Raw genomic sequence first — 56,562 nt, forward strand, 5'->3', positions numbered from 1 at the left:
GGCAAGAGGGCCTCTCTGGTCGCCGGTGCAGATGTCGCAATCCACACCAGGCCAGAAGGCCCTCACTCAATTCAAGATCCCTCAGCCGAGACCTGTGTCACCAACCTCCGTGGACAGAACAGCTAGGTCACCGGTCAGGGCAAGCTCGGCGACCGGCTGCGTCAGGGTCTGACTCACGGGCTACCACCTCCCGGGAGACGGTACCCGGGAGGCCGCTCACCACAAACGCACCTGCACGCCAAAACCGGACCATGGCCGAGCTTGTGCGATGCAACCAAGGATCATCTCCTTGCATGTGCGACTATCCCACAAGCGCCGTGAGCACCTCCGCACAGATGGCCATGGCGGTCTCCGCGGGTGTGCGGGCGCCGAGGTCGAGGCCGATCGGGCCATGGATGCGCCCGAGGTCCTCGGCGTCCAGGCCGGCCGCTGCCAGGCCGACGGCGCGGCGCTCCTGTGTGTGGCGTGAGCCCAGCGCGCCCACGTACGGGATGCCCGAGGTCAGGGCGGTGTGGAGGGTGGGGACGTCGACGTCGGGCTCATGGCTGAGCATGATCAGGCAGGCGGCCGCGGGGCGCTCGGCGAGCAGCTTGGCGGCGTCCTGCGCGGCCGGCGTGACCGTGGCCTGCCAGCCGAGCAACCGGGCCTGGGCGACGAGGAGTTCGGCGAGTTCACCGCCGCCGACGATGACGAGGTGGGGGACGGCGGGGCAGGTCTCGATGAGGACGAGTCCGGCGTCGGTGGCGTGCACCTCGCGGCCGGCGCGATGGCGGGCGAGCAGGTCGCGGGCGCGTGCGGCGGCCTGCGGCGGCAGGTCCGGGTCGTCCGGCGGCGGGCCCGGTGTGACGACGGTGCTGACGGCGTGGATGCGCCGCTCGTCGAGCCAGGTGATCAGCGCGGCGTCGGCGCCCGCGGCGAGCAGCTCCCACCAGCGGACCGGGACGGCGGGCAGCGGCTGCAGCAGGATCTCGGCCTGTCCTCCGCAGGTCAGCCCAGCCGCCTGCACCCCGTCGTCGTGGACGGAGACGGCGCACACCCGGGCGGTGTGCCCGGGCCCGAGCGCGGCGGCCTCGTCGGTCAGCTGCCGGTCGAAGGCGCCGCGGTAGAGGCTGCCGTGGCAGGTCCCGTCCGCGTCGATGAGGAGCGCGTCGGCCGGGTGCCGGGGGCCGAAGCCCCGCTCGGTGAGCGGCCGCGCGAGGACCGCCGTACGGGCGCCGGGAGCCGCCCGGTGCCGTGCCGTGTCCGCCAGTTCACGCATGTCCGCCTCGCTCCGTGCGCGCCGGCCACCGTCGCCGACCTGCTCTTCTGCCGGGGGGCCGGAGGCCCGCGGCGGAGCCGCTCATGTCACAGCCCCGGAATGCTGCAGCACGCATGCGTCCAGCGTAGTCACGTGGTCAGTAGACGTCCCGCCCGTACCTTTTGTCGGTGGCGAGCTGCTTGACGTACGCCGCCGCGCCCGCCTCGTCCAGGCCGCCGTGGACGACGGCGATGTCCTTGAGGGCCTGGTCGACGTCCTTGGCCATGCGGGAGGCGTCGCCGCAGACGTAGAAGTGGGCGCCGTCCTGGAGCCAGGACCACAGCAGGGGGCCGTGTTCCCGCATGCGGTCCTGGACGTAGACCTTGGCGCGCTGGTCGCGGGAGAAGGCGGTGTCCAGGCGGGCCAGGGTGCCGTCGGCGAGGAACGCGGTGAGCTCGTCCTCGTAGTAGAAGTCGGTGGCCCGGTGCTGCTCGCCGAAGAACAGCCAGTTCGGGCCGCGGTGGCCGAGGGCGCGGCGCTGTTCCAGGAAGCCTAGGAAGGGGGCCACGCCGGTACCGGGGCCGACCATGATCATCGGGGTGGCGGGGTCGGCGGGCGGGCGGAAGTGTGCGGAGCGCTGCACATGGACCGGTACGGGGGTGTCCGCCTCGGCCTCGGCCAGGAAGGGCGAGCAGACGCCCTGGCGCGGGCGACCGTGCAGGTTCTCGTAGCGGACCACGGAGACGGTCAGCGAGACCAGGTGGGGGTCGGTGAGCGGGCTGGACGATATGGAGTACAGGCGTGGCTGCAGGCGGCCCAGCGCGTCGGCCCACTCCTGGGCCCCGGCCCTGACCGCGTGCTCGGCGACCACGTCCACGGCCTGCCGGCCCCAGGACCACTTCGCCAGCTCGCCCTTGTTGTCCGGGCGCAGCAGCTTCTTCAACTCCCTTGGGTCATGGGCCCGTTCGGCGACGAAGCGGAGCAGGTCGGGGGTGATGCGGGTGATGTCGAGGTGCCGGAGCAGGGCTTCGCCGAGGGGGACCTCGCCGGCCCCCTTCACCTCGACCGCCGCGTCCGCGTCCACGCCGGTGACGGTCAGCCACTCGCCCACCAGGTCACGGGAGTTGAGGGGCCGGACGCCGAGCGCGTCGCCCGCCTCGTAGAGCAGCGGGGTCTCGCTGTCGCGGGTGTCGAAGGTGAAACGGCGGACCTCCTTGCCGGCGCCGGGGCGGCTCAGCAGGCGGTTGCCGGTGAGGCGGGCGGTGACCGGGGCGGGCTTCTTCGTACGGGGAGCGGCAGGAGCCGGGGCGACGGCTGGCACCGGCGTACCGGACAGGGCCGTGAGCACCTCGTCGAGCCAGGCGTGTGCCGCGTCCTCGTAGTCGGGTTCGCAGTCCGTGCGCGGGGCGAGGCGCAGTCCGCCCAGTTCGTCGAGGCGCTGGTCGAGGCGGCGGCCGTGGCCGCAGAAATCGTCGTACGAGGAGTCCCCGAAGGCGAGGACGGCATAGCGCCGCCCCTCCAGGCGCGGGGTGTCGGGCGCGGCCAGGTTCTCCCAGAACCCGGTGCCGTTGTCCGGTGCGTCGCCGTCGCCGAAGGTGCTGGTGACCAGGAGCAGGTCGGCGCCGGCCGGCAGAGTGGCGGGGTCGGCCTCGTCCATGCCCAGCAGCGACGCGGCGTGGCCGTCGGACCTGAGCCGCTCGGCGATGGCCGCGGCGAACTCCTCGGCGTTGCCGGTCTGCGAGGCCCAGAGGATCACGACCTCACGGCCGGGTGATGTCATGGCCGGTACGGCGGTTTCGGGCGCCCGCGAGTACATACCGGCCAGCACCCCGTTGACCCACACGGCGTGCTCGGGGCTGAAGGGCGCCGAGGGCGGCAGCACCGGTACGCCCGGGGCGCCGGACGGGATGCCGGCGAGGAATCCGACGAGGTACTGCCGTTCCTGCGCGGTGAGCACGGGCGGCGGGGCGGGCGCGAGCCCGAAGGGATCGGCGGCGGGCACGGGTATGTGAGCCACTTCAACTGCCGCTTCCGCGCCCGGTGTTCGAACCGTCACCGGAGTGGACACCTTGGTCAGCGACACCGCGCACACCTTGAGCTCGGGCTGGAAGGACAGCGGGTCGACGGCGTCGTTCGTCACGGCGTTGACGCTCAGGTACTCACCGAACAGGTCGTTCCAGTGGAACGGCGCGAAGCAGCTGCCGGGCCGCACCCGGTCGGTGACCAGCGCGGGCAGCACGGCCCGCCCGCGCCGCGAGGCGACCTCCACCGAGTCGCCCTCGGCGATGCCGAGTCCGGCGGCGTCCCGCGGATGCAGTTCCACGAACGGCCCGGGGTTGAGCCTGTTCAGCTTGGCCACCTTCGCCGTCTTGGTCAGCGTGTGCCACTGGTGCTGCAGCCGCCCGGTGTTCAGTACGAACGGGTAGTCGTCGTCCGGCATTTCGGCGGCCGGGAGGTGCGGACGGGCGAAGAAGGCGGCGCGGCCACTGGCCGTGGGAAAGGTGAGCGAGCCGTCGTCGTCGACGTATCGGACGGGATTGCGGTCGGGTCCGTCGCCGCTCGCAGCCGGCCACTGCACCGGCGTCTCGCGGAGCCGCTCGTAGCTCACCCCGCGCAGGTCCCACCCCGTCTTCGGGTTCCAGGCCCGCTTGATCTCCTCGAAGACGTCCTCGGCACTGTCGTAGGAGAAGCCCTCCTCATACCCCATCTCCCGCGCTACGGCCGCGATGATCCGCCAGTCCGCCATCGCCTCGCCGGGCGGGTCGGCGGCGGGCCGCGCAAGGGTGAGGTTGCGCTCGCTGTTGATGAGGACGCCCTCGGTCTCGGTCCACAGGGCGGCGGGCAGGACGACATCGGCGTACGCGTTGGTCTCGGTGTCGGCGAAGACGTCCTGCGTGACGACGAACTCGGCGGCCTCCAGGCCCTCGATGACCGTCTTGCGGTTGCCGACCGAGGCGACCGGATTGGTGCAGATGATCCAGCAGGCCCTGATGTCGCCGTCGGCCATCTTCCGGAACATCTCGACGGTGCCCTTGCCGACCCCGTCGGCGCGGATGCTGCCGGGCTCCAGCCCCCACAACTCCTCGACGAACGTCCGCTCTTCGCCGACGAGCACGGACCGCTGGCCGGGCAGCCCGGGGCCCATGTACCCCATCTCCCGCCCGCCCATGGCGTTGGGCTGGCCGGTGAGGGAGAAGGGACCGCTGCCCGGACGGCAGATGGCGCCGGTGGCGAGATGGAGATTCACGAGCGCGTTGGTGTTCCAGGTGCCGTGCGTGGACTGGTTGAGGCCCATCGTCCAGCAGCTGGTCCACTCCCCCGCCTCGCCGATCAGCCGGGCGGCCTCGCGGATGTCGTCCTCGGGGATGCCGGTGATCTCGGCGACGGTGGCGGGCGGGTAGTCGGCGAGGAAGGCGGGCATCTCGTCCCAGCCGTCGGTGTACCGCGCGATGAAGTCGGGGTCGGTGTGCCCGTTCTCGTACAGGAGGTGCAGCAGCCCGTTGAGGAGGGCGAGATCGGTGCCGGGCCTGATCTGCAGGAACAGGTCGGCCTTCGCGGCGGTGGCGGTGCGGCGCGGGTCGACGACGATGAGCTTCGCGCCGGCCGCCTTCACCCGTTCCATCATGCGCAGGAAGAGGATCGGATGGCAGTCGGCCATGTTGGAGCCGATGACGAAGAAGAGATCGGCCCGGTCGAGGTCCTGGTACGAGCCGGGCGGCCCGTCGGCGCCGAGCGACAGCTTGTAGCCGGTACCCGCGCTGGCCATGCACAGCCGTGAGTTCGACTCGATCTGGTTGGTCCTGACGAACCCCTTGGCCAGCTTGTTCGCCAAGTACTGGGCCTCCAGGCTCATCTGCCCGGAGACATAGAAGGCGATCGCGTCCGGCCCGTGCTCGTCGACGATCGCGCGCAGCCGCCGGGCCGTCTCCGTGATCGACGCGCTGACACCGCTGGGGACCGGCTCCTCGCCCCGCTCGGGCCGGACCAGGGCCGTGGTGAGCCGTCCGGGAGCGGCAAGCAGGTCGGCGGTGGTCGCGCCCTTGGTGCACAGGCGGCCGAAGTTCGCCGGGTGCTCCTTGTCGCCGGACGCCTTGAGGACCGTACGGCGTCCGTCCGGCCCGAACCCGACGTCCAGCACGATGCCGCAGCCCACACCGCAGTACGAGCAGACCGTCCGCACCTTCGTCGCCTTGATCGTGCTGGCGTTCCGCGAGTCCGGCGCGGCCACGGGCACCCCCTGCCTTTCCTGATCGTCCCGTACGGGTGGAGCTTCCGCGACGGTACGAAATGCCCATTACACGGGTGTCTCCTGGGCCGGTCATCAGGGGTTACGCCGGACGCACAGGGGCGGGGCGGGCGGTGTGAGAGGCCGGACCGCACTGCATATGCATTCAGGGCGATTCGGTGAAGAAAGAAATGCCGCGCGCGTTCGAATTCACATTCCCTTCGTTTTCTTCACCGAAAGCAATGCGCACATTGGGGCGGTGAGGTCCGTTCTCACAGTCACCCCCCGGTCGGAAATGAGGCAACGAAACGATCGATTAACGGACGCGTAGCCGATGGGACTCGTCACCCCGGTCCGCTGTTGTGCACCGCCGTTCACACAGCGTCAGGAGGGGTCATGTCCTTCTTCGCCAGGGCGTCCTGGCCACGGGACCATCGTGACGAGCTCGTCGCGGGCGCGCTTGTCGGAGCAGTCGTCGTCGTGCTCGGATACGCCTCGGGCATCGGCGCATCCCCACCGACGACCGTCGAGACCGCGTCACCACCGTCCGCCGGAATTCCGTCCGCTTCCCGGCAGCCCTCGGCCGGCTCCGCCACCGGCCCTCCCGACAATTCCGCGGGAAATACGGGGTCGGCGTCGTCCGGCGGCTATTGGGCAGGTGGCGGCGGAATTCCAGTCGCCGGTGATACGCCGTCCACGGGCGGGGAAAGCGGGCACGATCACGGTACGGGCGGTACCGGCGGCGGGCACGGATCCGCTCCCTCACCCTCCCCTTCCGGGACGTCCCCCACCCCTTCGGACAGCTGCGACGAGGGCGACGTACACCTCGTACGGCCGCTGCTGAGCGGCGTGGCCACTCCGGTGACCGGCCTGCTGGACGGGCTGCTCGGGGCCCCTTCCCCGGCTCCGTCTCCCTCCCCGTCCGCGTCGTCCGACACCCTCTCGTCGCTCTGTATCGGTGTCGCCGCCTCGCCGTCGGTGATCCCGGAGGTGCTGCCATGAGACGCCGCACCCCGTCCCTGGCGGCCGCCCTCCTGACCGCACTCACGGCGCTGCTCCTCGCCGCACCCCCGGCCGCCGCCCACACGGAGCTCAAGTCCTCCGCCCCGAAGAACGGCGCCCGGCTTGCGCACACGCCCGCCACCGTGCGGCTGACGTTCAGCGAGCCGGTCGAACTCGCCGACGTCCATATCGAGGCGGCGGGCAAACAGCTGACGGTGTCCCGCAGCGGTCGCGGCAACGATGCCATCCAGGTCACCCTCCCCAAGACCGCAGGTCAGGACCGCCCGACCCTGGTTTGGCAGGTACTTGACATGGAGGACGGGCATCTCACGTCCGGGACGCTCTCCTTCCGCCGCACCGCGCAGGCGGTCCCCTCGGCCGAGGCAGCTGCGGTCCCGGAACCGTCCGAGGCGGTGCGCTCGGCCTGGGTCGCCGCCCGCTGGGCCGGATATCTGTCCCTCGCGCTGTTCGTCGGCGGCCTGGCCTTCCTCGCCCTGCTCTGGCCGCAGGGCGCCGGGGACCGCCGTACCCGCCGTGTCCTCACCCTCTCCTGGACCGCCGGTCTTGCGGCGAGCCTGCTCACGCCCGGGCTCCAGGGCGCGTACGGGGCGATGGGCACCCTCGGCGATGTGTTCCGACTCCCCACCTACACCGGCCTGTTGAGCACCGAGGTCGGCATCGTGGCCGCCTGCCGGGTGCTGATGTGGGTGCTCGCGGCCGTCGTCCTGGCCGCCGTCCTGCAGGGCGGGGACCGGGCGGCCCGCTCGCCGGGCTGGCGCGTCGGCGCTCTGGCGGTGGCCCTCGGGCTGCTGCGTACGACGAGCATGACCGGCCACAACTCCGAGGGCACGCACCCCGGTTGGGGCGCGGTGGCCGACGTGGTGCACCTCCTGGGCGTGTCGCTCTGGCTCGGCGGTCTGACGCTGCTGCTGTTCGGAGTGCTGCCCCGGCGCCGACCCGAGGAGCTGTCGGCCGTCGTGTCCGGCTACTCCCGGCTGGCCGGGGTGGCGGTCGCGGCGATCGTGGCGGCGGGGGCGGTCCTGACCTGGCAGGTGGTCGGTTCGTTCGGCGCCCTGGTCGACACCGGCTACGGGCGGCTCCTGCTGCTCAAACTCGCCCTACTCGCCCTGTTGTTGGCGATCGCCCAGCGCAGTCGCGGCTGGGTGAGGACGCGGCTCGACATCGCCGTACTGCTGCGCGGCGACCGCGCCACGGTACGGCCCTTCGTCCACTCGGTCGCGGCCGAGACGGGGCTCGTCCTCGTCGTACTCGCCGCGACGAGTCTGCTGGTCACGTCCGCTCCCGGCCGCTGACCGGCGCCTGTCCCACCCCTCCCCTCAACAAGGGAACCTCACAAGGGAGACGCACCACCATGCACACAGAGGAAACCACCGCACCCCCGTCGCACCACCGGCCCTCCCGGGTGGGCAACCGGGTGCTGCTCGCCACCGGTCTGGGCGCGGGTATCGCGGCCGTAGCCGGTCTCGGCCTGCTGCAGGCGTCCGCCGGGGCCGCGGCCCCGCAGACCGCCACACCGGCGGCCGAGGCCCAGTCCATGTCGGACATGGACCACACGTCCACGAAGGCCGCGCCGGCCGACTACACCATCGAGATCAAGAACTACAAGTTCGCCCAGCCGAAGCTGACCGTGAAGGTCGGCTCCACCGTGAAGTGGGTCAACGAGGACTCCGCTCCGCACACCGTCACCACCAGCAGCGGCCCGGCCAAGTTCGACTCCGGCACGCTGCAGAAGGGCGACAGCTGGTCGTACACCTTCACCAAGGCCGGTACGTACGACTACTACTGCGCGGTCCACCCGGACATGACGGCCTCGGTCACCGTGGTCGCCGACGGCTCGGGCTCCTCCGGCGGTTCGTCCGGCGGCAGCACGGGTGGCTCCACCGGCGGTTCGACGGGCGGCTCGACCGGTGGGTCCACCGGGGGCACCACGGGCGGCTCGACGGGCGGTTCGACCGGCGGCGGCAGCACCTCCGGCGGTACGAGCGGCGGGGGCGACGGCGGCGGCGAGGAGTGCGTCAGCGCCCAACAGGTGCTGCTGCCGATCCTGCAGCACATCGACAAGGCACACCTGGAGCAGTCTCCGGGCCGGCAGGTGCAGGACGCGCTCAAGCTCGACGACTACATCAAGATGCACACGGTCTGGATCGAGTCGATCCTCACGCCCGCCGTCAACGGCGCCGGCAGCGTCTCCGACGACACCCTCGGCGTGCTGCTGCAGCACATCGACAAGGCGCACCTGGAGGAGTCGCCGGGCCAGCAGGTCTCGGATCTACTCAACCCCGACGCCTACGTGAAGATGCACACCGTCTGGGCCGAGCACCTGCTCGCCCCGACCGAGAACTACATCACCAACTCCTGCTGATCTTCACCCCGTTCAGCAGGACACGGCGGGCCGGCCGAGTCGCAGTCGGCCGGCCCGCCGCACCCCTATTGTCCCCGCCCGTCACTCCGCTCGCCCACCGAGGTGCCGAGATGACCACCGAGACCCTTCCCACAGCACCGCTTCCGCCGCCCGTCCCCGGCCCGGACTGGCTGCCCGACCCCGGCACCTACGGCGCCGCCCCGGACCGCTGCATCGTCGAACTGACCGCGCGATTCGGCCCGTTGACCACCCTGCGCCGCCGCCTGACCGCCCTGGACGCGACCCTCACCGTCGCACCCGACTCCGACGACTGTGTGCTGAGCCTGGAGCTGGCCGGTCGGCCGCTGGGCGGCAGGCTGCTGACCTTCGTCAGTACGAGCCTCACGCCCACGGACGAGGCCACCCGGCTGCACGTCCCCGGCGAACTCGCCCTGGCCGGCGACCCCGTCGAGGCCCTCTTCGGCTTCCGCGTCGTCGAGCGCACCACCGACCGGCTCCTGGTCCTCGGCACCGCCCAGCTGCCGTACCGGCACCTGCACCGCAGGACCGGCCTCGCACTGCCCCGCACCCGCCCCACAGCCCGTGTCCGGCTGCTCGTAGCCGCGGAGTTCACATGCGCCGTCTGACCGCGCTCCTCGGCGCCCTCTTCCTGGCGGGCGCCGCGCTCGTGCTGCCCGCCCCCACCGCGCAGGCGGCCGCCACCCACCAAGTCCTCATGTCCGGCTACGCGTTCACGCCCCGCACCCTGACCATCACCGCCGGGGACACGGTCACCTGGACCAACCGGGACCAGGCGCCGCACGACGTCAGGACCACCTCCGGCCCCGCCCCGGTCCACTCCCCGATGCTCAGCAAGGGTGACAGCTGGAGCCACACGTTCACGACACCGGGGACGTACGGCTACGTCTGCACCGTGCACCCGGACATGACGGCCCGGCTCATCGTGAAGGCGGCCCCCGCACCCGCCCCCACCGTGCACCGGCACCCGACGTCCGCCCCACCCGCCACCAGGCCCGCCACCGCGATGCCGTCGTCCATGCACATGGACCACACGACCAGGGCCGCCGCCCCCGCAGCCTCCAAGGACCCGTCCCCTTCCCTCACGGTCTCCGCCCCCGCGACGGCGCAGCCCGCCGTGGACCCTCAGGACACCGCCTCCGCCATCCGCCCCCTCAACCCTCTCCTGCTTCTCACCGGCGTCGTCGCGGGCGTCGCGGTCCTGTGTCTGCTGCTGGTCGGCTCCCGGTCGGCCGCCGCCGCGTCCCGGAGCGACGAGCAGGGCCCGGGCTGACCCCACGCCCCGCCCCACGACGGCCTGCGGCGGCCGCGCCACACCTGGCGTGCGCTGCCGCAGGCCGTTGTGGCGAGCCCTTGAGCTGCGGGGATCCCCGGGGAGTCATAGACTGGCCACCAAACCTGTCTCGTTCGTTTTCTTGAATCATTCGTGTTTGTGTGGGTAGGTTGGGTGCCATGACTTCACCCCAGAACCCGACCACCGCCGGGGAGCTCCGCGGTGCCGGCCTGCGGGTGACGGCCGCCCGCGTCGCACTGCTCGAGACCGTCCGCGAGGGTGACCACCTCGGGGTCGAGGCCATCGCCTCGGGCGTACGTGAGCGGGTGGGCCACATATCCCTGCAAGCCGTGTACGAGGCGCTGCACGCACTCACCACGGCCGGACTCGTCCGCCGTATCGAGCCGCCGGGCAGCCCGGCCCGGTTCGAGGGCAGGGTCGGGGACAACCACCACCACCTCGTGTGCCGGACGTGCGGTGCCGTCTTCGACGTCGACTGCGCGGTCGGTCATGCCCCCTGTCTCACCGCTTCGGACGACCGAGGCTTCGCGATCGACGAGGCCGAGGTCATCTACTGGGGCCTGTGCCCCGACTGTTCCACCGCTCGCACGGCCTGAGCACCAAACCCCGGAAGGATTCCCATGTCTGAGAACAACGCCGCTGAAGCGAAGTGCCCGGTGGCGCACGATCGCGCTCTGCACCCGACCCAGGGCGGCGGCAACCGCCAGTGGTGGCCGGAGCGGCTCAACCTGAAGATCCTTGCCAAGAACCCTGCCGTGGCCAACCCGCTCGGTGAGGAGTTCGACTACGCCGAGGCGTTCCAGACCCTCGACCTCCCGGCCGTGAAACAGGACATCGCCGAGGTGCTGACGGACTCCAAGGACTGGTGGCCGGCCGACTTCGGTCACTACGGCCCGTTCATGATCCGTATGGCCTGGCACAGCGCGGGCACCTACCGCATCAGCGACGGCCGTGGTGGCGCCGGTGCCGGTCAGCAGCGCTTCGCCCCGCTGAACAGCTGGCCGGACAACGGCAACCTGGACAAGGCCCGCCGTCTGCTGTGGCCGGTCAAGAAGAAGTACGGCAAGAGCCTGTCCTGGGCCGACCTCATGATCCTCGCGGGCAATGTCGCCCTTGAGTCCATGGGCTTCAAGACCTTCGGCTTCGGCGGCGGCCGCGAGGACGTCTGGGAGTCGGAGGAGGACGTCTACTGGGGTCCCGAGAAGGTCTGGCTCGACGACCAGCGCTACACCGGCGACCGTGAGCTGGAGAACCCGCTCGGCGCGGTCCAGATGGGCCTCATCTACGTCAACCCGGAGGGCCCCAACGGCAACCCGGACCCGATCGCCGCGGCCCGCGACATCCGTGAGACGTTCCGCCGTATGGCGATGAACGACGAGGAGACCGTCGCCCTCATCGCCGGTGGCCACACCTTCGGCAAGACCCACGGCGCGGGCCCGGCGGAGAACGTCGGCGCCGACCCGGAGGCCGCCCCGATCGAGGCGCAGGGCCTCGGCTGGGCGTCCACGTACGGCTCCGGCAAGGCCGGCGACGCGATCACGTCCGGCCTGGAGGTCACCTGGACCGCCACGCCGACCCAGTGGAGCAACGGCTTCTTCCGGAACCTCTTCGAGTACGAGTACGAGCTCACGCAGAGCCCGGCCGGCGCGAACCAGTGGGTGGCGAAGAACGCGGAGGCGATCATCCCCGACGCGCACGACGCGTCGAAGAAGAAGCTCCCGACGATGCTCACCACGGACCTGTCGCTGAAGTTCGACCCGGTCTACGAGCAGATCTCGCGCCGCTTCTACGAGAACCCGGAGCAGTTCGCGGACGCCTTCGCCCGCGCCTGGTACAAGCTGACCCACCGTGACATGGGTCCGAAGTCGCTGTACCTCGGCTCGGAGGTCCCGGCGGAGACCCTGCTGTGGCAGGACCCGCTGCCGGCGGCCGAGGGCGAGACCATCGACGCCGCCGACGTCACGGCCCTGAAGGCCAAGCTGCTCGCCTCGGGTCTCACGGTCTCCCAGCTGGTCTCCACCGCGTGGGCATCGGCCTCGACGTACCGGGGCAGCGACAAGCGCGGCGGTGCCAACGGCGCCCGTGTCCGTCTGCAGCCGCAGGCCGGCTGGGACGTCAACGAGCCCGACGAGCTGGCGCAGGTGCTGCGTGTCCTGGAGGGCGTCCAGGCGGAGTTCAACTCCGGCGCCAAGAAGGTCTCCCTGGCCGACCTGATCGTCCTCGGTGGTGCCGCCGCCGTGGAGAAGGCCGCCAAGGACGCCGGTCACGACGTCGAGGTGCCCTTCGCGCCGGGCCGGGTTGACGCCACGGAGGAGCACACCGACGCGGAGTCCTTCGCCGCGCTGGAGCCCACCGCCGACGGCTTCCGCAACTACCAGGGCAAGGGCAACCGCCTGCCGGCCGAGTACCTGCTGCTCGACAAGGCGAACCTGCTGGGCCTGAGCGCCCCCGAGCTGACCGTCCTCGTCGGCGGCCTGCGCGTCCTCGGCGCCAACCACCAGCAGACCGCGTACGGCGTCTTCACCGACACCCCGGGCCAGCTGACGAACGACTTCTTCGTCAACCTGCTCGACCTGGGCCACACCTGGTCGCCGGTCTCCGAGGACCAGACCGTCTTCGAGTGCCGTGACGACGCGACCGGCGAGGTCAAGTGGACCGGCACCCGTGCCGACCTCGTCTTCGGCTCGAACTCCGAGCTGCGTGCGCTCGCCGAGGTCTACGCGAGCGACGACGCGAAGGAGAAGTTCGTGACCGACTTCGTCGCGGCGTGGGTCAAGGTGTCGAACGCGGACCGCGTCGACCTCGTCTGATCCGCACGATCACCGAGCAAGGCCACTGACGTCCGGGCCGTCCCCCAGGGGGCGGCCCGGACGTCGCCGTTTCTGCCCGTACGTCCTCCGCCAGCGCGCCCGGTGACGGGCATCGCCCTGTCCGGAACCGCTGACACCCATCAGCGAGGACAGCGAGGCACCGCTGTTCCACAGCCCGAGCAGGTCGCGGTTGACGGCGACGATGCCGTCCTTGACCACGACCTCCAAGGCCTGCCTGCTGAACCGGGTCGTGGTCACGAACACGGCGACGTCCGCCCCAAAGTGCACCTTGGAGCCGAGCAGTTCCCGCACTTCCCGGCTGCCGATGACCGAACTGGGCGTATAGCGCTTGCACTGCACGACCATCGCCCGCCCATCCGGCAACCGCCCGACGACATCGGCCCCTTGATCCCCTGGTCCGCCCACGCACCGCACCTCACGGCAGCCGTCCCGGCGGCACAGCGCGGCGACCAGCTCCTCGAACTCCGTACCCGTCATGGCGTCTACCTCGGCGAGTGACCGGCGCCCGGCGGCGACCGCGTCCTGCTGCCGCCACGCCCGGTCCCGCCCACGCAGGATCCGGTCCGTACGCCAGAGCCACCAGCCCAGTCCGCCGACAGCGGCCGCTACGACGACTCCGACGACGTACATCCAGATCGCCGACCAGAACACGACCAGCACCAGCACACCGACCAGACCGGCACCCGCCCGTCGCGCGAGCGCGTCCTGCCGCGCCGTCCGTCGTCTGCGCACCGGCGCCGTACGCCGCCGCCTCTGCCGTCTCCTGCGCTGTGCGGCCATCCGCACCACCCCCGATTGATTCCCTCACGGGCAGTGTGAACAGGGCAGGGACCGCCGGAAAGACCGCATATCGGCCATGACGGCCGGAACGGCCGCGCCGGAGGCGGCAGCGTCCTCGTCCGACCTCACCGGGACGCCGTCTGGTGGAGACCGGGGACGTCCAGTTCGTCAGCGCTCAGGTACTGGTTGTACGCGGTGACGTTCGTGAAGAAGATCGGGATGGGAAGGGTGAGCCCCGGCGGAAGCGGGGGCGGCATGCTCGGGGTGAACGTGACGGGGAGCAGGCCGAGGAGGTTTCCGCTGAGGATCTTGGTCAGCAGGACCACGGGCTGACCGCTGGCGACCGTCGTGCCGAAGGGGGCGCCGTCCGTCTCCAACTGGCCCTGGCAGGGATACCAGGGGCCGGGGGCGGACGGGTCCACGCGACCGATACCGGGAATGCCCATGTCGAGCAGCGGCAGCCGGAGGCCGGGCAGGCCGTGGAAGGTCGGAGCGGGTGGCGGGGGCTGGTTCTGGCCGCACCGGGGGGCGAGGAGAGGCGCGGTCTGGCGCAGGCTCGCAATGTCGACCCGGGTCGCGGTGAAGACCAGGACCTGCTGAGGGCCGTACGCCGTCGGCACGTCGGTGATGCCGTGATAGGTCAGGCCGGTGAGCACCATCAGCGGGCTGAGGACCCGGAACGGCTGGGCGGCGGTGGGTACTTGGTACGCGGCGGCATCGACGCCGAGCCTGAGTGAGATCAGGGGCTGGGGAAGGCAGAAGGGCGACTTCTCGGCGCGGCCGGAGTGGGCGCCCAGATTGATGTGCAGGGGCAGCAGCGACAAGGGCCCGTCCATCAGCCCGTCGGCAGGCAGCGGCGGGATGTTCAAGCGCAGGACGGATGGCGAGTCGGTGCTGCCGGCGGACCGGCTCGACTTCTCGTCCGACGCGCCCGGCCCGGCGGCATGGCCGAGCTTGCTGCGCTGCGGCGGTCCGGCGGGCCGGTCCGGGCCCGGCGTCGCACGGTCGTGCCGGGCGGCCGGGCCGCTGTCGCGTTTGTCGCGTGCGTCGCGTCTATCGCGTGCGTTGTGTTTATCGCGTGCATCGTGTGAATCGTGCAGGCCGAGCATGTCGGCGACCGAGCCGAGAAGGCCCGCTCCGGATGAATGCGTGGGAGCGGGCGCAGGCTCGACGGAGTCGGGCCCGTGTCTGGGCCTGTGTTTGCCGGGTGCCTCGGTACGCGGGTTCGGCAGAAGAGGTCCGAGGGACGGGCGCAGGCCGAGCGGGCCGCCCACTGCGGTGCCCGAGCCCGGTGCGTGACTCCGCTCGGCGCCCGCCGGGGTACGGCCTCCGGTGCCGGTGGGTGCCGCCCCGGCCAGCAGTCCGTCGAGCAGGGAGCAGACGGTCAGGTGCGGGGCAGTGCTGTCGTCGACAGTGCTCCCGAGCACGCTGCGTGGCTCGGTGAGCCTCGGCACCATCCGGGGGAGGTGGGCCGGCGCCGGCTGCAGCCCGCCGGTCAGCAGAGCCCCGATCGGAAGCACACCGAGCGCCCTCATACGGGTGGTGCGCGAGCTCAGACGGTACGTGCGCAAGCTGCTGCCGGCTGATCGGCCGCCGACCGTATGACCTCCGGCGCCGCCTCCCCCACTGCCCGATTCACCGGAACCGCCGGGGCCATCAGGGCCACCGGAACCACCGTCCCCACCGGGACCGTCCGAACCACCGGAGCCGCCCGGACCGCCCGGTCCCTCCGCGCTGTCGGGCCCGTCGCCACTGCCCGACCCCTCCGAGCCGCCCGCTTCCCCTGTGCTGTCCGAGCCGCTCCCGCGACCCCAGTCGGTCCAGACCCCTCTCCGGGCCGGAGGCCGCTCATACGGCACCCAGCTCACCGCCATCGCACCGCCGGTGATGCCCAGCAGAAAACCGATCAGGAAGCCGCCGAAATTGGAGAGCACGAGTGAGGCGACGGCGAGCACCAGCGTCGCGATACCCGCGAACACTCGATGCCCGGGCGCCAGCCACATGCTGAGCGCGAGGACCGCCAGGAAGATCCCCATAAGTGTCCCCGACACACCGGCGACGCCCTCGTGCATCATGACCGGCAACGGCGCGAACGGGATGGAGAGGATCTCAACCCCGGACAACAGCGTCCACACCCCCGCCCAGAACGGGCGGCTGCGCCGCCAGTCGCGGAAGGCGTTCCACCATCCGGGCCGCCGCCCGTCAGCCTCTGCCCTCCTCTTACGTCCAGCGCGCAGCCGCGCACTACTCACGTCGATCTCCCCGAGTGTGGTGGTCTTCGTCACCCGACGCGTCAAAACATGAGTGGTCGCCGACATCCACGCTCAGGTGGAGTCCCGGCAGCCGGAACGTCGCGGCACTCACCGAACGCGTCTGCTGCCGCAGATCATCGATGCGTACGGTGTCGGCCTGCTCGCCGAAGCCGCCGGGCTCGCCGTGCACACCGGGCACACCCTGCACGGTTGAGGCATCCTGGCCGATGTTGATGTTGCGGAAGAGCGCGTCGCCCCGCAGGTCGTGGCTGTCCGCGACAAGCCGGTCCGCGTGCGCGGGAGACCCGCCGCTGCCCGAGGTCAGCCGCAGGGTGACGGGCCCGAGGACGGGCACGTTCTGCACGACGGACTGGCACAGGTCGTACAGGTCCGCGGACCGGATGCCGGAAAGCGCCTCCGGGTACTTGGCATGAGCGCCGCGGTCCAGCACACCGAACTGGACGAACCCGCGCCCGTCGAGCGTGCTGGCTGAGATCTGGAAGCTCTGGCCGGAAACCGTGAACGAGTTGGGTGACACTCCGAAGGACGTGGCCAGGGCGCCACGCGCCACAGCTGTGCACAGCGCTGCGGACGCCAGCAGAGTGGGCACCATGGCCACGGCCAGGCGCCTCCATCGGGTGTGGCCCGTGAGACGTGTGCTCACGATGGTCTGGGTGGCACTGTCGGCGATGCTCGTCATCCCTCTCCCCGTCAGACAATCGGGGCCGACCCGTCGGCGGGCCGAGAAGCCCCAAATACCCGAGTTTCGGGCGGTACGCATCGCCAACTTCTGCGGAACCCGCTGGTGACTCCGAGAGCCGGCCGGGGACCCCAATGGCCGGACGCTTTCACCCGCTTGTCCCAAAGTGAGCACAAAAGGACTCAAACAGGCTCAAATAGTCCCAAAGGGAGGGGGAGGACAGTTCAGTAGCAGGGCTTGGATCCGGTCTTCACGCTCAGATGCAGGCCCGTGAGCCGGAAGGTCGCCGCACTCACCTCTCGGGTCGTCTGCTGCAGGTGATCGATGCGTACGGTGTCGGCCTGCTGACCGAAGACTCCCGCCAGGGCATTGGAACCGTCCCCGAAGGTCGACGCATCCTGCCCGATGGTGATGTTGCTGAACACCGCGTCGCCGCCGAGGTCGTCGGTGTGGACGACGAGATGGTCCGCGTGCGCGGGCTTGCCGCCCCCGCCGGCACCGATCCGCAGCGTGGTGTCGCCGACGACGGGGAGGTGAAGGACCATCGACTGGCACAGGTTGTACAGGTCGGCCGAATCGATGCCGGCGATGGCCTCCGGGTACGTCTCGGTCTTCGACCGGTCCGTCCCTACGTACTGGGTGAACCCGGTGCCTTGCAGCCGGTCGGCGGAGATCTTGAGGTTCTGTCCGGAAACCACCACGGACTGAGCGGAGACCGCGAGCGAGACAGGCAGGACGCCCGTGCCGATCGCCACCATGAGCGCCGCGGACGCCAGCAGCGTCGGCACCATCACCAAGCCGAGCCGCGTCCACCGGGTGTGCCCCGCGGGACGGGCGCCGGGATCAGGGAACGTCATCACTGCCTCCCGGGCTCAAGCGGTGCCGAGCGGGGGCGCGACAACACCTACGCCGCCGGCCGCGGCCGTCCGGCCACAGCCTCATTGCAACCTGAGGTCCGGCGGTCGGCAACCGGAACCCGTCCGGACACCGAGCCCCCGAACGAGCCCACCGCACCTACCGCTGCCACCGCCGGCCGGTGACGGAATCGGACCAGCCGGTCTGCCCGGGGTGCAGCTCGTGGGCGCCAACAAGCAGGCGTCCGCCCATGACTTGGGCGAACAGGCGGTGTTCGGCAGGGACTTGGAGGTCATACGAGGCTGGTGCCTTCGCGGAGTGCGTGCCGACGGTGAGCAGGGCCAGTCGCGCGCCCATGCAGCAGCCGGAGACGGCCAAGCAGCTTCAGCGATTGCTCTATTCACCGCTGCAATAGATCGCTGAGCGCACAAGCATCTATTGGCCCGAATGGCCGCCGACGCGGCCGGTTTCTCCCTGGCCGCCTCGCTCGCGGCCCTCGTCTCGTTCGCCGTGGGCGCCCTGCTCGGCGGCCGCCTGGCGCACAGGGCGCGGGCCCACCGCGGCCGAGTGCTGTACCTGGCCCTGCTGCTGGAGACCGCCCTGTGCCTGGCGGCGTACGTCATCGCGGAAGCCGCCGCCACCCCGTACCCGGGCAGCGCGCGCTACACGCTGATCGCACTCCTCGGCCTCGCCATGGGCGTGCAGAATGCCGCCGCACGCGCGCTGGCGGTACCCGATCTGACCACGACCGTACTGACGCTCACCATCACCGGAGTCGCCGCGGACAGCCGGGCAGCAGGCGGGAAGGGCGGCAAGGCGGGCCGCCGCACGCTCTCGGCGGCGGCGATGTTCACCGGCGGCCTTGCCGGCGTTCACGCTGACGCGCTCCGACGCCGCCTGGACTGTAGGCACCATGATCACCGCCCTGCTCACAGCCACCCCCGCCCTCCTGCCCACCTATCTGCTCGCCCCTGCCGGCGGGGCGCTGGCCGCAACGGTCGCGATACGACGCATCAGCGCAGGCCACGGGAACACGCGATGGCTGCCGCGTCCCTCACTGCCAGGCATGCCGTGTGGGAATGGGCAGGTCAGAGGCCCTTTGCTGCGGGCTCGAGAATCGCCACACACTCCACATGATGAGTCATCGGAAACAGGTCGAACGCCCGCAGCGTCCGCACCTTGTAGCCGCCGTCACGGAAGTACCCCAGATCCCGCGCCAACGCCGCCGGATCGCACGCCACGTACGCGATCCTGCGTGCCCCCAGCGAGGCCAGGTGCTCCACCGTCTGGCGGCCGGCCCCCGCGCGCGGCGGGTCCAGGACGATGAGGTCGACCTCGGTGATTCCGGTGCGCGGCAGGACGGACTCCACCTTGCCCTGCTCGATCCGCACCCGCTCGAAGTCGGCGAGGTTGTGCCGGGCGTCCTCGACGGCCCGCTTGCCGGACTCGATGCCGAGCACCGCGCCCTTCTCGCCGAGGCGGTCGGCGAGGGCGCCGGCGAAGAGGCCCACACCGCAGTACAGGTCCAGCGCCATGTCGCCCTTGCGCGGCAGCAGGCCCTGCATGACCGCCTTGACCAGGGTGTCGGCGGCCATCGGGTGGACCTGCCAGAAGCCGCCGCTGCCCACCCGGTGGGTCCGGCCGTCGGCCCGCTCGCGCACAAAGGCGCGGCCGTGGACACGGTGGATGCCGCCGTCCTTCTCCTCGACGCGCATCACGGACACCGGCTTGTCGAGCTCGACGAGGGGCAGCCGGGCGCCCGGCCGAGGCTCCAAGATCACCATGCGGTCCTGGGAGCCGGTCGCCGCGATCGCCTCGACGGATGCCATCCCGGACCAGTCGCGCTCCTCGATGCCCAGTTCGCTCACACCGGGAGCCGCGATCATGCAGTGCTCGATCGGCTCGACCTCGTGCGAACGGTGCCGGCGCAACCCGGCGTTGCCGTCGGCGTCCACCGTGTACTGCACCCGCGTCCGCCACTGCGGCACCTCGCCGGCGGGCAGCTTGTCGCCCTCGGCCGGCATCACCGTGCCGTCCCAGCCGGCCTCCTCGGGCGTGAGGCCCGCGAGCCGCTGCAGCTGCTCGGCGAGGACCTCGCCCTTCAGCCGGCGCTGCGCCCCCGGCTTGGCGTGCTGCCAGTCGCAGCCGCCGCAGCGGCCGGGACCGGCGTAGGGGCAGGGCGCCTCGATGCGGTCCTTGGAGGCCGAGAGCACCTCGACCGCGTCCGCGCGCAGGAAACGGGCGCCCTCCTCGCCCTCCGTCACCCGCGCCACGACCCGCTCACCGGGCAGCGTGTGCCGGACGAACAGCACCTGGCCCTCGGACGTACGGGCGATGCAGTGCCCGCCGTGGGCGACGGGGCCGATCTCGACCTCGTACTCCTCACCCACCAGCGACTTCTTCGGTTCTGTCTGCATGGCGGGGTGACTCCACAACATCGAAAGGGAAACAGCGAGAGGGAACTGCGAAAGAGAACAGCCGGACAACAGCCCACCAGTCTACGTGGGCGTCGTCCGGCCGTTTGACCGACGCCTGTCAGCCCTTGGTGTCCGAGGACTCCTTCGGCCGGCCCTCCTCGGCCGGACCGCGCCGCACCGAACCCGGCGCGTTCCACTCCTGCCGCTTGCGGGCCCGCACCTTCGCGGCCTCCGAGGACTGCAGCTGGTAGGGCACGGACGTGACCATGATGCCCGGCGTGAACAGCAGCCGGCCCTTCAGCCTGAGTGCGCTCTGGTTGTGCAGCAGGTGCTCGTACCAGCGGCCCACCACGTACTCGGGGATGATCACGGACACCGCGTCCCGCGGCGACTCCTTGCGCAGCCCCTTCACGTACTCGATGATCGGCCGCGTGATCTCGCGGTACGGCGAGTCGAGCACCTTCAGCGGTACGTCGATGCCGCGCTGCTCCCACTCCTCCTTCAGCGCCTTGGTCTCCGCCGCATCGACGTTGACTGTCAGCGCCTCCAGGGTGTCCGAGCGCATCAGCTTGGCGTAGGCGAGGGCACGCAGCGTGGGGCGGTGGATCTTCGAGATCAGGACGACGGAGTGGACGCGGGACGGCCGTACGCTGTCGTCGCTGGGGCCCTCGGGCGCCGCGATCTCCGCGGCCACGCCGTCGTAGTGCTTACGGATCGCCGTCATCGTCGCGTAGAAGATCACCATGCCGAGCAGCGCGACCCAGGCGCCGTGCGTGAACTTGGTGACGAGGACGACGACCAGCACCAGGCCGGTGAAGAAGGCACCGAAGGCGTTGATCGCGCGGGAGCGCACCATGTGGCGGCGCTTGGCCTGGTCCTGCTCGACGGCCAGATGGCGGTTCCAGTGGCGGACCATGCCGGTCTGGCTGAGCGTGAAGGACACGAACACGCCGACGATGTACAGCTGGATCAGCCGGGTCGAGTCGGCGCCGTAGATCACGGTCAGGAGCGTGGCCGCGCCGGCGAGCAGCACGATGCCGTTGGAGAAGGCGAGGCGGTCGCCGCGGGTGTGCAGCTGGCGGGGCAGATAGCGGTCCTGGGCGAGGATCGAGCCGAGGACCGGGAAGCCGTTGTAGGCGGTGTTGGCTGCGAGGAACAGGACCAGCGCGGTGGCCGCGGCGAGCACGACGAACAGGAAGCTGCCCTTGCCGAAGACGGCCTCGGCGACCTGGGTGATCACTGGGTTCTGGACGTAGTCGGCGCCGACCCCGATGCCGTTCTTGAGGAGGTCGGTGGCCGGGTTCTCGGCCATGCGGACCTTGGTCGTCAGGGCGAGGACGATGATCCCGCAGAACATGGTCACGGCGAGCAGGCCCATCGCGGCGAGCGTGGTCGCCGCGTTCTTCGACTTGGGCTTGCGGAAGGCCGGCACACCGTTGGAGATCGCCTCGACACCGGTGAGCGCGGCACAGCCGGAGGAGAAGGCGCGCAGCATCAGGAAGACCAGAGCGAATCCGGCCAGCCCCTGGTGCTCGGCCTTGATCGTGTACTGCGCCGTGGGCGCCCGCATGGTGTCGTCGAGCACCATCCCGCGGAACGCGCCCCACGCGATCATGATGAAGACGCCGCCGACGAAGACGTAGGTCGGAATCGCGAAGAGCTTGCCGGACTCCTTCACGCCACGCAGGTTCATCAACGTGAGCAGCACGATCACCGCGACCGCGCAGAGCACCTTGTGCTCGACCACGAACGGCACCGCGGAACCCAGGTTCTCGATGCCGGACGCGATCGACACGGCGACAGTGAGGACGTAGTCGACGAGCAGGGCGCTGGCGACGGTCAGGCCCGCCCTGGGACCCAGGTTGGTGGTGGCGACCTCGTAGTCGCCACCACCGCTGGGATAGGCGTGCACGTTCTGCCGGTAGGAGGCGACGACGGTGAACATGAGCACGACGACCGCGAGCGCGATCCACGGGCTGAAGTGGTACGCCGACACGCCCGCGATGGACAGGACCAGCAGCACCTCTCCCGGGGCGTAGGCCACGGAGGACAGCGGGTCGGAGGCGAAGACGGGCAGCGCGATGCGCTTCGGCAGGAGCGTTTCGCCCAGCCGGTCACTGCGCAGTGCGCGCCCGATCAAGATCCGTTTGGGCATGTCGGTCAGTTTGGACACAACAGGTAATCGTAGGCGTTCGAACGGGCGCTCAACCACCGGCCACCCCCCATCTGCCCTCCGGGTGAAAACAGGGGCCGGTCCGGCTGCGGATTCCGCAGGTCGCCGAGGCGGCATGCCTATATGACAAGTACCGCCCGTTTCCCCGACCGTCACGGGCCCGTTGCCGTCCCCCGGAGGTTCCATGCACGCCACCGCAGAGTTGATCGGAGCCGCGGCGGCCCTCGTCGGCCTCGGAATCCTGACTCTTGCCAGCGTCCGCAGTATCAGCCGCCGCTGACGTCACACTCCGCACGGCAACCGTGCACAGGGGTGCCGACGTCCTACCGCGCGTGTGTAGCTTGGGCGTCTGTCTGAGACCCTGATGTGGCTGAGCAGTAACTCTTGACACCGGAAGGACGGTCGTGCACATCGTCATCATGGGCTGCGGAAGAGTGGGTTCCGCTCTTGCCCAGACCCTGGAGCAACAGGGGCACACGGTCGCAGTGATCGACCAGGACCCCACCGCCTTCCGCCGCCTCGGCCCTGGATTCGGCGGCCGCCGGGTCACCGGGATCGGCTTCGACCAGGACACCCTGCGCGAGGCCGGCATCGAGGAGGCCGGTGCCTTCGCCGCCGTGTCCAGCGGCGACAACTCGAACATCATCTCCGCACGCGTGGCCCGCGAGATGTTCGGCGTGGAGAACGTCGCGGCCCGCATCTACGACCCGCGTCGTGCCGAGGTCTACCAGCGCCTCGGCATCCCCACCGTCGCGACGGTCCGCTGGACGGCCGACCAGATGCTGCGCCGGCTGCTGCCCTCGGGCGCCGAGCCGCTGTGGCGCGACCCCACCGGTGGTGTCCAACTCGCCGAAGTACACGCCTCCACGGCCTGGGTCGGCCACAAGATCAGCAGGATGCAGGAGGAGACGGGCGTCCGCGTGGCGTTCCTGACCCGGCTCGGCGAGGCCATGCTGCCCAGCTCGCAGACGGTGCTGCAGGAGGGCGACCTGGTGCACGTGATGATGCGCACCGACGAGGTCGACAAGGTCGAGGCGTCCTTCGCCAAGGGTCCCGAAGAGGAGGGCGGTCACTGATGAGGGTCGCCATTGCCGGTGCCGGTGCGGTCGGCCGCTCGATCGCGGGCGAACTGCTGGAGAACGGACACGAGATCCTGCTGATCGACAAGGCCCCCACGGCCATCTCGGTCGAGCGGGTCCCCCAGGCGGAGTGGCTGCTGGCCGACGCCTGCGAGATCACGTCGCTGGACGAGGCGGCACTGCAGCGCTGCAACGTCGTGATCGCCGCGACGGGCGACGACAAGGTCAACCTGGTCGTCTCGCTGCTCGCCAAGACGGAGTACGGCGTCCCGCGCGTCGTGGCCCGCGTCAACAACCCCAAGAACGAGTGGCTCTTCAACGAGTCCTGGGGCGTCGACGTGGCCGTCTCCACCCCCCGCCTGATGTCGGCTCTGGTCGAGGAAGCGGTCTCGGTCGGCGACCTGGTCCGCCTCCTCCGCTTCAGCCACGGCGACGCCAACCTGGTGGAACTGACGCTGCCGGAGGAGTCGGCCCTGGCCGGCACCCAGGTCGGCGACGTGGAATGGCCCGAGGACACGTCCCTGGTCACCATCATCCGCGGCACCCGAGTCCTCACCCCCTCCCGCGACGACTCCCTGGAACCGGGCGACGAACTCCTGTTCGTAGCCGCCCAGGCCCGCGAGGAACAACTGGAGGACCTGCTGTCGGTACGGCGCGAGGACGCAACGGGCTGACCGCCTCGACCGACCGCTACGACGACGAAGGGCGCCCCGAAATCAGGGGGCGCCCTTCGTCTTTGTCTCCAGCCCGTCCGGCTCGTCTTTGTCTTCAGCCCGTCCGGCGTTCGGTTTTTCAGCCCGTCCGGCGTTTGAGGACGAGGCCGTTCAGGCCGAAGCGGGGGTCTGGGGGCGGCAGCCCCCAGGGACTACGCCTCCCGACGGTGCCGCCCGCCACTCGCCTCAGCCCCCGCGGCAGCGGCAGCCGCAGCGGCCCGCTCCTTCTCCGCCTGCTCCTCGGCTTCCATCTCCGCGAACACATCAATCGGCGCGGGCGCCTTCGCCAGGAACACCCACGTCAGCCACACGGCCAGCAGGAACGGCGGAATCTTCAGCGCCACCAGCACCCAGCCCAGCTGCGCCGTGTTGGCCCACCAGTACAGCGGAAAGAGGATCGCGCACTTGGCCAGCAGAATCAGACCCCAGGCCCAACTGGCCTTCGCATACGCCTTCTTGCGCCCCGGATTACGTGTCCGCCAGGAGAGGTTCTCCTTGAACACCGGCCCGAGGATCAGCCCGAGCAGCGGAACCCCGCACAACGTCGTGACGATGTACGCCAGCGCCAGCCCCAGCGTGTACAGCATGCCCGGCAGATAGAAGTCCTTGGCATTGCCCGTCATCATCGCGAAGACGACACCGAAGGCGACGCCGAAGACACCGCTGAACGCATGCTTGACGGTGTCCCGCATGACCAGGCGGACCACCACGAGCAGCAGGGACACCGCGAGGGCGGCGATGGCCGACCAGTGCAGGTCCTTGTTGATCGTGAAGATGGTGACGAAGAGGAGGCCGGGCAGCACCGTCTCGACCATGCCCCGCACTCCGCCGAACGCCTCGAACAGGGCGGCCTCGGTCACCGCCCGCGCGTCGTCGGCTTGAGTGTCTTCGGTCGGCTTGTCGAGCGACGTCACCGGCTACTCCCGTCCGAGGGGTCTCAGTTCGTATTTCGGATTGAACAGCACCCGGCGGCCCCGGCTGAGCGAGACGCGGCCCGATGCGATCAGCCTGCGCCCCGGTTCTATGCCCACGATGGAGCGCCTGCCGAGCCACACCACGTCCAGGGCGGCGGAACCGTCGAACAGCTCGGCCTCCAGGGCCGGGACGCCCGCACGCGGCCGCAGGGTGACCGTGCGCAAGGTACCAGTAACCGTGACGATCTGTCGGTCGTGACAGTCACCGATCCGGGTACATCCGGCGGTCGCCGTGTCCTCACGCAGCTCCTCGGACTCCAGGTCCTCCTGCGACGAGGAGAGCCGGTCCAACATGCGCCGGAACCGGCCCACCGGCTTTTCGGAACGAGGAACAGCACTCATGTCTGAAGCCTACCGGGGTGCACTGACAGCCACGTACCCGCGGGCCTAGGGCTCGAACCGGTAGCCCATCCCCGGCTCCGTGATGAAGTGCTTGGGGTGCGACGGGTCCGCCTCCAGCTTCCTGCGCAGCTGGGCCATGTAGACCCTCAGGTAGTTCGTCTCGGTCCCGTATGACGGACCCCACACTTCCTGGAGCAGCTGCTTCTGGCTCACCAGCCGGCCCGTGTTGCGCACCAGCACCTCCAGCAGATGCCACTCCGTGGGCGTGAGCCGTACGTCCTTCCCGCCCCTGTTGACCTTCTTCGCGGCCAGGTCGACGGTGAACTCCTCGGTCTCCACGGTGGTCACGTCGTCCTCGCCCGCGCCGACCGGCTCGGCACGGCGGACGGCGGCCCGCAGCCGGGCGAGCAGTTCGTCCATGCCGAAGGGCTTGGTGACATAGTCGTCGGCGCCCGCGTCCAGGGCCTCGACCTTCTCGTCGGAGGTGTGCCGGGCCGACAGCACCAGGATCGGCACGCGGGTCCAGCCGCGCAGGCCCCTGATCACCTCGACGCCGTCCATGTCGGGCAGGCCCAGGTCGAGGACGACCACGTCGGGGTGGCGGGCGGCGGCGAGCTGCAGGGCGGTGGCGCCGTCGTGGGCCGCGTCGACCTCGTACTTGCGCGCCTTGAGGTTGATCACAAGGGCGCGCACGATCTGCGGCTCGTCGTCGATCACCAAGACCCGGGTCATGTGACCTGCCTTTCGGGTTCCGCTGGGTGGAGAAGCCCCTGCGCGCGCGATCCTGCCGCACGCAGGGTGAGGACCATGGTGAGGCCGCCGCCGGGGGTGTCCTCGGCGGTCAGGGTGCCGCCCATGGCCTCGGCGAAGCCGCGCGCCACGGCGAGGCCGAGGCCCACGCCGGCCCCGCGCGGGGCGTCGCCGTAACGCTGGAAGGGCTCGAAGATGCGCTCCTTGGCCTCGTCCGGGACGCCCGGGCCGCGGTCCACGATGCGGACCTCGACACGGTCGGCGATGGCGCTCGCCGCGACCAGTACCGCCCGGTCCGGCGGGCTGTACTTGACAGCGTTCTCGACCAGGTTGGCCACCGACCGCTCGAGGAGCCCCGGGTCCACGTCGACCATGGGCAGGGTCTCCGGCACCTCCAGCTCGACGCTGTCCTCGGGCACCCCGACCAGCGCCATCGGTACGACCTCGTCGAGGTCGACCTCGCGGATCAGCGGGGTGACCGTGCCGGTCTGGAGGCGGGACATGTCCAGGAGGTTGCCCACCAGGTGGTCGAGCCGGTCGGCACCCTCCTCGATGCCCTCCAGCAGCTCCGCCTGGTCCTCCTCGGACCACGCCACGTCGTCCGAGCGCAAGGAGGACACCGACGCCTTGATCCCGGCCAGGGGTGTACGGAGGTCATGGCTCACGGCGGCCAGCAGCGCCGTACGGATGCGGTTGCCCTCCGCCAGCGTCCGGGCCCGGTCGGCCTCCTCCTGGAGGCGCCTGCGGTCCAGTACGACGGCTGCCTGGGCGGCGAACGCGGCCAGCACCCGGCGGTCCTCGGCGGGCAGCACCCGGCCGGTCAGTGCCAGCGCCATGTGGTCCCCGACCGGCACGTCGACGTCCGCCTCGTCCGGTCGCTCCACCGCCGGTCCGAGTCCGGCGCGCCCCGCACAGGTCCACGGGTCGTGCTCGCTCGCCCGCTCCAGCAGGGCCGCCGACTCCATGCCGAAGGTCTCGCGGACCCGCTCCAGGAGCTCCTCCAGGCCGGTCTCGCCGCGCAGCACGTTGCCGGCGAGGAAGGACAGGATCTCCGACTCGGCGCGCAGCCGGGCCGCCTGGTGGGTGCGGCGGGCGGCGAGGTCGACCACCGAGGCCACCGAGACGCCGACGCCCACGAAGATCACGATGGCGACGATGTTCTTCGGGTCGGCGATGGTCCAGCGGTGCAGGGGCGGTGTGTAGAAGTAGTTCAGCAGCAGTGAACCCACCGCGGCCGAGGCCAGCGCGGGCAGCAGCCCGCCGAGCAGGGCCGCGGCGACCGTCACCGCCAGGAACAGCAGCATGTCGTTGGCGAGCCCGAGGTGGACGGTGTTCAGGACCGCCGCCAGGACTGCGGGGCCGAGTACGCCGACCAGCCAGCCCCAGATGATCCGTGACCGGCCGAGCCGCGCCCCCCGGCCCACCGGCAGGCCGCGCCCCTTGCCCGCCTCGTCGTGGGTGATCAGGTGCACGTCCAGGTCGGGCCCGGAGTCACGGGCCACGGTCGCGCCGACGCCCGGCCCGAAGACGTACTGCCAGCTCTTGCGCCGTGAGACGCCGAGCACGATCTGGGTCGCGTTGACCCCGCGCGCGAAGGCGAGCAGGGCCGCCGGTATGTCGTCGCCGACCACGTGGTGGAAGGTGCCGCCCAGGTCCTCCACGAGGGTGCGCTGCACGGCCAGTTCCTTGGGCGAGGCGGCCGTCAGACCGTCGCTGCTGGCTATGTAGACGGCCAGCACCTCGCCGCCGGCGCCCTTCTCGGCGAGGCGCGCGGCCCGCCGGATGAGGGTCCGGCCCTCGGGGCCGCCGGTCAGGCCGACCACGATCCGCTCCCGGGAGCCCCAGATCTTCGACACCCGGTGGTCGCTGCGGTACTGCTTCAGGTACTCGTCGACCCGGTCCGCCACCCACAGCAGGGCCAGCTCCCGCAGCGCGGTCAGATTGCCCGGCCGGAAGTAGTTCGACAGGGCCGCGTCGACCTTGTCCGGCTGGTAGATGTTGCCGTGTGCCATCCGGCGGCGCAGCGCCTGGGGCGACATGTCGACCAGCTCTATCTGGTCCGCCCGCCGCACCACCTCGTCCGGCACGGTCTCCCGCTGCCGCACCCCGGTGATCGACTCGACGACGTCGCCCAGCGACTCCAGATGCTGGATGTTGACGGTCGAGACGACGTCGATGCCGGCCGCGAGCAGCTCCTCCACGTCCTGCCAGCGCTTGGCGTTGCGGGAGCCGGGGATGTTGGTGTGGGCGAGCTCGTCCACCAGAGCCACCTGTGGGCTGCGGGCGAGCACGGCGTCGACGTCCATCTCGGTGAAGGTCGTGCCCCGGTACTCCAGCTCCTTGCGGGCCACCTGCTCCAGGCCGTGCAGCATGACCTCGGTGCGCGGCCGACCGTGGTGCTCCACGAAGGCCACCACGCAGTCGGTGCCCCGCTCCACACGCCGGTGCGCCTCGGAGAGCATCGCGTACGTCTTGCCGACGCCCGGTGCCGCACCGAGGTAGATCCGAAGCTTGCCGCGTCCCATGGCCCCTATTGTCTTCCGGTCCCTGCTGCCTACGCAGCGTCGACCTTACGGCCAGCAATCGCGACAAAAAGTCCCGGGACCGGCCTGACGACCGTCTTTGACAAAACTCTGACGCCGTGGCGCTCAGTGCTCGACGATCTCTCCGTCGTCCAGCTCCGGCACCCGGTCCTTCAACGGTCGGTCAGCTCGGATTGTCCCCGTGGGTGAGGGTCTCCCAGGCGACGAAGAGGTTGTTGCTGCCGGCCGGGCGGTTCTGTTCGGTCAGCGTCTGGGTGTTGGCCATCGCGATACCGAGGCGGTTGTGCAGGGCGTTGTACCCGACCTCGGTGACCGGCCCGAGCCCGAGCTTCAGCGAGCCGCCGCACAGCCAGCTCGGGACGGCCGCGCCCAGCTGGTACTTGGCCTGGAACCCGAGCGCCTGCCGCAGCCGCTCGCCGACATCGGTGCCGTAGAGGTCCTGGCCCTGGATCCGGCTGGTCTCGGCGACGTGGGAGATCGCGGAGATGCCGTAGCCCGTGTGGGTGAGGTCGCGGCAGGTCTCCTGGGTGAGGCCGGTGACGAAGGTGGACTGCCCCTGCCAGTAGCTGACGATCTTCGCCTTGGTGTCGAGGTTCTGGCTGGGCACGGTCTTGGGCAGATCGCCGTCGGAGGTGAGATAGACATACGCGGCCGTACGGGTCCGGAACTTCGCCATGGCCTTGTCGTACGACGTCCTGTCCTCCAGGAAGACGGAAATGCCGACGGCGGCCTCCATCATCGACAGCTCCCAATTGCCGTTGGAGTTGGAACCGTTGATGATCTCGGGGAGGTAGACGTTCCGGAGCATGGTCGCGAAGCGGCCGGAGTTCGCCCAGCCACCGGTGTACGTGTACTTGATGATCTCGGCGGCCTTCGGCCAGGAGGAGCCCGCCCAGCCGGTCTGCAGGGGCGCGTTGCTGTTGGTGTGCTCCTTGATCACGGCGGACCAGGCGTCCATCAGCTCGATGGACTTCTTCGCGTACCGGTCGTCGCGGGTGATGTACCAGGCGAGCGCGTCGGTGTACGCGGCTATCGCGTCCTCGCGCTCGTCCGTGCAGCCGTAGTTCGGGTTGGAGTACGGGCCGCACTCGACCGTCGCCCGCGGTTTCGGCGTGCGGTTCAGGTCGGCGTACTTGCTCGCCGTCATCTGGTCGAAGGCACCCTTCCAGGGCTGGGCGCCTGCATCGACCTTGCTGCGGGTGAAGTCCAGCTGTGCCTTGGAGACGGTGACTCCGGGGTGGACGAAGGCGGCGGGGGCGGCGTCGGCATGGCGGGCGGCAGGCCAGGCGATCATGCCCACGACAAGCGCGGAGGCGGTGGCGAGGAGTGCGGTACGGCGCATGGCGGGGGTCATCCGTTCTTGTATGTGAACGTGAAGCGCCTTTGTGAACAGACGCGTTGAGCGGAGACCGTAGGTACAGACCAATACGCCGTCAAGGGGTCACGCATACGGAAAGGGCCGCACCCCCCGTGGAGGAGGGTGCGGCCCTTTTCGATGTACGGCTAACGAACCTCGGTGATCTCCGGGCCGCGCTGCAGCTGCCCCATGCCGCCGGAGAAGCGCGAGCCCTCCTCCTGCTGGACGCCCTCGGGGACCATCTGGGCGTCGTTGGGCAGCTTCAGGACGATCGGGTCGCGGGGCGCCATCGGGCCCTCGCCCCGGACCACTACCGTGTCCCGGAAGATCTGCTCGAGCAGACCGGCCGCCTGCGGCTGCACCGCGCCCTGGCCCGAGATCACCCCGCGCAGGAACCAGCGCGGACCGTCCACGCCGACGAACCGCACGACCTGGAAACCGCCCGTGCCGTCCGGCAGCTGCACCGGCACCTGGGCGCGCAGCTCCCAGCCCAGCGGGCCCTCGACCTCGTCGATGATCCCACCCTGCTGGGTGATCCCCGAGCCGATCTCCTCGCGCACCTCGCCCCAGATGCCCTCGCGCTTGGGAGCGGCGAAGGCCTGCAGCTGGATGGCGCTGTCGCGCAGTACGACGGTCGCCGCGACGATCGCGTCGCCCGCGACCTCGACCCGCAGCTCCATGCCGTCGACTCCGGGCACGAAGAGTCCGCCCAGGTCCACGCGGCCCTCGGCGGGGTCGCGTACCTCGGTGTCGTCCCAGGGCCCGTCGGGCCGCGGCTCGGGCTCCAGCCTCACGCGCTCGCGCCCGCCCTCTTCGTCGTCCGCCTCAGTGTCGACGTAGTCGACGACCTGCTCGGCCTCGCCGGCCGCATCCTCGGCGGCACCCTTCTTCTTGCGACGTCCGAACACGTCACTGTCCTTCCCGGTCGGATACGACCGAAGCGTATCGATTCCCACCCGTAGTGCCGCCACTGGCGGCCTGACCGCTTGTGCTGTTCGTTCCGGCCACCGCCGCATGTCCTCCGGTGGACCCGAAGCCCCCTTCGGCCCGCGCCGAATCAGGAAGCTCCGCGACCTCCTGGAAGCGGACCTTCTCGACCTGCTGGACGACCAGTTGGGCAATCCGGTCGAAGCGCTCGAACCGCACGGCCTCGCGCGGGTCGAGATTCACCAGGATCACCTTGATCTCCCCACGGTACCCGGCATCAACCGTCCCCGGGGCATTCACCAGGGCGACACCGCAGCGGGCGGCGAGCCCGGACCGCGGGTGCACGAAGGCCGCGTACCCCTCCGGGAGGGCGATCGACACCCCGGTGGGCAGCACGGCCCGCTCCCCCGGCTTCAGTTCGCACGCCTCGGTGGTGCGCAGATCGGCGCCCGCGTCACCGGGATGTGCGTACGACGGAAGCGGTACGTCGGGGTCGACGCGCCGGATCTGTACGTTCACGGGGTCACGGCTCACGGGTTCACCTCGAAGGCGCGGGCGCGCCGGCGCTGGTCGGGGTCGCTCATGGCGGCCCGGATCTCCTCCGGGCGGCCGTTGTCGATGAAGTGGTCGACCTTCACCTCGATGAAGAGCGCATCGGCGCGGACGGCGACGAGGCCGTCCGGACCGCCGATCCGCCCGGTGGCGGACGAGTAGATCTTGCGGCCCGCCACCGCCGTCACCTCGGCCTCCAGATGCAGCACCGTCCCGACCGGAACGGGCCGTACGAAGTCGGTCTCCAGCCGCCCGGTCACGGCGATGGTCCGCAGCAGCCAGTTCAGCGAACCGAGGGTCTCGTCCAGGGCGGTGGCCAGCACACCGCCGTGGGCCAGTCCGGGCGCCCCCTGGTGGGCGGGCTGCACGGTGAACTCGGCGGTGATGGTCACGCCCTCGCCGGCCCGCGCCGCCAGGTGCAGCCCGTGGGGCTGCTCGCCGCCGCATCCGAAACACTGTTCGTAGTGGGCACCGAGCAGCTCACCGGGCGCGGGAGCGTCAGGGTGCCGCACGGGTTTCACCGCGTCGGCGGGAGGCTGAAGAGCTGCGGAAGTACCACTCACAGCCGCAGACCTTACCCGCGCGTCGGCACTATCCGGACACCGTGCCAAGCTTGCCTCCATGCAGCTCTCCGCCACCCCTTACGAAGAACGCCTCACCGCCCCCCGCTCATGGTGGCTGATCTCCTTCCTCGTGGGCGTCTCCTTCGCCCTGATCCTGCTGCCCTTCGGCACTCTGCCGATGCTCGGCGGCCTGGTCGGCGGAACGGCGGCGATGGCGGTCGCGGCGAGCTCGTACGGCTCGGTCCGCATCCGTGTGGTGGGCGGCTCGCTGATCGCGGGCGAGGCGAAGATCCCCGTCACGGCGCTGGGCGGGACGGAGGTCCTGGACCCCGAGGAGGCGCGCGCCTGGCGCACCTACAAGGCCGACACCCGCGCCTTCCTCCTGCTGCGTGCCTACATCCCCACGGCCCTGCGCGTGGAGGTCACCGACCCCGAGGACCCGACGCCCTACCTGTACCTGTCGACGCGGGAGCCGGAGCGCCTGGCCGAGGCGCTGCGGACGGCCAGGGAGGCCGTGGCGTAACGGCCGTCAGCCCGCCAGGCCGTCCCCCAGCTCCAGCGGCTGCTCCGGGGCTTCCAAGGGCGGCAGTTCGGGCAGCGCGTCCCAGGGCACCTGGATCTTGCGCAGGTCCTTGCGGATCCGCTCCGCGAGTTTCCTGGTGTCCCGGCGGTTCATGACCGCCCCGACGGCGGCGCCCACCATGAAGGGCATGAGGTTCGGCAGGTCGCGGATCGTGCGCTTCATGATCTGCTGGCGCAGTTCGCGCTTCATATGGCCATTCAGCGCCGAACTCACGGTCGACGGCTTGGTCACTTCGATCCCGCGCTCTCCCGACCAGGAGTTGAGATACGCGGTGCTGCGCTGCTTGAGGTTGCCGGGCGGGCGTACGCCGTAGACCTCGTGGAGTTCGGCGATCAGCTTCAGCTCGATCGCCGCGACCCCGGTGATCTCGGCGGCCAGTTCCGTCGGCATCGCGGGCGGTACGGGCAGCATCGCCGCCGCTCCGATCCCCGCGCCGACCGTCGACGTGGCGGCCGCTGCGCCTGCCACGAGCTTGTCCGCGAGCTGCTCGGGCCCCAGGCCCGGGAACTGTCTGCGGAGCGCCGCGAGGTCCCGTACGGGGATCCGCGGGGCGTTCTCGATGATCCGGTCGGTGACGTACGCCAGGCCCGCCCTGGCGGCGCTGCCGCCCTTGCGGACACCTTCCCTGGCCTTGTCCCGGATCACCGCCGCCCTCCCCCACCCTCGACTTCGCTCGGTCGGGGGGACCCCCATCCTCACGACGGGCACGGAAACCTGCGACGGGGCCGGGAGGTCACCCCGGCCTACCGCCGGTTCGAGCGAGGCCGATCCTGTGGACCCCGTGGTACCCGGTGTCGCACCGGAGGGGCCCCGCTCGTCGTCACGCGTGCCGTGAGGGCCGCCGGGCGGCCCTTCGTCCGCTCCCTGCAGGGGGGAGCGGCGCTTCCAAGGTGGGGTCGAGCCAGTCACGGCCGACCCAGCCTCAGTCGCAGTCGCGGCAGATCGGCTGGCCGTTCTTCTCCCGGGCCAGCTGGCTGCGGTGGTGCACCAGGAAGCAGCTCATGCAAGTGAACTCGTCCTGCTGCTTCGGCAGCACCCGGACGGCCAGCTCCTCATTGGAGAGGTCCGCGCCGGGCAGTTCCAGGCCTTCGGCGGCCTCGAATTCGTCGACGTCGACCGCGGAGGTCGACTTGTCGTTCCGCCTGGCCTTGAGTTCTTCCAGGCTGTCCGAGTCGACGTCGTCGTCGGTCTTGCGTGGGGTGTCGTAATCCGTTGCCATGTCGCGCTCTCCCCCTCTGGGTGTCTGCGGTGTCTCCAGCGCACGTAACGCGTGAGAGGCCGGACTTGTGCCCGACCCGAGGCGGAGATTTTGCCTCACATCAAGGTCTGTTACTCAATCGACACCCAACCGGACTCCTCAAGAGTGATCGGCTTGGATGGCGAACGGGACCGTACACGGTCCCCATGCCGCTCTTCAAAGGCGTCTCACCCTGTACTTCCCGTGATCAGGACACCCGAAAACCCGGATTTTCCCGGCTTTCCGGCAGTCCTCATGATCACGGAGAGTAGATGGCTGGAAAATCGCCCTTGTGATCGATCACACATAGGATGCGCCGTTCGGCGGCCAGAAAATTCCGCGCAAAGCGAACATCCCTGTGTGTCGGCGACATGCTCTCAGATCGGCAGGGCGACGCGCATCACGAGCCCACCCCCCTCACGCGGCTGTGCCGAGATGTGCCCGCCATGGGCCCGGGCCACGGACCGGACGATGGAAAGACCGAGGCCGACGCCCTTGTCGCTGCCGGTGCGCTCGGTACGCAGCCGCCGGAAGGGCTCGAAGATGTTGTCGATCTCGTACGCCGGTACGACGGGTCCGGTGTTCGCCACGACCAGGACCGCCTGGCCGTGCTGGACCTCGGTGGTGACCTCGACCCAGCCGTCGCCCGGCACGTTGTACCGCACGGCGTTCTGCACGAGGTTGAGCGCGATCCGCTCCAGCAGCACGCCGTTGCCCTGCACGACCGCGGGCTTCTGCTCGCCGCGGATCACCACGCCCTTGGCGTCCGCCTCCGAGCGCACCTGGTCGACGGCCTGCTCGGCGACCTCGGCGAGGTCCACCGGCTTGCGCTCGACGATCTGGTTGTCGCTGCGGGCGAGCAGCAGCAGGCCCTCCACGAGCTGCTCGCTGCGTTCGTTGGTGGCCAGCAGTGTCTTGCCGAGCTGCTGGAGCTCCATCGGCGCATTCGGGTCGGACAGGTGCACCTCGAGGAGCGTGCGGTTGATCGCGAGGGGTGTGCGCAGCTCGTGCGAGGCGTTGCCGACGAAGCGCTGCTGGGCGGTGAAGGCGCGCTGGAGGCGCTCCAGCATGTCGTCGAAGGTGTCGGCCAGCTCCTTGATCTCGTCGTCCGGGCCGTCCAGTTCGATCCGGCGGGACAGGTCCGAGCCGGCCACCGCGCGCGCGGTGCGCAGGATCCGGCCGAGCGGGGACAGGACGCGGCCCGCCATGGCGTAACCGAAGGCGAAGGCGATGATCGCGAGGCCGAGGAGGGCGAGCAGCGAGCGACTGAGGAGATCGTCCAGGGCGACGTGCCGCTGGTCGTCGATGCACCTGCTGACCGCATCGTTGAACTGGAGGTAGTTGGAAGCGTTCGTGATGCCGGGGCAGTTGTCACTGGTGACCTTAAGCTCGGTCGCCCCCACGATCTTGAACAGGGGTTCGTTCCCCGTGTTGATCGCCTGCGCGGCCAGCAGATAGATGATCGACAGCAGCAGGATGCCGGCAATCAGGAACATCCCGCCGTACAGCAGCGTGAGCCGTATCCGGATCGTGGGGCGCAGCCACGGAAAGGGCGCCTCCGACTTGCGGGGGTCCCAGTTGGGCTTCGGTGGCGCCTGGGGAGGCGCGGGGGGCGCGGCCATGGGGGATCAGATCCGGTAGCCGGAACCGGGGACGGTCACGATGACCGGCGGCTCCCCCAGCTTGCGGCGCAGCGTCATGACGGTCACGCGCACGACGTTGGTGAACGGGTCGGTGTTCTCGTCCCAGGCCTTCTCCAGCAGCTGCTCGGCGGAGACGACCGCGCCCTCGGAGCGCATCAGCACCTCCAGCACGGCGAACTCCTTCGGCGCGAGCTGGACCTCATTGCCGTCGCGGAAGACCTCGCGGCGGTTGGGGTCGAGCTTGATGCCCGCGCGCTCCAGGACCGGCGGCAACGGCACACTGGTGCGCCGGCCGAGGGCACGCACGCGTGCGATGAGCTCGCTGAACGCGAAGGGCTTGGGGAGGTAGTCGTCGGCGCCGATCTCCAGGCCCTCGACCCGGTCGCTGACGTCGCCGGAGGCCGTGAGCATCAGCACGCGCGTGGGCATGCCGAGTTCTACGATCTTGCGGCACACGTCGTCGCCGTGCACCAGCGGGAGGTCGCGGTCGAGGACGACCACGTCGTAGTCGTTGACGCCGATGCGCTCCAGGGCGGCCGCACCGTCGTACACGACGTCGACGGCCATGGCCTCCCGGCGCAGTCCGGTGGCCACCGCATCGGCGAGCAGCTGCTCGTCCTCGACGACGAGTACGCGCACGTCGTTTGTCCTTCCTGTGTCCACCCGCGTAGCGCCTGACGGGCACGCGCGGGCGGAAGCCTTCATGGGTGTGTGCCTCCATCCTGCCTTTTTCGGTCATAAGTCGGCTGTAAGACGGGTGGGCGGGGGATGAGGGCAGGATGAAGGACAGGTGTGAGACCCGGGAATGCGAGATTTTCTCGACGGGTTGAGGTTTCCGTGGAAGGGAGCGGGGGGAGGACGGTTCATACCCCGCGATCACGCTCTGCTAGTGCCGCAGCACCATGCGGTACGGCGCAATCCGCTTTCCGCAGAGTGGGCGTGGGTGCCCGGCACCGTCGCCGCCCAGTGCGGCAGCGCTGGGCACCTGCAGGAGACGTGATCGCCCCTTCCGAACGGCACACCCCCGTGCCATCGACCCACGACCCAGGACGAGGGGGCGCAGCATGGACGCATTCACCGCAGGACTTCTGCAGCGCATAAGGACGACCGAGTCCGACCTGACGCGGGCTCGCGACGAGGGCGACGACTTCCTCGTCGAGGTGGAACAGGCCGAGCTCGACGACCTGCGCCGCCTCGCCGCCGAGCACGGTGTGGAGGTCGGCGCATAAGCGTCTGCGTCTGATCAGCGCGTACGTACGACAGCGGGCCCCCGGCGAATCCAGCGCCGGGGGCCCGCTCCGTTGGCGTACGACGGCGCTCACGTGCCGTTCGGCCGCGATGCCGCCCGGCCCTCAGTCGTGCCAGGCGCCGAGGTCCTCCAGGAGGCGCTGGAGGGGCTCGAAGACGCCCGGGGCTGCGGCGATCGCCAGATCGCGTGCCGGGCGCTCTCCGGGGCGTCCGCCGGTCAGCGCGCCCGCTTCCCGGGCGATGAGGTCCCCCGCCGCGAGGTCCCATGGGTGCAGCCCGCGCTCGTAGTAGCCGTCGAGACGGCCGGACGCGACGTCGCACAGGTCGACGGCGGCCGAGCCGCTGCGCCGGATGTCGCGCAGCAGCGGGATCAGCCGCTGGGCGACCTCGGCCTGGTGGGTGCGGACCTCAGTGACGTAGTTGAAGCCCGTCGAGACCAGGGCCTGGTCGAGCGGTGGCGCGGGACGGCAGGCCAGCTCGCGCTCGCCCTCCCAGGCACCCGTGGCCCGGGCCCCGCCGCCGCGGACCGCGTGGTACGTCTCGCCGCGCATCGGGGCCGCGACGACCCCGACGACGGTCTCGCCGTCCTGTTCGGCCGCGATGGAGACGGCCCAAGTGGGCAGCCCGTACAGGTAGTTGACCGTGCCGTCGAGCGGGTCGATCACCCAGCGGATCCCGCTGGTGCCCTCGGTGGAGGCGCCTTCCTCGCCGAGGAAGCCGTCGTCCGGGCGGTACTCGGAGATCAGGTCCGTGATCAGCTTCTCCGCCGCGATGTCCATCTCGGTGACCACGTCGATCGGGCTCGACTTGGTCGCGGCGACCGCGAGGTCGGCCGGGCGGCCGTCCCGCAGCAGCTCCCCGGCGCGGCGGGCGGCCTCCTGGGCCAGCGTGAGCAGTTCCTGGTGCAGGGGGTCGGTCACGGGGCTCCTCACACGTAGGGGCTGTCGACGCCCGCGGCGGCCGGGCGGGGGGCGCGGGCCGGGCAGCAGCCGATCGGGCAGAGGTTGTGGCTCGCGCCGAGCGCACCCTGGGCACAGGGCGTGACCTCCTCGCCGCGCTCCACGGACGCGCGCTCCAGGATGAGGTCGCGAATCGCGGCGGCGAAGCGCGGGTCGGCGCCGACGGTGGCCGAGCGGCGCATCGGCAGGCCCAGCTCCTCGGCCTTCGCCTTCGCCTCCGTGTCGAGGTCGTAGAGGACCTCCATGTGGTCGGAGACGAAACCGATGGGGGCGATGACGACCGCCGGGGCGCCGGCCGCGTGCCGCTCCTCCAGGTGGTCACAGATGTCGGGCTCGAGCCACGGGATGTGCGGGGCGCCGGAGCGCGACTGGTAGACGAGCTGCCAGGGGTGGTCGATGCCGGTGCGCTCGCGGACCGCGTCGGCGATCAGCTGGGCGACCTCCAGGTGCTGCTCGACGTACGCGCCGCCCTCGCCGTGGTCCTCGACCGGGCCGGAGGTGTCCGCGGACGCGGTCGGGATCGAGTGGGTCGAGAACGCGATGTGCGCGCCGTCCCGGACGCCCTCGGGGAGGTCGGCCAAGGACTTCAGGACGCCCTCGGTCATGGGCTCCACGAAGCCCTCGTGGTTGAAGTAGTGCCGGATCTTGTCGATCTTCGGCAGCTCCAGGCCCTCGGCCGCCAGCGCGGCGAGCGAGTCGGCGAGGTTCTCGCGGTACTGGCGGCAGCCCGAGTACGAGGCGTAGGCGCTGGTGGCGAGGACCAGGATGCGGCGGCGGCCGTCGGCGACCATCTCGCGCAGGGTGTCCGTCAGGTAGGGCGCCCAGTTGCGGTTGCCCCAGTAGATCGGCAGATCCAGGCCGTGGTCCGCGAAGTCCTTGCGGAGGGCGTCCAGCAGGGCGCGGTTCTGGTCGTTGATGGGGCTGACCCCGCCGAACAGGAAGTAGTGCTGCCCGACTTCCTTCAGGCGTTCCTTGGGGATGCCCCGCCCGCGCGTCACGTTCTCCAGGAACGGGACCACGTCGTCCGGGCCTTCCGGGCCGCCGAACGAGAGCAGGAGCAGGGCGTCGTAGGGGGTGGCATCGAGCGCGTCTGACATGGGTCGATCCTGCCACCCGGCCCTGACAGCCGGGAAACGGCGGGGTGACGAGCGGGGGCGAGCCGCTTTCCGGACACGTTCACCGGCCGGATCGGCTGGTGCATTAGGGTGACCTCGCTCGTAAGCTGTATCAGCCGCATTCGCACCTTACTGAGCCGTAGTCGGCACCTTGCCGTAGTCAGCACCTTTCTGAGCCGTAGCAATCGGAGACCCCGTGCCCAGCCCCTACCGCGCCCTGTTCGCCGTGCCAGGCACCAAGGGCTTCTCCGCCGCGGGCCTCCTCGGCCGGATGCCGCTGTCGATGATGGGCATCGGCGTGGTCACGATGATCTCCCAGCTCACGGGGCGCTACGGGCTCGCGGGCGCCCTCTCGGCGACCATCGCGCTCGCGGCCGCCGCGATCGGGCCGCAGATCTCCCGGCTGGTGGACCAGCACGGGCAGCGCAAGGTGCTGCGGCCCGCGACGCTCGTCGCGCTCGCCTCGGCGGCCGGGCTGCTGCTGGCCGCCCACTTCGGGTGGCCGGACTGGCTGCTGTTCGTGTGCGCCGCCGGCATCGGCTCCGTGCCGAGTCTCGGCGCGATGATCCGCGCGCGCTGGGCTGCCCTGTACCGGGGCACCCCGCAACTGCACACCGCGTACTCCTTCGAGTCCGTGGTGGACGAGGTGTGCTTCATCTTCGGGCCGATCATCTCCATCGGCCTGTCCACGGCCTGGTTCCCGGAGGCGGGGCCGCTGCTCGCCGCCTGCTTCCTGGCGGCGGGCGTCTTCTGGCTGACCGCCCAGCGTTCCACCGAGCCCGAGCCCCACCCCCGTGAGAAGCACGGCGGCGGCACGGCACTGCGCGCGCGTGGCCTGCAGGTCCTGGTGGCCACCTTCGTGGCGACCGGGACGATCTTCGGGTCCGTCGACGTGGTCACCGTGGCCTTCGCCGACGAGCGGGGACACAAGGCCGCCGCGAGCCTCGTGCTCGCCCTGTACGCGGCGGGGTCCTGCACGGCAGGGGTCGTGTTCGGACTGCTGCACTTCAAGGGGGCGCCCGGACGCCGCTGGCTGCTGGGCATATGCGCGATGGCCGTGAGTATGATCCCCCTCCTACTGGTCGGAAACTTGCCGTTTCTGGCCGTGGCGCTGTTCGTTGCGGGCCTGTCCATCGCTCCCACGATGATCACGACGATGTCCCTCATCGAGCAGCACGTACCACGCGCGCAGTTGACCGAGGGCATGACCTGGGTGAGCACCGGGCTCGCGGTCGGGGTCGCACTGGGCTCCTCGGTGGCCGGCTGGGTCATCGACGCAGCCGGCGCGCGTGCCGGGTACGGGGTTCCGGCGGTGTCCGGGGCCGTCGCGGTCACGGTCGGTTTCCTGGGGTACCGCCGGCTCAGCAGGCCGGCTCCGCGTCGGGGAGGCACCGTTGAGCAGCACAGCGAGCGGGAAGAACGGCACGTGGCGTAATTGGGGCGGCAACGTCTCGGCGTGTCCCGCGCGGGAGGTCGCTCCGGCCTCCGTGGAGGAACTGTCCGCGGCCGTACGGCAGGCCGCCGAGGACGGCCTCACCGTGAAGGCGGTCGGCTCGGGTCACTCCTTCACCTCCATCGCCGCCACCGACGGTGTGTTGATCCGCCCTCAACTGTTGACCGGCATCCGCAAGATTGATCGCGAAGCCATGACGGTCACGGTGGAGGCCGGCACCCCGCTCAAGAGGCTCAACATGGCCCTGGCCCGCGAGGGACTGTCGCTGACCAACATGGGCGACATCATGGAGCAGACGGTCTCCGGCGCCACCAGCACCGGCACGCACGGCACCGGCCGCGATTCGGCCTCGATCGCCGCCCAGATCAAGGGACTTGAGCTGGTCACGGCCGACGGGTCGGTGCTCACCTGCTCCGAGAAGGAGAATCCGGACGTCTTCGCGGCCGCCCGGATCGGCCTTGGTGCCCTCGGTATCGTCACCGCGATCACCTTCGCCGTGGAGCCGATCTTCCTGCTCACCGCGCGCGAGGAACCGATGCCCTTCGACCGGGTCCTGGCCGACTTCGACGAATTGTGGGCCGAGAACGAGCACTTCGAGTTCTACTGGTTCCCGCACACCGGCTCCACCAACACCAAGCGCAACAACCGCAGCGCGGGCCCGGAGAAACCGGTCGGCCAGATCGCGGGCTGGTTCGAGGACGAGTTCCTCTCCAACGGCGTCTTCCAGGTGGCCCAGTGGGTAGGCCGCGCGGCACCCGCGACGGTCCCGACGATCGCCCAGATCTCCAGCAAGGCCCTGTCCGCGCGCACTTACACCGACATTCCGTACAAGGTCTTCACTTCACCGCGCCGGGTGCGCTTCGTGGAGATGGAGTACGCCGTTCCGCGCGAAGCCCTGGCCGAGACGCTCCGCGAACTGAAGACGATGGTGGACCGTTCCGGCCTGAGGATCAGCTTCCCGGTCGAGGTGCGCACCGCCCCGGCCGACGACATCGCACTGTCCACGGCATCGGGCCGCGACAGCGCGTACGTCGCCGTCCATATGTTCCGGGGGACGCCCTATCAGGCGTACTTCACCGCCGCCGAGCGCATCTTCACCGCTCATGAGGGCCGGCCGCACTGGGGGAAGGTGCATACGCGCGACGCCGAGTACTTCTCCGGGGTGTATCCGCGCTTCGGCGAGTTCACCGCACTGCGGGACCGGCTCGATCCGGACCGGCGCTTCCAGAACGACTACCTGCGGCGGGTGTTGGGGGCGTAGCCATTGGTTCCGTTTCTGCCGATTCCGTGAAGTACGCCACGTTCAAGATCCCGGAAACCGTGCAACGGACGGCCGAGTACCGTCCGTTGCCAGAAGTTGGGCGGCGCGCCAATCCACGCACGTGGCCCGAATGGAGTACTGTTGCGAGCCCTGGGTCCGGTCTCCCGCCAGGGCGTCCGTGACCTTCAAGGACTGCCGGGAGGGGGCTAGTTGCACAGGGTGACGGAGTTGGTCACTTAGCGTTGCGAATAGGTAACCGTGCCATAACGGCGATTCAGGGCCCGCGCCCGACACGCCGGGCAACTCGGCAAGGTTGTGGCAGGCTGCACCCGGGCAGGCCACACTCGACTAGCGGAAGCAGCGACGCACGTGACGTCGGCAGGCACCACCCGGGAGGTCCCCATGCCCGAACTGCGTGTCGTGGCCGTCTCGAATGACGGCACACGGCTGGTGCTGAAGGCTGCCGACGCAACGGAGTACACGCTTCCGATCGACGAGCGCCTGCGCGCCGCCGTCCGCGGCGACCGCCCGCGCCTCGGCCAGATCGAGATCGAGGTGGAGAGCCATCTCCGCCCGCGTGACATCCAGGCGCGTATACGCGCCGGTGCCTCCGCGGAAGAGGTGGCCCAGCTCGCAGGCATCCCCGTCGACCGGGTACGCCGCTTCGAGGGCCCCGTGCTCGCGGAGCGCGCGTTCATGGCCGAGCGGGCCCGAAAGACGCCCGTCCGCCGGCCCGGCGAGAACGCCGGACCCCAGCTCGGCGAGGCCGTTCAGGAGCGGTTGCTGCTGCGCGGCGCCGAGAAGGACACCGTGCAGTGGGACTCCTGGCGCCGCGACGACGGCACCTGGGAGGTCCTGCTGGTCTACCTGGTCGCGGGCGAACCGCACTCGGCGAGCTGGACGTACGACCCGCCCCGGCGGCTCGTCCAGGCCGTCGACGAGGAGGCGCGCTCGCTGATCGGCGAGTCCGAGGACCTCGCCGCGCCGGAGCCCAGCTTTCCGTTCGTGCCGCGTATCGCACGGCTGCCGCGCGACCGCCCGCTGGACCGCGCCCTCGACCGGCCGAGCCTCCCGGCGCAGGCGTCCGAGCCTGCCGAGGAGAGCACGGGTGAACGGGACTCGCTGACCAGCTTGTTGGAGGCGGTACCGAGCTTCCGCGGTGACCTGGTGGTCCCGGAGCGTCCCGCAGAAGCGTCTCCTCCGCCGCCACCGCCGGAGGAGCCCCCCGCCGCCGAACCCACGGAGGAGGAGCCCCCGGCGCCCGCGGCCTCGGCCGGTTCCGCCTACGCGGACGTCCTGATGCCCCGCTCCGTCACCAGCCACCGCGACCGCCTCGTCGGCGCCACGGACCGCCAGGCCGAGGCCGACGGCGTCCGCCCGGGCCGCCGCGCGGCGGTCCCGAGCTGGGACGAGATCGTGTTCGGGACGCGGCGGAAGAAGCAGGAGTAGTCGGCCGTACGGCTGTGCAGACGGCCGTACGAAGGTGAGGGCCGCGCTGTTCGACAGCGCGGCCCTTTCTGCGTCGCTCTGTGTCGCCGGACTACCGCGGATCCGGGCCGACCGCCACCGGCCGCGACGGATCCGACGACCACTCAGACCAGGAGCCCACGTACAGCGCCGCCTCGATCCCCGCGACCGCCAGTGCCAGCACCTCGTGCGCCCCGGAGACACCCGAGCCGCAGTACACGCCGACCTGTGAACCGTCGGCCGCGCCAAGTGCCTTGAACCGCTCGGCCAGTTCCTCCGCGGGCAGGAACCGTCCGTCGGTCCCCACATTCTCGTTCGTGGGCGCCGACACCGCGCCGGGAATGTGCCCGCCGACCCGGTCGATCGGCTCCACCTCCCCGCGATACCGCTCCCCCGCCCTCGCGTCGAACAGCACCCCGGCCCGCGCCAACGCCGCCGCGCCGTCGGCGTCCAGCAGCCCCGCGCTGCCCGGAACCGGCTCGAAGTCGCCCTCCGCCGGAGTGGGCGCGGATGTGTCCACCGCCCCTTCCCACGCCGGCAACCCGCCGTCCAGGACCCGCACGTCCGGGTGACCCGTCCAGCTCAGCAGCCACCACGCACGGGCCGCCGCCCAGCCCTGTCCGCCGTCGTACACGACCACCGGCGTTCCGGCCGAGACGCCCGCCCGGCGCATCGCGGCGCCGAAGACCTCCAGGTCGGGCAGCGGGTGGCGGCCGCGTTCGCCGGCCGCGGAGGCGAGCTCCGAGTCCAGGTCGACGTAGACGGCACCGGGAATGTGCCCGGCCGCGTACACGGCGCGGCCGTCGAAGGGCGGCTCGCCGGCCGCCTTGGCCACACTGAGCTGCCAGCGGACGTCGAGCAGTACGGGCGGCCGCTGCCCCGCCAGGTCGGTCGCGAGTTCGGAAGCGGAGATGATGGCGTTCATGGCCACCATCCTTGCGCACGGGGTGGCCGCATCGTCCATGTCCGGCTACTGTGCTCCGCCGGACAGACCCGATCACGAGGCGTACGGGTTCGGGCACATGCTGTACAGCTGATCGACATCCGTCGGCAATCGCACAGAAACGGACGAGACTCCGCACACCGGGCATCCTCCGGGCATGCGGCGCGCCCGGAGCGCGCCGTCGCACCTGTGGTGCGAGCATCTGCACGGGGATCCGGAGTGCGGAAGCGACACGGCCACCGCGAGGGGTCGAGGAGAGAGTGACGATGACCGAGGCACGGGGGTCGGCCGGCCCGAACGGCGAGACGCACGCTCGGCACGCGCCCGGCACGCCCTGCTGGGTGAGTCTGATGGTGCACGGTTTGGCCGCGACCCAGGAGTTCTACGGTTCGCTGTTCGGCTGGGAGTTCCAGCCGGGCCCCCAGCAGCTCGGCCCCTACGCGCGGGCCCTGCTCGACGGCTACGAGGTGGCCGGCATCGGCCAGCTGCCGCCGGACCGCCATCTGCCCATCGCCTGGACGCCCTACCTCGCCTCGGACGATGTGGACCTGACCGCCGAGACGGTACGGCTGTGCGGCGGCACGATCGGGGTGGGGCCCCTGGACGCCGCCGAGGCCGGCCGTCTCGCGATCGGCTCGGACCCCGCCGGCGCAGTCTTCGGCATCTGGCAGGCCGCGGAGCACCTCGGCACGGCCATCACGGGCGTGCCCGGCACCCCGGCCTGGAACGAGCTGCTGACCTTCGAATCGGCGAGCGTGGCCAAGTTCTACGAGACGGTCTTCGGCTACGAGGAGGAGCCGGTCGTCTCCGCCGACTTCGACTACGTGACCCTGCACATCGAGGGCCGCCCGGTCGCCGGCATCCATGGCGTGGGCACCGCCCTCCCCCGCGACCGGGGCCCGCACTGGATCACGTACTTCGAGGTCGCCGACACGGACGACGCGGTCGGCCGCCTCACAGACCTCGGCGGCCACGTCCTCAAGCCCCCGAGGGACAGCGCCCACGGGCGCGTGGCCACGGTCGCCGACCCCGAGGGTGCCCGCTTCTCGCTGATCGGGAGCCCGCGCTAGGCGCTCCGCTGGGCTGTGCCGATGTGCGGCTCCGCCGCGGGGCGGCGATGTGCCGTCTTTCATCCGCGGCATCATCGTGGCTGGTCGCGCAGTTCCCCGCGCCCCTTACGGGGCGCGACCCGCCACCTGCTCAGATCTGCGACACCGGCAGCACGTCCGGGGACAGCGCCGCCGAGCCGGATGTCGTGGCCGTCATGCGGCGGCGGTGGTGGCGGCGGCACAGCACCTCGTAGCCGATGGCTTCCGACTGGTTGACGTCGCCGACGACGACCTGCGCGCCCTCGACGACCATGGCGCCGCCTATCGTGCGGGCGTTGTGCGTGGCGCGGGCGCCGCACCAGCACAGGGCCTCCACCTGGAGGACCTCGACGCGGTCGGCCAGCTCGACCAGGCGCTGGGAGCCGGGGAACAGCTTGCTGCGGAAGTCGGTGGTGATGCCGAAGGCGTAGACGTCGAGGCCCAGGTCGTCGACCACGCGCGCGAGTTGGTCTATCTGCACCGGCGCCAGGAACTGCGCCTCGTCCGCGATGACGTAGTCGGCGCGGCCGCCCTGCGAGAGGTGGTCGACGACGTACGCGTAGAGGTCCTGTCCGTCCTCGACCTCCACCGCGTCCGTGACCAGGCCGAGGCGGGAGGAGAGCTTGCCCTCGCCCGCGCGGTCGTCACGGGTGAAGATCATCCCTGCCAGGCCGCGCGCCGAGCGGTTGTGCTCGATCTGCAGAGCCAGCGTCGACTTCCCGCAGTCCATCGTTCCGGAGAAGAACACCAGCTCGGGCATGGGGAGTTGAGCACCTTTCGGCGAAGAGGGGCGGAGGTCGGGCGTCAGGAGCGTACTTCGAGCAGGGGGACCAGCTGCTCGGCAGGGGTCATCGAGCCGTGGTTGCCGACCATCGCCGACTCCTTCGGCTCCCGCTCGGAGGCGATGATCAGGACGTCGTCGCGGGCCGCCGCGACCACGTCGCCGATGCGGGCGTACACACGCTCGTCGATGTGCGGGCCGAACCAGCCCGCCGCGATCGCCTCGTCCCGCGAGGCCACCCAGAACTGCTCGCCGAGCACCTCGCGCCAGACGGTCAGTACGTCGTTCTCGGCGCCCGGTACGGCGTAGACATGGCGGGCCCGGCCCTCGCCGCCGAGCAGGGCGACGCCGGCTCGCAGCTCCCAGTCCTCGTCGAAGTCGATGCGGTGCTGTTCGTCGAAGGGGATGTCGACCATGCCGTGGTCGGCGGTGACGTACAGCGCGGTGCGCGGCGGGAGTTGCTCGGCCAGCCGCTGGACGAGCCGGTCGACATGCATGAGCTGGCCGCGCCAGGTGTCCGACTCGACGCCGTAGCGGTGGCCGGCGCCGTCGAGCTCGGCGTAGTACGTGTAGACCAAGGAGCGGTCGCCGGCGGCCAGTTGCTCGGCGGCCAGGTCCATGCGGTCCTCGCCGGACAGCCGCCCGTGGAACCTGCCGCCGCTGAGCGCGACCTTGGTCAGCGGGGTGTTCTCGAAGGTGGGCGACGTCACCTGGGCGGCGTGCACACCGGCCTTGTCGGCCAGCTGGAAGACCGTGGGATACGGCTGCCACGCGCGCGGTGACGTCCACGGCTGCCACCGCAGCTGGTTCATCAGCTCGCCGGTCTCCGGGTTGCGCGCGGTGTAGCCGGGCAGGCCGTGCGCGCCGGGCGGCAGGCCGGTGCCGACGGAGGCGAGGGAGGTTGCGGTGGTCGCCGGGTAACCGGTGGTCAGCGGGCGGCCGGTGCCGCCGCGTGAGCTGCCGAGGAGCGAGGTCATGAACGGGGCCTCGTCCGGGTGTGCCTTCAGCTGCTCCCAGCCGAGTCCGTCGATCAGGAACACGCAGTTCCGGTCGGCGGGGGTCAGCTCGGTGATCGCGGCGGTCATGTCCGGTACGGCCATGCCGGCGGCCAGCGTGGGCAGCAGGTCGGCGAGGGAGCCGCGGCCGTACTCGGGCAGCGGTGCGGAGTCGACGGCGAGGGGTTCCGGGTGGGTGTCCCAGGGAGCGGACTGGGACATCAGCGGGCGACGTCCGCGGTCGCCTCGGAGAGCGACTGGGCGAAGGCGAGCGCCTGGCGCACCGTCTCGGGGCCGTCGCCGGCCTCGCTGACGCGCAGGCTGAGGTCGTCCGCCGTCGAGCTGCCCGTGTATCCGTGGTCGGCCTCGCAGTTGGGGTCGCCGCAGGCCGCGGGCTCGAGGTCGATGCGGGAGACGGCGCCCCAGCCGATGGTGAGGACGACCTCGCGGGGCGGGGTGCCGGGCTGGTACTGCTCCGGGTTGGCGACCACACGGCTGACCACGACCGAGGAGATCCGGCCGATCTTCACGGATTCCGTCGAGGTCGTGGCGTACGGCGTCGGGGAGGTGGTGTCCGCCGCCTGCTCGTCGGTGTGGCTGACGATGAAGCGGTTGCCGGTGAGGACGAGCACCGTGACGTGCCGCCGCACCTCGTTCGCGTCGAACGTGGTCTCCTGGTGGACCAGGTACGACCGGATGGGCTCGCCGCCCACGGCGGCCTCCACCGCCTCGGCCACGAGGGCCGGGTAGTAGCCGCTGCGCTCGATCGCCGCGCGCAGCCCCTGGGTCGTCGTACTGGTCTTGGCCATGACGTCCATCCTACGGGGGTGCACTGACTGCGAGGCACCGGTCATGGCTGTCTCCGTGCCCGTCTCAGTAGACGGGAAGAGTGCGCGGGCCGAGGTCGTCGCGGGCGGGTGGTGGCGCGAGGCGGACGGAGGCGCCGAGCACGGTCAGACCGCGGGGTGCGACGACGACCGGCTCCAGGGTCACCGCGACCACCTCGGGGTGGTCGTCGACCAGCCTGGACACCCTCAGCAGCAGCTCTTCCAGCGCAGGTGTGTCGACGGGTGTCGAGCCTCGCCAGCCGAACAGGAGCGGCGCCGTCCGGATCGACCGGACCAGCGAGGCCGCCTCCCGGTCGGTGACCGGGACCAGCCGGTGCGCCATGTCGCCGAGCAGCTGGGAGGCGGCTCCCGCGAGCCCGAACGACAGGACGGCCCCGGCCGCCGGGTCGATGACGGCCCGTACGACCGTGTCCACGCCGCGTGGTGCCATCGCCTGCACCACCGGCCTCAGCTCCTCCGGCTTCCCGAACAACCCGGTCAACTCGGCGTAGGCCCGCCGCAGTTGCTCCTCGTCCGCGAGATCCAGTCGTACGCCGCCCAGGTCGGCGCGGTGGCGCAGGTGCGGGGCGGTGGCCTTGAGGGCGACGGGGTAGCCGAGGGCCTCGGCGGCCCGGACGGCGTCGTCCGGGGTGAACGCGGGCACCGCCTTGCGCACGGCGATGCCGTACTGCCCGAGCAGCTCGCACGTCTCCTCGGTGCCGAGCGTGAGCCCCTGCCCGCGCGCGAGCATCCCGTCGATGAGCCGGGCCGCTCCCTTCTCGTCGGTGTCCTCGTACTCGGGCACCTTGCCGGGGTCGGCGCTGTCGCGCCGCCATTGCGCGTACTTCACGGCTTCGCCGAGGGCACGGACGGCGCGCTCTGCGGCGGGGTAGGCGGGGATGAGGCGGGAGCATGCGGCGGGGGCGGCGGGTTCCTGTGCCCGTACCGGGGCGGGCAGTTGCTGCGACGGGCGGAGCCGGCGGGGGACGGCCGCCGCCGTGTCGGGCTGGGGTGCGGTGCTCGCCGCGGCCGACAACGCCTCCGCGAGCCCTCCGAGCTCCACGTGCACCACCAGCACGGGCTTCCCGGGAACGGCCTCCGCAGCGGACCGCAGCGCCTCCGCCAGCTCGGCATCCCCTGGCGAACCCTCTCCGATCGCCGGGATCGCCGTCGCCACGACCGCATCGCACGCATCGTCCCCGAGCACCCGTAGCAGCGCCGCGTGGAAGTCCTGCGCCGATGCCCCGGTGGTCAGATCCAGCGGCCTCAGCGGCCTGAGCCCCTCGGAGAGGCATGCGTCGTAGGTCAGCAGCCCCAGGGACTCGGAGTTCCCCAGAATCGCCACCCGAGGTCCCGCCGGCAGCGGCTGCCGCGCGAGCAGCAGGCCCGCGTCGACCAGCTCGGTGATCGTGTCCACGCGGATCACTCCGGCCTGCCTGAGCAGCGCGGACACCGTCGCGTGCGGCAACCGCGTGGCCCGTACCGCGTGCCCCTGGGGAGCGGAACCGGCGCCCTGGACCACGACCAGGGGCTTCGCGGCGGCCGTGCGCCGGGCGAGGCGGGTGAACTTGCGCGGGTTGCCGATGGACTCCAGGTACATGAGGACGACGTCGGTGTCCGGGTCGTCGTACCAGTACTGGATGACGTCGTTGCCGGACACGTCCGCGCGGTTGCCGGACGACACGAAGGTGGACACACCGGTGACGCCGGTGACTCCGCTGCCGCGGCGCTGCAGCCGGGACAGCAGCGCGATGCCGATGGCGCCGGACTGGGCGAACAGGCCGATCCGGCCGGGGCGGGGCATCTCGGGGGCGAGGGAGGCGTTCAGCCGTACTTCGGGGGAGGTGTTGATGACCCCGAAGGCGTTCGGCCCGATGATCCGCATGCCGTACGTGCGCGCGTGCCGCACGAGTTCACGCTGGCGCTCGCGCCCTTCGGGCCCGCTCTCGGCGTATCCGGCGGAGACGACGACGAGTCCCTGCACACCGTGCTCGCCGCACTCGGTGACGGCCTCGGGGACGTGCTCGGCCGGCACGGCGACGACCGCGAGGTCGACGGGCCCGTCGATGTCCCGCACCGAGCGGTGGGCGGGGACCCCGTCGAGTTCCTTGAGGTCTTCGGGGAGCGCCTTGTTCACGGCGTACAGCGCCCCGGTGAAGCCGGCGTCACGAATGTTGTCGAGGATGCTGCGACCCACGCCCCCCGGTGTGCGGCCGGTGCCGACGACGGCGACCGAGCCGGGTGCCAGCAGCCGCTGCACGGAGCGGGCCTCGGCACGCTGTTCGCGCGCGTACTGCACTGCAAGGGAGCGGTCGGTGGGTTCGAGGTCGAACTCCAGGCGTACGACGCCGTCCTCGAAGCTGCGCTTCTGGGTGTACCCCGCGTCCGTGAACACCTTGATCATCTTGGTGTTGGCGGGCAGCACCTCGGCGGCGAAGCGGCGGATGCCGCGCTCCCGGGCGACCGCGCCGATGTGTTCGAGGAGGGCGGAGGCGACGCCGCGCCCCTGGTGGGCGTCCTGGACGAGGAAGGCGACCTCGGCCTCGTCGGCCGGAGCCGACGCGGGCATGCCATCGGTGCCGATGCGGTCATAGCGTACGGTGGCGATGAACTCGCCGCCGACCGTGGCCGCGAGTCCCACCCGGTCCACAAAGTCGTGGTGCGTGAAGCGGTGGACGTCCTTGGCGGACAGACGAGGGTAGGGCGCGAAGAAGCGGTAGTACTTCGACTCGTCCGACACCTGCTCGTAGAAGCTGACCAGGCGCTCGGCGTCATCAACGGTGATGGGGCGGATGCGTGCGGTGCCGCCGTCGCGCAGCACCACGTCGGCCTCCCAGTGGGCGGGATACTCGTGCCGGTCCGGCGAGGTCTGCATGGGCCCCAGAGTACGGCTCGCGTCCGACAGCGGCGCGAGGCAGTCTGTGGAGAACACGGCAGTCCGTTGAGAAGTGAACAAGGACGGAAGTCGGGCCGAGGCCGCGGTCCGACTGCCCACCCCGGACGGGACGAAGGACCGCTCCGGAGACGCTTCACGTTGTGGGAAACTGGTCTAGACAACCCTGAGTCTCTGAAGGGCAGCATCACATGGCTGAGCGCCGCGTCAACGTCGGCTGGGCCGAGGGCCTCCACGCCCGCCCCGCTTCCATCTTCGTCCGGGCCGCCACGGCCGCAGGTATCCCGGTGACGATCGCCAAGGCCGACGGCAACCCCGTCAACGCGGCCTCCATGCTGGCCGTTCTCGGCCTGGGCGCCCAGGGCGGCGAGGAGATCGTCCTCGCCTCCGCGGCCGAGGGTGCGGACGTCGCCCTCGACCGTCTGGCGAAGCTGGTCTCCGAGGGGCTCGAGGAGCTTCCCGAGACCGTCTGATTCACCGCACCACATAAGGGCTCGTCCGAATTGCCGGGCGAGCCCTTTGCATTTCCCCTGCGGGGCAGCAGAATTTCCGCTCACGGGCAGCAGAAATAATGCCCCCGCAAATTGTTCCCTCTTTGTATACGGCGCCCGTGTTAATGCCGCAGGCCCGTCATGTTTACGGGATGTTGCGAGTTCCTCACACCGTTCACCCGCTCCGGGGCGCCGAAGCGCAGCCGGTGCGCTGCGCTCGAGCGCTCGGTGTGCAGCGTGGTGACCGCCCGCGCGCGCTCGCTGTCGCCGCGGGCCACGGCGTCGACGATCGCACCGTGCTCCGCCCAGGACTCCACGGGGTTGGCCGGTGCCTCCACGGCGTACATCCAGGCGATCTTGTGGCGCAGCTGGGTCAGCATGGAGGTCAGCGCGGGGCTGCCGGAGGCCTGGGCGAGCGTCTCGTGGAACCAGCCCCCCAGGGAGCGCAGATCCTCGCTGTTGCCTCTCCTGGCCCGCTCCTGGCCCAGCCTGACCAGGCCGCGCAGGACCTTGAGATGGGCCTCGGTGCGCCGCTGGGCGGCCCGGGAGGCGCCGAGCGGTTCCAGGAGCATGCGCATCTCCAGGAGGTCGGCGGCCTCCTGCTCGTTCGGTTCCGCGACGCACGCGCCCGCGTGCCGCCGGGTCACCACGAAGCCCTCGGCCTCCAGGGTGCGCAGGGCCTCGCGCACGGGGACGCGTGAGACGCCGTAGCGGCGCGCGAGCAGTTCCTCGGTGAGCCGGCTGCCGCGCTCGTAGACACCGGCGACGATGTCGTCCCGGATCGCCGTGCACACCGAGTGCGCCGGAATACGCATGACCGACCTCCGACTTAATCCCCGTGAAACGTCGATGATTGACGTGTATCGGTGACTCTATTGCACGGAGCCGGAATTTCCGACGGCGGGCCGGAATCCATGGATATTTTTTGGACAGCAGGGCGACAGAAACGCCGAAAGCCCCGGCAGGGGAGCCCGGGCCTCAGGAGATCTTGCGATCCGTCGTCAGACGTTCACGCCGTGCGCGCGCAGGTAGGCGACCGGGTCGATGTCGGAGCCGTACTCGGGGGTCGTACGGGCCTCGAAGTGCAGATGCGGTCCGGTGGTGTTGCCGGTCGCGCCGGAGAGGCCTATCTGCTGGCCCGGGGTCACCGTCTGGCCCACCGAGACACCGATGGACGACAGATGGCCGTACTGGGTGTACGTGCCGTCGTGCATCCTGATCACGATCTGGTTGCCGTAGGCGCCGCCCCAGCCGGTCTCGACGACGGTGCCGGAGCCGACCGCGTGGACGGTCGTGCCGCTCGCGGCGTGGAAGTCGATGCCGGTGTGGCTGCCGGAGGACCACAGGCTGCTGCTGGCCTGGTAGCCGGTCGAGACGTACGAGTTGGCTATCGGCGCGACGAACGTGTTGAGGCGCTTGCGCTCGGCCTCACGGGCGGCGCGCTCCTTCGCCTCGCGCTCCGCCTTGGCCTTCGCGGCGGCCTTCTCGCGTGCCGCCTCCGCGGCCGCCTTCTTGAGCGCGGCCTCCTCGGCTGCCTGCTTCTGGGCGTCGGCCTGGGCGTCGATCTTGTCGGCGATCGTGTCGCCGATGCTGATGACGGGGGTGAGGCCGGTCTGCTCGGCGGAGGAGGTGTCGGCGGCGAGCGCGGGGGCTGCCAGGCTGCCGACGACGCCGGTGGTGGCGAGGGCCGCGATCCCGGCGGCGCGGGTGGTGGTGCGGTGCATCCGCGTGGGACGACGGTGCTTCCCGGTGGCGCGCGTGAACGCCATGTAGTGGCTGGTCCTTTCCTTCCTTCTCGCCTACCGGGTTAGCTGACGGGTTCGGAGCAGGAAGGTCTCCTACGGACCCCCTCGCTGCACGCGCGGGCGTCCGATTCACCCCAGGGACTGCGATGGGTCCCCGGCTCCCCTGGCTCGCGCCGTACGGGGACTCGGCGATGGCTGTCCGGTGCCGCGGGTGCGGCGCGGTGCCTGACGGACAGCCCGGACGACGCTAAACGGGGCAAGTTTCAATCCCCAAACGGATCACGCCTTTTGTAGCGCATGCCACAGGGCAGACAGGCAACCTCTCCCCAATTCGGACATTGAGGGGCCCTGGTGACTCATCAGTCACCAGGGCCCCCACACGCGCGTGCCGCTGACCGAGCCTCTACTCGGCTGCCACGACGCTGACTTCGCCGATCCCGAGGGCCTCGACGGGCTCCTTGATCTCGGCCGCGTCACCGACCAGGACCGTCACCAGGCGGTCCACCGGGAAGGCGCTCACGGCCGCCGCGGTGGCCTCCACGGTGCCGGTCGCGGAGAGCTGCTGGTACAGCGTCCCCTGGTAGTCGTCCGGCAGATGCTGCTCGACCTGGTCGGCCAGCGTGCTCGCCACGGCCGCCGCGGTCTCGTACTTGAGCGGTGCCACGCCTACGAGGTTCTGTACGGCGACGTCGCGCTCGGCGTCGGTGAGGCCGCCCTCGGCGAGGGTCCGCAGGACCGTCCACAGGTCCTGCAGCGCCGGGCCGGTGTTCGGGGTGTCGACGGAACCGCTGATGGCGAGCATCGCGGCGCCGGAGCCGTCCGGGGCGGACCTGAGGACCTGGCCGAACGCACGCACACCGTAGGTGTAGCCCTTTTCCTCGCGCAGGACGCGGTCCAGGCGGGAGGTGAGGGTGCCGCCCAGGCAGTAGGTGCCGAGCACCTGCGCCGGCCACACGCGGTCGTGCCGGTCGGCGCCGACGCGGCCGATGAGCAGCTGCGTCTGCACGGCTCCGGGGCGGTCCACGATGATCACGCGCCCGGTGTCGTCGGCGGTCACCGGCGGCACGGGGCGGGACTCGGCCGAGGAACCCGTCCAAGCGCCCAGGGTGTCGCCGAGCAGTGCGTCCAGGTCGATGCCGGTGAGGTCGCCGACGACGACGGCGGTGGCCGTGGCGGGCCGGACATGGCGGTCGTAGAAGGCGCGCACGGCCGCCGCGTCGATCTTCTCGACCGTCTCCTCGGTGCCCTGGCGCGGCCGCGACATGCGCGAGGTCGCCGGGAACAGCTCCTTGGAGAGCTCCTTGGCGGCCCGGCGCGAGGGGTTGGCCAGCTCGTGCGGGATCTCGTCGAGACGGTTGCGGACCAGGCGCTCGACCTCGCTGTCGGCGAAAGCGGGCGCCCTGAGGGCGTCGGCGAGCAGGCCGAGCGCCTTGGCCAGGCGGGAGGCCGGGACCTCCAGGCTCAGGCGTACACCCGGGTGGTCGGCGTGCGAGTCGAGGGTGGCGCCGCTGCGCTCCAGCTCGGCGGCGAACTCCTCGGCGGAGTGCTTGTCGGTGCCCTCCGAGAAGGCCCGCGCCATGATCGTGGCAACGCCTTCGAAGCCGGCCGGCTCGGCCTCCAGGGGCGCGTCCAGGAGCACCTCGACGGCGACGACCTGCTGGCCGGGGCGGTGGCAGCGCAGCACGGTCAGGCCGTTGTCGAGCGCGCCTCGCTCCGGCGCCGGGAAGGCCCAGGGCCTGGCCTCGCCCGCCCGGGGCTGCGGGTGGAACTGCATCGTGGCGAGCTCGCTCACTTGGCCGCCTCCTCGTTCTGGTCGGTGACTTCCACCGTGGCTTCGGACTCGGGGTCTTCGGGGAAGTCCTCGTCCTGGGTGTGCTCCGCGGACTCGGCGGAGAGCGGCTCGTAGACGAGCACCGCGCGGTTGTCGGGCCGCAGGCGGGCCTTGGCAACCTCCTGGACCTCCTTGGCCGTCACCTCCAGGACCCGCTGGACGGCGGTGAGGGCGAGCTGCGGGTCACCGAACAGGACGGCGAACCGGCACAGTTCGTCGGCGCGGCCCGCGACCGTGCCCAGCCGGTCCAGCCACTCGCGCTCCAACTGGGCCTGGGCGCGCTCCATTTCCTCGGCCGTGGGGCCCTGTTCGGCGAACCGGGCGAGCTCCTCGTCGATGGCGGTCTCGATGACCGGCACCTCGACGTCACCGGAGGTCTTCACGTCCAGCCAGCCCAGGGAGGGCGCTCCGGCCAGCCGCAGCAGGCCGAATCCGGCCGCGACGGCCGTACGGTCGCGCCGTACAAGGCGGTTGTAGAGGCGGGAGGACTCACCGCCGCCGAGGACGGTGAGCGCCAGGTCGGCGGCGTCCGCCTCGCGCGTGCCGTCGTGCGGCAGCCGGTAGGCCGCCATCAGGGCGCGCGCCGGCACTTCCTCCTCGATGACCTCGCGCAGCTGCTCACCGATGATCTCGGGCAGCGAGCCGTCGCGGGGCGCCGGCTTCCCGTCGTGCGCGGCGATGGACCCGAAGTACTTCTCGATCCAGGCGAGCGTCTGCTCCGGGTCGATGTCGCCGACGACCGAGAGGACGGCGTTGCCCGGCGCGTAGTACGTGCGGAAGAACGCGCGCGCGTCCTCCAGGGTCGCCGCGTCCAGGTCGGCCATCGAGCCGATCGGGGTGTGGTGGTAGGGGTGGCCCTCCGGGTAGGCGAGGGCGGTCAGCCGCTCGAACGCCGTGCCGTACGGCACGTTGTCGTAACGCTGCCTGCGCTCGTTCTTGACGACGTCCCGCTGGTTCTCCATGGACTCGTCGTCGAGGGCGGCGAGCAGGGAGCCCATCCGGTCGGCTTCCAGCCAGAGGGCGAGCTCCAACTGGTGGGCGGGCATGGTCTCGAAGTAGTTGGTGCGCTCGAAGCTGGTGGTGCCGTTGAGCGAGCCGCCGGCGCCCTGCACCAGCTCGAAGTGCCCGTTGCCCTTGACCTGCCCCGAGCCCTGGAACATCAGGTGCTCGAAAAGGTGAGCCAGGCCGGTACGGCCCTTGACTTCGTGGCGCGAGCCGACGTCGTACCAGAGGCACACCGCCGCGACGGGGGTCAGGTGGTCCTCGGAGAGCACCACGCGCAGCCCGTTGGCCAGGCGGTGCTCGGTCGCTGTCAGGCCCCCGGTGCCTGCCTGGTCTGTGGCCGTGTGACCCATGGGCATGTACGTCCCTTCGCCTCGCGGATGCGGTGGTTCAAGCCGCGGTTTTCCTGCCGGTCCTGCCACTGTATGCAAGCGTGCAGATCGTCGGCGAAGTTCCCGGGCGACGTACGCCCACAGCGGATCGCGTAGCCTGCGTCCACGCCTGGCGGGAGGGCCGATGTCAGGTCCTCGTCCGCGTTGTCAGTGCCACGGTCCACAATGGTCCGCGTCAGATATCGTTCACGCTTGAGCAAGGAGCCGGCAGCGATGGCCCGCCGCAGCACGAAGACCCCGCCGCCCGACGACTCGTACGAGGAGAAGATCCTCGACATCGACGTCGTCGACGAGATGCAGGGCTCCTTCCTCGAGTACGCGTACTCGGTCATCTACTCCCGAGCCCTGCCCGATGCCCGCGACGGCCTCAAGCCGGTGCACCGGCGCATCGTCTACCAGATGAACGAGATGGGGCTGCGCCCCGACCGCGGCTATGTGAAGTGCGCGCGCGTGGTCGGCGAGGTCATGGGCAAGCTGCACCCGCACGGTGACGCGTCGATCTACGACGCCCTGGTGCGCATGGCCCAGCCGTTCTCCATGCGCGTGCCGCTGGTCGACGGGCACGGCAACTTCGGCTCGTTGGGCAACGACGACCCGCCCGCCGCCATGCGGTACACCGAGTGCCGCCAGGCCCAGGCGAC

At 70.7% G+C, this 56,562-nt stretch carries 50 protein-coding genes and 1 riboswitch (1 of these 51 only partly in view); of the genes, 18 read left to right on the forward strand and 32 right to left on the reverse strand.

Going from position 1 to position 56,562, the window contains the following annotated elements; all coding sequences use genetic code 11:
- Window positions 1-301: 301 nt before the first annotated feature.
- On the reverse strand, window positions 302-1,258 hold the full coding sequence (locus P2Q00_RS45275) for an XdhC family protein (protein ID WP_275780671.1): 957 nt from the start codon (window positions 1,256-1,258) through the stop codon (window positions 302-304).
- Between the two features lie 136 nt (window positions 1,259-1,394).
- On the reverse strand, window positions 1,395-5,465 hold the full coding sequence (locus P2Q00_RS45280) for a bifunctional nitrate reductase/sulfite reductase flavoprotein subunit alpha (protein ID WP_275780672.1): 4,071 nt from the start codon (window positions 5,463-5,465) through the stop codon (window positions 1,395-1,397).
- Between the two features lie 393 nt (window positions 5,466-5,858).
- Here P2Q00_RS45280 and P2Q00_RS45285 point away from each other — a divergent pair, with 393 nt between their 5' ends.
- The 7 genes from P2Q00_RS45285 (at window position 5,859) to katG (ending at window position 12,969) form a co-directional block, all read left to right on the forward strand.
- Window positions 5,859-6,464 (forward strand): hypothetical protein, encoded by a 606-nt coding sequence (locus P2Q00_RS45285; RefSeq protein WP_275780673.1) that lies wholly within the window; start codon window positions 5,859-5,861, stop codon window positions 6,462-6,464.
- Window positions 6,461-7,777, forward strand: a complete 1,317-nt coding sequence (locus P2Q00_RS45290) for a copper resistance CopC/CopD family protein (protein ID WP_275780674.1) — start codon at window positions 6,461-6,463, stop codon at window positions 7,775-7,777. Before P2Q00_RS45285 ends, P2Q00_RS45290 begins: the two co-directional genes overlap by 4 nt.
- A gap of 59 nt (window positions 7,778-7,836) precedes the next feature.
- Window positions 7,837-8,847: a cupredoxin domain-containing protein gene (locus tag P2Q00_RS45295; RefSeq protein ID WP_275780675.1), complete on the forward strand. Its 1,011-nt coding sequence runs from the start codon at window positions 7,837-7,839 to the stop codon at window positions 8,845-8,847.
- A 110-nt stretch (window positions 8,848-8,957) separates the two neighbouring features.
- Complete coding sequence (locus P2Q00_RS45300) at window positions 8,958-9,473, forward strand: hypothetical protein (protein WP_275780676.1); 516 nt, start codon at window positions 8,958-8,960, stop codon at window positions 9,471-9,473.
- Window positions 9,461-10,138, forward strand: coding sequence for a cupredoxin domain-containing protein (locus P2Q00_RS45305; protein WP_275780677.1), 678 nt, complete (start codon window positions 9,461-9,463; stop codon window positions 10,136-10,138). Before P2Q00_RS45300 ends, P2Q00_RS45305 begins: the two co-directional genes overlap by 13 nt.
- Before the next feature lie 179 nt (window positions 10,139-10,317).
- Window positions 10,318-10,755, forward strand: a complete 438-nt coding sequence (locus P2Q00_RS45310) for a Fur family transcriptional regulator (protein ID WP_275780678.1) — start codon at window positions 10,318-10,320, stop codon at window positions 10,753-10,755.
- A 24-nt stretch (window positions 10,756-10,779) separates the two neighbouring features.
- A complete protein-coding gene (gene katG, locus P2Q00_RS45315) occupies window positions 10,780-12,969 on the forward strand; it encodes a catalase/peroxidase HPI (protein ID WP_275780679.1) in 2,190 nt (729 codons plus the stop codon).
- Window positions 12,970-12,978: 9 nt separating this feature from the next.
- Here the strand turns inward: katG and P2Q00_RS45320 are convergent, their stop codons facing one another.
- The 5 genes from P2Q00_RS45320 to P2Q00_RS45340 form a co-directional block, all read right to left on the reverse strand.
- Window positions 12,979-13,770, reverse strand: coding sequence for a restriction endonuclease (locus P2Q00_RS45320; RefSeq protein ID WP_275780680.1), 792 nt, complete (start codon window positions 13,768-13,770; stop codon window positions 12,979-12,981).
- A 125-nt stretch (window positions 13,771-13,895) separates the two neighbouring features.
- Complete coding sequence (locus P2Q00_RS45325) at window positions 13,896-16,022, reverse strand: DUF6114 domain-containing protein (protein ID WP_275780681.1); 2,127 nt, start codon at window positions 16,020-16,022, stop codon at window positions 13,896-13,898.
- Window positions 16,015-16,722 (reverse strand): DUF6230 family protein, encoded by a 708-nt coding sequence (locus P2Q00_RS45330; protein ID WP_275780682.1) that lies wholly within the window; start codon window positions 16,720-16,722, stop codon window positions 16,015-16,017. Before P2Q00_RS45330 ends, P2Q00_RS45325 begins: the two co-directional genes overlap by 8 nt.
- 224 nt (window positions 16,723-16,946) lie before the next feature.
- Entirely contained in the window at window positions 16,947-17,579 is a 633-nt protein-coding gene (locus P2Q00_RS45335) for a DUF6230 family protein (protein WP_275780683.1), read from the reverse strand.
- A gap of 157 nt (window positions 17,580-17,736) precedes the next feature.
- Window positions 17,737-17,934 (reverse strand): hypothetical protein, encoded by a 198-nt coding sequence (locus P2Q00_RS45340; RefSeq protein WP_275780684.1) that lies wholly within the window; start codon window positions 17,932-17,934, stop codon window positions 17,737-17,739.
- Between the two features lie 90 nt (window positions 17,935-18,024).
- Between P2Q00_RS45340 and P2Q00_RS45345 the strand changes: the two genes are divergently transcribed.
- A complete protein-coding gene (locus P2Q00_RS45345; RefSeq protein WP_275780685.1) occupies window positions 18,025-18,714 on the forward strand; it encodes a DUF1275 family protein in 690 nt (229 codons plus the stop codon).
- Here the strand turns inward: P2Q00_RS45345 and P2Q00_RS45350 are convergent.
- Both P2Q00_RS45350 and P2Q00_RS45355 read right to left on the reverse strand, forming a co-directional pair.
- The gene (locus P2Q00_RS45350; protein ID WP_275780686.1) at window positions 18,666-19,994 is read right to left on the reverse strand and encodes a class I SAM-dependent RNA methyltransferase; all 1,329 of its coding nucleotides are present in this window, start codon (window positions 19,992-19,994) and stop codon (window positions 18,666-18,668) included. The two genes, P2Q00_RS45345 and P2Q00_RS45350, sit on opposite strands and share 49 nt — an antisense overlap.
- A 118-nt stretch (window positions 19,995-20,112) precedes the next feature.
- Window positions 20,113-22,167, reverse strand: a complete 2,055-nt coding sequence (locus P2Q00_RS45355) for an APC family permease (RefSeq protein ID WP_275780687.1) — start codon at window positions 22,165-22,167, stop codon at window positions 20,113-20,115.
- 404 nt (window positions 22,168-22,571) lie between these two features.
- Between P2Q00_RS45355 and P2Q00_RS45360 the strand changes: the two genes are divergently transcribed.
- Both P2Q00_RS45360 and P2Q00_RS45365 read left to right on the forward strand, forming a co-directional pair.
- On the forward strand, window positions 22,572-23,243 hold the full coding sequence (locus P2Q00_RS45360; RefSeq protein ID WP_275780688.1) for a potassium channel family protein: 672 nt from the start codon (window positions 22,572-22,574) through the stop codon (window positions 23,241-23,243).
- Entirely contained in the window at window positions 23,243-23,920 is a 678-nt protein-coding gene (locus tag P2Q00_RS45365) for a potassium channel family protein (RefSeq protein ID WP_275780689.1), read from the forward strand. Before P2Q00_RS45360 ends, P2Q00_RS45365 begins: the two co-directional genes overlap by 1 nt.
- Window positions 23,921-24,111: 191 nt before the next feature.
- Here P2Q00_RS45365 and P2Q00_RS45370 read toward each other — a convergent pair whose 3' ends face one another.
- From P2Q00_RS45370 to P2Q00_RS45405, 8 genes are all read right to left on the reverse strand, one after another.
- Window positions 24,112-24,873, reverse strand: coding sequence for a DUF3159 domain-containing protein (locus P2Q00_RS45370; RefSeq protein WP_275780690.1), 762 nt, complete (start codon window positions 24,871-24,873; stop codon window positions 24,112-24,114).
- A gap of 3 nt (window positions 24,874-24,876) precedes the next feature.
- Window positions 24,877-25,275 (reverse strand): OB-fold nucleic acid binding domain-containing protein, encoded by a 399-nt coding sequence (locus P2Q00_RS45375; RefSeq protein WP_099931846.1) that lies wholly within the window; start codon window positions 25,273-25,275, stop codon window positions 24,877-24,879.
- Between the two features lie 45 nt (window positions 25,276-25,320).
- Entirely contained in the window at window positions 25,321-26,007 is a 687-nt protein-coding gene (locus P2Q00_RS45380) for a response regulator (protein ID WP_275780693.1), read from the reverse strand.
- Window positions 26,004-28,550 (reverse strand): ATP-binding protein, encoded by a 2,547-nt coding sequence (locus P2Q00_RS45385; protein WP_275780694.1) that lies wholly within the window; start codon window positions 28,548-28,550, stop codon window positions 26,004-26,006. The genes P2Q00_RS45380 and P2Q00_RS45385 overlap by 4 nt, the downstream gene beginning before the upstream one ends.
- Before the next feature lie 181 nt (window positions 28,551-28,731).
- The gene (locus P2Q00_RS45390) at window positions 28,732-29,910 is read right to left on the reverse strand and encodes an alginate lyase family protein (RefSeq protein WP_275780764.1); all 1,179 of its coding nucleotides are present in this window, start codon (window positions 29,908-29,910) and stop codon (window positions 28,732-28,734) included.
- 161 nt (window positions 29,911-30,071) lie between these two features.
- On the reverse strand, window positions 30,072-30,833 hold the full coding sequence (locus P2Q00_RS45395) for a DUF3710 domain-containing protein (protein ID WP_275780695.1): 762 nt from the start codon (window positions 30,831-30,833) through the stop codon (window positions 30,072-30,074).
- Window position 30,834: 1 nt separating this feature from the next.
- Entirely contained in the window at window positions 30,835-31,386 is a 552-nt protein-coding gene (gene dut / locus P2Q00_RS45400) for a dUTP diphosphatase (protein ID WP_275780696.1), read from the reverse strand.
- Window positions 31,383-31,967, reverse strand: a complete 585-nt coding sequence (locus tag P2Q00_RS45405) for a PaaI family thioesterase (protein WP_275780697.1) — start codon at window positions 31,965-31,967, stop codon at window positions 31,383-31,385. The genes dut and P2Q00_RS45405 overlap by 4 nt, the downstream gene beginning before the upstream one ends.
- Before the next feature lie 58 nt (window positions 31,968-32,025).
- On the opposite strand from P2Q00_RS45405, the gene P2Q00_RS45410 reads away from it, so the two are divergent.
- Complete coding sequence (locus tag P2Q00_RS45410; RefSeq protein ID WP_275780698.1) at window positions 32,026-32,490, forward strand: DUF3093 domain-containing protein; 465 nt, start codon at window positions 32,026-32,028, stop codon at window positions 32,488-32,490.
- 6 nt (window positions 32,491-32,496) lie between these two features.
- On the opposite strand, the gene P2Q00_RS45415 is transcribed toward P2Q00_RS45410, so the two are convergent.
- From P2Q00_RS45415 to P2Q00_RS45430, 4 genes are all read right to left on the reverse strand, one after another.
- A complete protein-coding gene (locus P2Q00_RS45415; protein ID WP_275780699.1) occupies window positions 32,497-33,459 on the reverse strand; it encodes a hypothetical protein in 963 nt (320 codons plus the stop codon).
- A gap of 13 nt (window positions 33,460-33,472) precedes the next feature.
- Window positions 33,473-33,769 carry a DUF4193 domain-containing protein gene (locus P2Q00_RS45420; RefSeq protein ID WP_005481602.1) on the reverse strand — a complete coding sequence of 99 codons (297 nt, stop codon included), beginning with the start codon at window positions 33,767-33,769 and terminating at the stop codon, window positions 33,473-33,475.
- A 395-nt stretch (window positions 33,770-34,164) separates the two neighbouring features.
- A complete protein-coding gene (locus P2Q00_RS45425; protein ID WP_275780700.1) occupies window positions 34,165-35,409 on the reverse strand; it encodes a sensor histidine kinase in 1,245 nt (414 codons plus the stop codon).
- A 6-nt stretch (window positions 35,410-35,415) separates the two neighbouring features.
- Window positions 35,416-36,069: a response regulator transcription factor gene (locus tag P2Q00_RS45430; protein ID WP_064730231.1), complete on the reverse strand. Its 654-nt coding sequence runs from the start codon at window positions 36,067-36,069 to the stop codon at window positions 35,416-35,418.
- Between the two features lie 425 nt (window positions 36,070-36,494).
- On the opposite strand from P2Q00_RS45430, the gene P2Q00_RS45435 reads away from it, so the two are divergent.
- Window positions 36,495-36,659, forward strand: coding sequence for a hypothetical protein (locus tag P2Q00_RS45435; RefSeq protein WP_242764828.1), 165 nt, complete (start codon window positions 36,495-36,497; stop codon window positions 36,657-36,659).
- Between the two features lie 123 nt (window positions 36,660-36,782).
- Here P2Q00_RS45435 and P2Q00_RS45440 read toward each other — a convergent pair whose 3' ends face one another.
- Together P2Q00_RS45440 and P2Q00_RS45445 are read right to left on the reverse strand one after the other, a co-directional pair.
- Window positions 36,783-37,598, reverse strand: a complete 816-nt coding sequence (locus P2Q00_RS45440) for an inositol monophosphatase family protein (RefSeq protein WP_275780701.1) — start codon at window positions 37,596-37,598, stop codon at window positions 36,783-36,785.
- 8 nt (window positions 37,599-37,606) lie between these two features.
- On the reverse strand, window positions 37,607-38,734 hold the full coding sequence (locus P2Q00_RS45445) for a ferrochelatase (RefSeq protein WP_275780702.1): 1,128 nt from the start codon (window positions 38,732-38,734) through the stop codon (window positions 37,607-37,609).
- Window positions 38,735-38,948: 214 nt separating this feature from the next.
- Here P2Q00_RS45445 and P2Q00_RS45450 point away from each other — a divergent pair, with 214 nt between their 5' ends.
- The 3 genes from P2Q00_RS45450 to sepH all read left to right on the forward strand — a co-directional run bounded on the left by P2Q00_RS45450 (window position 38,949) and on the right by sepH (window position 42,915).
- Complete coding sequence (locus P2Q00_RS45450) at window positions 38,949-40,187, forward strand: MFS transporter (protein WP_275780703.1); 1,239 nt, start codon at window positions 38,949-38,951, stop codon at window positions 40,185-40,187.
- Window positions 40,147-41,466, forward strand: a complete 1,320-nt coding sequence (locus P2Q00_RS45455; RefSeq protein ID WP_275780704.1) for a D-arabinono-1,4-lactone oxidase — start codon at window positions 40,147-40,149, stop codon at window positions 41,464-41,466. Before P2Q00_RS45450 ends, P2Q00_RS45455 begins: the two co-directional genes overlap by 41 nt.
- A gap of 402 nt (window positions 41,467-41,868) precedes the next feature.
- Window positions 41,869-42,915 (forward strand): septation protein SepH, encoded by a 1,047-nt coding sequence (gene sepH / locus P2Q00_RS45460; protein WP_275780705.1) that lies wholly within the window; start codon window positions 41,869-41,871, stop codon window positions 42,913-42,915.
- 91 nt (window positions 42,916-43,006) lie between these two features.
- Here the strand turns inward: sepH and P2Q00_RS45465 are convergent, their stop codons facing one another.
- Window positions 43,007-43,858, reverse strand: coding sequence for a sulfurtransferase (locus tag P2Q00_RS45465; protein WP_275780706.1), 852 nt, complete (start codon window positions 43,856-43,858; stop codon window positions 43,007-43,009).
- Between the two features lie 284 nt (window positions 43,859-44,142).
- Between P2Q00_RS45465 and P2Q00_RS45470 the strand changes: the two genes are divergently transcribed.
- Window positions 44,143-44,946: a VOC family protein gene (locus P2Q00_RS45470; protein WP_275780707.1), complete on the forward strand. Its 804-nt coding sequence runs from the start codon at window positions 44,143-44,145 to the stop codon at window positions 44,944-44,946.
- 130 nt (window positions 44,947-45,076) lie between these two features.
- Here the strand turns inward: P2Q00_RS45470 and P2Q00_RS45475 are convergent, their stop codons facing one another.
- The 4 genes from P2Q00_RS45475 to P2Q00_RS45490 all read right to left on the reverse strand — a co-directional run bounded on the left by P2Q00_RS45475 (window position 45,077) and on the right by P2Q00_RS45490 (window position 50,442).
- Window positions 45,077-45,724, reverse strand: a complete 648-nt coding sequence (locus tag P2Q00_RS45475) for a thymidine kinase (protein WP_275780708.1) — start codon at window positions 45,722-45,724, stop codon at window positions 45,077-45,079.
- A 44-nt stretch (window positions 45,725-45,768) separates the two neighbouring features.
- Window positions 45,769-46,962, reverse strand: a complete 1,194-nt coding sequence (locus P2Q00_RS45480) for an alkaline phosphatase family protein (RefSeq protein WP_275780709.1) — start codon at window positions 46,960-46,962, stop codon at window positions 45,769-45,771.
- Window positions 46,962-47,549: a DUF5998 family protein gene (locus P2Q00_RS45485; RefSeq protein ID WP_275780710.1), complete on the reverse strand. Its 588-nt coding sequence runs from the start codon at window positions 47,547-47,549 to the stop codon at window positions 46,962-46,964. The genes P2Q00_RS45480 and P2Q00_RS45485 overlap by 1 nt, the downstream gene beginning before the upstream one ends.
- Before the next feature lie 64 nt (window positions 47,550-47,613).
- On the reverse strand, window positions 47,614-50,442 hold the full coding sequence (locus P2Q00_RS45490; protein WP_275780711.1) for a bifunctional acetate--CoA ligase family protein/GNAT family N-acetyltransferase: 2,829 nt from the start codon (window positions 50,440-50,442) through the stop codon (window positions 47,614-47,616).
- Window positions 50,443-50,651: 209 nt separating this feature from the next.
- On the opposite strand from P2Q00_RS45490, the gene P2Q00_RS45495 reads away from it, so the two are divergent.
- Window positions 50,652-50,933: an HPr family phosphocarrier protein gene (locus P2Q00_RS45495; RefSeq protein ID WP_275780712.1), complete on the forward strand. Its 282-nt coding sequence runs from the start codon at window positions 50,652-50,654 to the stop codon at window positions 50,931-50,933.
- Window positions 50,934-51,073: 140 nt separating this feature from the next.
- Here P2Q00_RS45495 and P2Q00_RS45500 read toward each other — a convergent pair whose 3' ends face one another.
- The 4 genes from P2Q00_RS45500 to P2Q00_RS45515 form a co-directional block, all read right to left on the reverse strand.
- Entirely contained in the window at window positions 51,074-51,766 is a 693-nt protein-coding gene (locus P2Q00_RS45500; protein WP_275780713.1) for a GntR family transcriptional regulator, read from the reverse strand.
- Window positions 51,767-51,952: 186 nt separating this feature from the next.
- Window positions 51,953-52,720: a M23 family metallopeptidase gene (locus P2Q00_RS45505; RefSeq protein WP_275780714.1), complete on the reverse strand. Its 768-nt coding sequence runs from the start codon at window positions 52,718-52,720 to the stop codon at window positions 51,953-51,955.
- Window positions 52,721-52,733: 13 nt separating this feature from the next.
- A riboswitch (cyclic di-AMP (ydaO/yuaA leader) is annotated at window positions 52,734-52,897 on the reverse strand.
- A gap of 202 nt (window positions 52,898-53,099) precedes the next feature.
- Window positions 53,100-54,488 (reverse strand): M16 family metallopeptidase, encoded by a 1,389-nt coding sequence (locus P2Q00_RS45510; protein ID WP_275780715.1) that lies wholly within the window; start codon window positions 54,486-54,488, stop codon window positions 53,100-53,102.
- On the reverse strand, window positions 54,485-55,882 hold the full coding sequence (locus P2Q00_RS45515) for a M16 family metallopeptidase (protein ID WP_275780716.1): 1,398 nt from the start codon (window positions 55,880-55,882) through the stop codon (window positions 54,485-54,487). Before P2Q00_RS45515 ends, P2Q00_RS45510 begins: the two co-directional genes overlap by 4 nt.
- Window positions 55,883-56,134: 252 nt before the next feature.
- Here P2Q00_RS45515 and P2Q00_RS45520 point away from each other — a divergent pair, with 252 nt between their 5' ends.
- Window positions 56,135-56,562, forward strand: partial view of a DNA gyrase/topoisomerase IV subunit A gene (locus P2Q00_RS45520; RefSeq protein WP_275780766.1) — the beginning only. Its footprint extends 2,029 nt past the window's final position; the window shows 428 of its 2,457 coding nt (coding positions 1-428); its start codon is at window positions 56,135-56,137; the stop codon falls past the right edge of the window.

It is taken from the genome of Streptomyces coacervatus (assembly GCF_029223485.1).
Classification (GTDB): Bacteria; Actinomycetota; Actinomycetes; order Streptomycetales; family Streptomycetaceae; genus Streptomyces; species Streptomyces coacervatus.

Excerpts from the sequence above, each read along its gene's own strand:
- P2Q00_RS45305 (WP_275780677.1), top strand. The coding sequence starts at position 9,461 with ATGCGCCGTCTGACCGCGCTCCTCGGCGCCCTCTTCCTGGCGGGCGCC.
- P2Q00_RS45500 (WP_275780713.1), bottom strand. The coding sequence starts at position 51,766 with ATGCGTATTCCGGCGCACTCGGTGTGCACGGCGATCCGGGACGACATC.
- P2Q00_RS45490 (WP_275780711.1), bottom strand. The coding sequence starts at position 50,442 with ATGCAGACCTCGCCGGACCGGCACGAGTATCCCGCCCACTGGGAGGCC.
- P2Q00_RS45285 (WP_275780673.1), top strand. The coding sequence starts at position 5,859 with ATGTCCTTCTTCGCCAGGGCGTCCTGGCCACGGGACCATCGTGACGAG.
- P2Q00_RS45385 (WP_275780694.1), bottom strand. The coding sequence starts at position 28,550 with ATGGGACGCGGCAAGCTTCGGATCTACCTCGGTGCGGCACCGGGCGTC.
- P2Q00_RS45310 (WP_275780678.1), top strand. The coding sequence starts at position 10,318 with ATGACTTCACCCCAGAACCCGACCACCGCCGGGGAGCTCCGCGGTGCC.
- P2Q00_RS45420 (WP_005481602.1), bottom strand. The coding sequence starts at position 33,769 with ATGGCAACGGATTACGACACCCCACGCAAGACCGACGACGACGTCGAC.
- P2Q00_RS45410 (WP_275780698.1), top strand. The coding sequence starts at position 32,026 with ATGCAGCTCTCCGCCACCCCTTACGAAGAACGCCTCACCGCCCCCCGC.
- P2Q00_RS45515 (WP_275780716.1), bottom strand. The coding sequence starts at position 55,882 with ATGGGTCACACGGCCACAGACCAGGCAGGCACCGGGGGCCTGACAGCG.
- P2Q00_RS45295 (WP_275780675.1), top strand. The coding sequence starts at position 7,837 with ATGCACACAGAGGAAACCACCGCACCCCCGTCGCACCACCGGCCCTCC.
- P2Q00_RS45475 (WP_275780708.1), bottom strand. The coding sequence starts at position 45,724 with ATGCCCGAGCTGGTGTTCTTCTCCGGAACGATGGACTGCGGGAAGTCG.
- P2Q00_RS45375 (WP_099931846.1), bottom strand. The coding sequence starts at position 25,275 with ATGAGTGCTGTTCCTCGTTCCGAAAAGCCGGTGGGCCGGTTCCGGCGC.
- P2Q00_RS45445 (WP_275780702.1), bottom strand. The coding sequence starts at position 38,734 with ATGTCAGACGCGCTCGATGCCACCCCCTACGACGCCCTGCTCCTGCTC.
- P2Q00_RS45505 (WP_275780714.1), bottom strand. The coding sequence starts at position 52,720 with ATGGCGTTCACGCGCGCCACCGGGAAGCACCGTCGTCCCACGCGGATG.
- P2Q00_RS45495 (WP_275780712.1), top strand. The coding sequence starts at position 50,652 with ATGGCTGAGCGCCGCGTCAACGTCGGCTGGGCCGAGGGCCTCCACGCC.
- P2Q00_RS45390 (WP_275780764.1), bottom strand. The coding sequence starts at position 29,910 with ATGCGCCGTACCGCACTCCTCGCCACCGCCTCCGCGCTTGTCGTGGGC.
- P2Q00_RS45470 (WP_275780707.1), top strand. The coding sequence starts at position 44,143 with ATGACCGAGGCACGGGGGTCGGCCGGCCCGAACGGCGAGACGCACGCT.
- P2Q00_RS45300 (WP_275780676.1), top strand. The coding sequence starts at position 8,958 with ATGACCACCGAGACCCTTCCCACAGCACCGCTTCCGCCGCCCGTCCCC.
- P2Q00_RS45350 (WP_275780686.1), bottom strand. The coding sequence starts at position 19,994 with ATGCAGACAGAACCGAAGAAGTCGCTGGTGGGTGAGGAGTACGAGGTC.
- P2Q00_RS45320 (WP_275780680.1), bottom strand. The coding sequence starts at position 13,770 with ATGGCCGCACAGCGCAGGAGACGGCAGAGGCGGCGGCGTACGGCGCCG.
- P2Q00_RS45465 (WP_275780706.1), bottom strand. The coding sequence starts at position 43,858 with ATGAACGCCATCATCTCCGCTTCCGAACTCGCGACCGACCTGGCGGGG.
- P2Q00_RS45435 (WP_242764828.1), top strand. The coding sequence starts at position 36,495 with ATGGACGCATTCACCGCAGGACTTCTGCAGCGCATAAGGACGACCGAG.
- sepH (WP_275780705.1), top strand. The coding sequence starts at position 41,869 with ATGCCCGAACTGCGTGTCGTGGCCGTCTCGAATGACGGCACACGGCTG.
- katG (WP_275780679.1), top strand. The coding sequence starts at position 10,780 with ATGTCTGAGAACAACGCCGCTGAAGCGAAGTGCCCGGTGGCGCACGAT.
- P2Q00_RS45275 (WP_275780671.1), bottom strand. The coding sequence starts at position 1,258 with ATGCGTGAACTGGCGGACACGGCACGGCACCGGGCGGCTCCCGGCGCC.
- P2Q00_RS45290 (WP_275780674.1), top strand. The coding sequence starts at position 6,461 with ATGAGACGCCGCACCCCGTCCCTGGCGGCCGCCCTCCTGACCGCACTC.
- P2Q00_RS45335 (WP_275780683.1), bottom strand. The coding sequence starts at position 17,579 with ATGACGTTCCCTGATCCCGGCGCCCGTCCCGCGGGGCACACCCGGTGG.
- P2Q00_RS45380 (WP_275780693.1), bottom strand. The coding sequence starts at position 26,007 with ATGACCCGGGTCTTGGTGATCGACGACGAGCCGCAGATCGTGCGCGCC.
- P2Q00_RS45485 (WP_275780710.1), bottom strand. The coding sequence starts at position 47,549 with ATGGCCAAGACCAGTACGACGACCCAGGGGCTGCGCGCGGCGATCGAG.
- P2Q00_RS45425 (WP_275780700.1), bottom strand. The coding sequence starts at position 35,409 with ATGGCCGCGCCCCCCGCGCCTCCCCAGGCGCCACCGAAGCCCAACTGG.
- P2Q00_RS45480 (WP_275780709.1), bottom strand. The coding sequence starts at position 46,962 with ATGTCCCAGTCCGCTCCCTGGGACACCCACCCGGAACCCCTCGCCGTC.
- P2Q00_RS45340 (WP_275780684.1), bottom strand. The coding sequence starts at position 17,934 with ATGGGCGCGCGACTGGCCCTGCTCACCGTCGGCACGCACTCCGCGAAG.
- P2Q00_RS45330 (WP_275780682.1), bottom strand. The coding sequence starts at position 16,722 with ATGACGAGCATCGCCGACAGTGCCACCCAGACCATCGTGAGCACACGT.
- P2Q00_RS45365 (WP_275780689.1), top strand. The coding sequence starts at position 23,243 with ATGAGGGTCGCCATTGCCGGTGCCGGTGCGGTCGGCCGCTCGATCGCG.
- P2Q00_RS45345 (WP_275780685.1), top strand. The coding sequence starts at position 18,025 with ATGGCCGCCGACGCGGCCGGTTTCTCCCTGGCCGCCTCGCTCGCGGCC.